The sequence below is a fragment of the Arthrobacter sp. 9MFCol3.1 genome, from assembly GCF_000620385.1.
In the GTDB taxonomy this organism is placed as follows: domain Bacteria; phylum Actinomycetota; class Actinomycetes; order Actinomycetales; family Micrococcaceae; genus Arthrobacter.
The window spans coordinates 1-57,671 of record NZ_JIBJ01000011.1; the positions used below are offsets into that span (position 1 = coordinate 1).

At 63.3% G+C, this 57,671-nt stretch carries 49 protein-coding genes and 1 rRNA gene (1 of these 50 running past the window's edge); 34 read left to right on the plus strand and 16 right to left on the minus strand.

Translation table 11 applies throughout. The annotated features are described in order from the left end of the window. Positions 1 to 141, minus strand: a 16S ribosomal RNA gene (locus C560_RS0112515); the annotation flags it as partial. A 594-nt stretch (positions 142 to 735) separates the two neighbouring features. Here C560_RS0112515 and C560_RS0112520 point away from each other — a divergent pair. Next, complete coding sequence (locus C560_RS0112520) at positions 736 to 1,041, plus strand: DUF1905 domain-containing protein (protein WP_026538470.1); 306 nt, start codon at positions 736 to 738, stop codon at positions 1,039 to 1,041. Positions 1,042 to 1,075: 34 nt separating this feature from the next. Here C560_RS0112520 and C560_RS0112525 read toward each other — a convergent pair whose 3' ends face one another. From C560_RS0112525 to C560_RS23600, 6 genes are all read right to left on the minus strand, one after another. Continuing rightward, a complete protein-coding gene (locus C560_RS0112525; RefSeq protein ID WP_155855777.1) occupies positions 1,076 to 1,648 on the minus strand; it encodes a hypothetical protein in 573 nt (190 codons plus the stop codon). Between the two features lie 153 nt (positions 1,649 to 1,801). Further along, positions 1,802 to 2,269: a hypothetical protein gene (locus C560_RS0112530; protein WP_026538472.1), complete on the minus strand. Its 468-nt coding sequence runs from the start codon at positions 2,267 to 2,269 to the stop codon at positions 1,802 to 1,804. 254 nt (positions 2,270 to 2,523) lie between these two features. After that, complete coding sequence (locus C560_RS0112535; RefSeq protein WP_026538473.1) at positions 2,524 to 3,144, minus strand: hypothetical protein; 621 nt, start codon at positions 3,142 to 3,144, stop codon at positions 2,524 to 2,526. 112 nt (positions 3,145 to 3,256) lie between these two features. After that, the gene (locus C560_RS0112540; RefSeq protein WP_026538474.1) at positions 3,257 to 3,598 is read right to left on the minus strand and encodes a YciI family protein; all 342 of its coding nucleotides are present in this window, start codon (positions 3,596 to 3,598) and stop codon (positions 3,257 to 3,259) included. A 91-nt stretch (positions 3,599 to 3,689) separates the two neighbouring features. After that, positions 3,690 to 4,076, minus strand: a complete 387-nt coding sequence (locus C560_RS0112545; RefSeq protein WP_026538475.1) for a VOC family protein — start codon at positions 4,074 to 4,076, stop codon at positions 3,690 to 3,692. A gap of 158 nt (positions 4,077 to 4,234) precedes the next feature. Continuing rightward, complete coding sequence (locus tag C560_RS23600) at positions 4,235 to 4,411, minus strand: hypothetical protein (RefSeq protein WP_197026153.1); 177 nt, start codon at positions 4,409 to 4,411, stop codon at positions 4,235 to 4,237. A 326-nt stretch (positions 4,412 to 4,737) separates the two neighbouring features. Between C560_RS23600 and C560_RS0112555 the strand changes: the two genes are divergently transcribed. Both C560_RS0112555 and C560_RS0112560 read left to right on the plus strand, forming a co-directional pair. Then, positions 4,738 to 6,573: a BTAD domain-containing putative transcriptional regulator gene (locus C560_RS0112555; protein WP_043423066.1), complete on the plus strand. Its 1,836-nt coding sequence runs from the start codon at positions 4,738 to 4,740 to the stop codon at positions 6,571 to 6,573. Between the two features lie 86 nt (positions 6,574 to 6,659). Continuing rightward, complete coding sequence (locus C560_RS0112560; protein WP_026538477.1) at positions 6,660 to 6,842, plus strand: PspC domain-containing protein; 183 nt, start codon at positions 6,660 to 6,662, stop codon at positions 6,840 to 6,842. Between the two features lie 192 nt (positions 6,843 to 7,034). On the opposite strand, the gene C560_RS0112565 is transcribed toward C560_RS0112560, so the two are convergent. Further along, the gene (locus C560_RS0112565; protein ID WP_011690916.1) at positions 7,035 to 7,238 is read right to left on the minus strand and encodes a cold-shock protein; all 204 of its coding nucleotides are present in this window, start codon (positions 7,236 to 7,238) and stop codon (positions 7,035 to 7,037) included. Between the two features lie 311 nt (positions 7,239 to 7,549). Here C560_RS0112565 and C560_RS0112570 point away from each other — a divergent pair, with 311 nt between their 5' ends. Beyond that, positions 7,550 to 7,933, plus strand: a complete 384-nt coding sequence (locus C560_RS0112570; RefSeq protein ID WP_026538478.1) for a TfoX/Sxy family protein — start codon at positions 7,550 to 7,552, stop codon at positions 7,931 to 7,933. A gap of 45 nt (positions 7,934 to 7,978) precedes the next feature. Here the strand turns inward: C560_RS0112570 and C560_RS0112575 are convergent, their stop codons facing one another. Both C560_RS0112575 and C560_RS0112580 read right to left on the minus strand, forming a co-directional pair. Continuing rightward, a complete protein-coding gene (locus C560_RS0112575; protein WP_026538479.1) occupies positions 7,979 to 8,716 on the minus strand; it encodes a hypothetical protein in 738 nt (245 codons plus the stop codon). Between the two features lie 177 nt (positions 8,717 to 8,893). Then, a complete protein-coding gene (locus C560_RS0112580; RefSeq protein WP_026538480.1) occupies positions 8,894 to 10,171 on the minus strand; it encodes a S8 family serine peptidase in 1,278 nt (425 codons plus the stop codon). A 227-nt stretch (positions 10,172 to 10,398) separates the two neighbouring features. Between C560_RS0112580 and C560_RS0112585 the strand changes: the two genes are divergently transcribed. Next, positions 10,399 to 10,878 (plus strand): hypothetical protein, encoded by a 480-nt coding sequence (locus tag C560_RS0112585; protein ID WP_026538481.1) that lies wholly within the window; start codon positions 10,399 to 10,401, stop codon positions 10,876 to 10,878. An 86-nt stretch (positions 10,879 to 10,964) separates the two neighbouring features. Further along, positions 10,965 to 11,378, plus strand: a complete 414-nt coding sequence (locus C560_RS0112590; RefSeq protein ID WP_026538482.1) for an alkaline phosphatase D family protein — start codon at positions 10,965 to 10,967, stop codon at positions 11,376 to 11,378. Between the two features lie 31 nt (positions 11,379 to 11,409). Here C560_RS0112590 and C560_RS0112595 read toward each other — a convergent pair whose 3' ends face one another. After that, positions 11,410 to 12,258: an esterase/lipase family protein gene (locus tag C560_RS0112595; RefSeq protein WP_026538483.1), complete on the minus strand. Its 849-nt coding sequence runs from the start codon at positions 12,256 to 12,258 to the stop codon at positions 11,410 to 11,412. Between the two features lie 487 nt (positions 12,259 to 12,745). Here C560_RS0112595 and C560_RS23015 point away from each other — a divergent pair, with 487 nt between their 5' ends. Then, positions 12,746 to 13,324, plus strand: a complete 579-nt coding sequence (locus C560_RS23015; protein WP_081801696.1) for an HNH endonuclease — start codon at positions 12,746 to 12,748, stop codon at positions 13,322 to 13,324. 241 nt (positions 13,325 to 13,565) lie between these two features. On the opposite strand, the gene C560_RS21715 is transcribed toward C560_RS23015, so the two are convergent. Continuing rightward, positions 13,566 to 13,940 (minus strand): hypothetical protein, encoded by a 375-nt coding sequence (locus tag C560_RS21715; RefSeq protein ID WP_231494333.1) that lies wholly within the window; start codon positions 13,938 to 13,940, stop codon positions 13,566 to 13,568. A 78-nt stretch (positions 13,941 to 14,018) separates the two neighbouring features. Between C560_RS21715 and C560_RS23340 the strand changes: the two genes are divergently transcribed. Both C560_RS23340 and C560_RS0112615 read left to right on the plus strand, forming a co-directional pair. Next, positions 14,019 to 14,168, plus strand: coding sequence for a hypothetical protein (locus C560_RS23340; protein ID WP_155855778.1), 150 nt, complete (start codon positions 14,019 to 14,021; stop codon positions 14,166 to 14,168). Between the two features lie 1,173 nt (positions 14,169 to 15,341). Beyond that, the gene (locus tag C560_RS0112615) at positions 15,342 to 16,640 is read left to right on the plus strand and encodes a flavin-containing monooxygenase (protein ID WP_026538484.1); all 1,299 of its coding nucleotides are present in this window, start codon (positions 15,342 to 15,344) and stop codon (positions 16,638 to 16,640) included. A 22-nt stretch (positions 16,641 to 16,662) separates the two neighbouring features. Here the strand turns inward: C560_RS0112615 and C560_RS21720 are convergent, their stop codons facing one another. Beyond that, entirely contained in the window at positions 16,663 to 17,430 is a 768-nt protein-coding gene (locus tag C560_RS21720) for a hypothetical protein (protein WP_051533141.1), read from the minus strand. Positions 17,431 to 17,912: 482 nt separating this feature from the next. Here C560_RS21720 and C560_RS21725 point away from each other — a divergent pair, with 482 nt between their 5' ends. The 6 genes from C560_RS21725 (at position 17,913) to C560_RS0112655 (ending at position 31,939) form a co-directional block, all read left to right on the plus strand. After that, on the plus strand, positions 17,913 to 19,109 hold the full coding sequence (locus tag C560_RS21725) for a DNA cytosine methyltransferase (RefSeq protein ID WP_155855779.1): 1,197 nt from the start codon (positions 17,913 to 17,915) through the stop codon (positions 19,107 to 19,109). A 349-nt stretch (positions 19,110 to 19,458) separates the two neighbouring features. After that, positions 19,459 to 24,174: a DEAD/DEAH box helicase gene (locus C560_RS0112635; RefSeq protein ID WP_026538486.1), complete on the plus strand. Its 4,716-nt coding sequence runs from the start codon at positions 19,459 to 19,461 to the stop codon at positions 24,172 to 24,174. Continuing rightward, positions 24,171 to 25,781 (plus strand): NERD domain-containing protein, encoded by a 1,611-nt coding sequence (locus C560_RS0112640; RefSeq protein WP_026538487.1) that lies wholly within the window; start codon positions 24,171 to 24,173, stop codon positions 25,779 to 25,781. Before C560_RS0112635 ends, C560_RS0112640 begins: the two co-directional genes overlap by 4 nt. Next, positions 25,774 to 28,911, plus strand: a complete 3,138-nt coding sequence (locus C560_RS0112645; RefSeq protein ID WP_026538488.1) for a helicase-related protein — start codon at positions 25,774 to 25,776, stop codon at positions 28,909 to 28,911. The genes C560_RS0112640 and C560_RS0112645 overlap by 8 nt, the downstream gene beginning before the upstream one ends. Beyond that, positions 28,908 to 30,740: a DUF1998 domain-containing protein gene (drmB, locus tag C560_RS21730; protein ID WP_081801699.1), complete on the plus strand. Its 1,833-nt coding sequence runs from the start codon at positions 28,908 to 28,910 to the stop codon at positions 30,738 to 30,740. Before C560_RS0112645 ends, drmB begins: the two co-directional genes overlap by 4 nt. A gap of 311 nt (positions 30,741 to 31,051) precedes the next feature. Continuing rightward, positions 31,052 to 31,939, plus strand: coding sequence for a NaeI family type II restriction endonuclease (locus tag C560_RS0112655; RefSeq protein ID WP_026538489.1), 888 nt, complete (start codon positions 31,052 to 31,054; stop codon positions 31,937 to 31,939). Between the two features lie 645 nt (positions 31,940 to 32,584). On the opposite strand, the gene C560_RS22645 is transcribed toward C560_RS0112655, so the two are convergent. Next, on the minus strand, positions 32,585 to 33,343 hold the full coding sequence (locus C560_RS22645) for an AlbA family DNA-binding domain-containing protein (protein ID WP_026538490.1): 759 nt from the start codon (positions 33,341 to 33,343) through the stop codon (positions 32,585 to 32,587). 7 nt (positions 33,344 to 33,350) lie between these two features. Then, entirely contained in the window at positions 33,351 to 35,270 is a 1,920-nt protein-coding gene (locus tag C560_RS0112665; RefSeq protein ID WP_197026156.1) for a DUF262 domain-containing protein, read from the minus strand. A 1,829-nt stretch (positions 35,271 to 37,099) separates the two neighbouring features. On the opposite strand from C560_RS0112665, the gene C560_RS21740 reads away from it, so the two are divergent. The 6 genes from C560_RS21740 (at position 37,100) to C560_RS23605 (ending at position 44,352) form a co-directional block, all read left to right on the plus strand. Further along, positions 37,100 to 38,134: a LacI family DNA-binding transcriptional regulator gene (locus tag C560_RS21740; RefSeq protein WP_051533142.1), complete on the plus strand. Its 1,035-nt coding sequence runs from the start codon at positions 37,100 to 37,102 to the stop codon at positions 38,132 to 38,134. A 120-nt stretch (positions 38,135 to 38,254) separates the two neighbouring features. Then, positions 38,255 to 39,574: an ABC transporter substrate-binding protein gene (locus tag C560_RS0112675; RefSeq protein WP_026538492.1), complete on the plus strand. Its 1,320-nt coding sequence runs from the start codon at positions 38,255 to 38,257 to the stop codon at positions 39,572 to 39,574. Positions 39,575 to 39,652: 78 nt separating this feature from the next. After that, positions 39,653 to 40,726, plus strand: coding sequence for a carbohydrate ABC transporter permease (locus tag C560_RS21745; RefSeq protein ID WP_231494334.1), 1,074 nt, complete (start codon positions 39,653 to 39,655; stop codon positions 40,724 to 40,726). Further along, complete coding sequence (locus tag C560_RS21750) at positions 40,723 to 41,661, plus strand: carbohydrate ABC transporter permease (RefSeq protein ID WP_081801703.1); 939 nt, start codon at positions 40,723 to 40,725, stop codon at positions 41,659 to 41,661. The genes C560_RS21745 and C560_RS21750 overlap by 4 nt, the downstream gene beginning before the upstream one ends. Continuing rightward, entirely contained in the window at positions 41,658 to 43,358 is a 1,701-nt protein-coding gene (locus tag C560_RS0112690; RefSeq protein ID WP_231494335.1) for an alpha-amylase family glycosyl hydrolase, read from the plus strand. Before C560_RS21750 ends, C560_RS0112690 begins: the two co-directional genes overlap by 4 nt. Positions 43,359 to 43,764: 406 nt before the next feature. Next, the gene (locus C560_RS23605; RefSeq protein ID WP_197026157.1) at positions 43,765 to 44,352 is read left to right on the plus strand and encodes a PASTA domain-containing protein; all 588 of its coding nucleotides are present in this window, start codon (positions 43,765 to 43,767) and stop codon (positions 44,350 to 44,352) included. A gap of 244 nt (positions 44,353 to 44,596) precedes the next feature. Here C560_RS23605 and C560_RS0112700 read toward each other — a convergent pair whose 3' ends face one another. Beyond that, positions 44,597 to 45,364, minus strand: a complete 768-nt coding sequence (locus tag C560_RS0112700; RefSeq protein ID WP_026538494.1) for a VWA domain-containing protein — start codon at positions 45,362 to 45,364, stop codon at positions 44,597 to 44,599. Between the two features lie 367 nt (positions 45,365 to 45,731). On the opposite strand from C560_RS0112700, the gene C560_RS22655 reads away from it, so the two are divergent. The 13 genes from C560_RS22655 to C560_RS0112760 all read left to right on the plus strand — a co-directional run. Beyond that, the gene (locus C560_RS22655; RefSeq protein WP_231494336.1) at positions 45,732 to 46,961 is read left to right on the plus strand and encodes an HNH endonuclease family protein; all 1,230 of its coding nucleotides are present in this window, start codon (positions 45,732 to 45,734) and stop codon (positions 46,959 to 46,961) included. 184 nt (positions 46,962 to 47,145) lie between these two features. Then, on the plus strand, positions 47,146 to 47,238 hold the full coding sequence (locus tag C560_RS23825; RefSeq protein ID WP_231494337.1) for an excalibur calcium-binding domain-containing protein: 93 nt from the start codon (positions 47,146 to 47,148) through the stop codon (positions 47,236 to 47,238). A 298-nt stretch (positions 47,239 to 47,536) separates the two neighbouring features. After that, positions 47,537 to 48,643 carry a DUF475 domain-containing protein gene (locus C560_RS0112710; protein ID WP_026538495.1) on the plus strand — a complete coding sequence of 369 codons (1,107 nt, stop codon included), beginning with the start codon at positions 47,537 to 47,539 and terminating at the stop codon, positions 48,641 to 48,643. A 58-nt stretch (positions 48,644 to 48,701) separates the two neighbouring features. Beyond that, the gene (locus C560_RS0112715; protein WP_026538496.1) at positions 48,702 to 49,292 is read left to right on the plus strand and encodes a TerD family protein; all 591 of its coding nucleotides are present in this window, start codon (positions 48,702 to 48,704) and stop codon (positions 49,290 to 49,292) included. Between the two features lie 62 nt (positions 49,293 to 49,354). Continuing rightward, entirely contained in the window at positions 49,355 to 49,936 is a 582-nt protein-coding gene (locus tag C560_RS0112720; protein ID WP_026538497.1) for a TerD family protein, read from the plus strand. A 68-nt stretch (positions 49,937 to 50,004) separates the two neighbouring features. Continuing rightward, positions 50,005 to 50,586 (plus strand): TerD family protein, encoded by a 582-nt coding sequence (locus tag C560_RS0112725; RefSeq protein WP_026538498.1) that lies wholly within the window; start codon positions 50,005 to 50,007, stop codon positions 50,584 to 50,586. A 32-nt stretch (positions 50,587 to 50,618) separates the two neighbouring features. After that, the gene (locus C560_RS0112730; protein WP_026538499.1) at positions 50,619 to 51,815 is read left to right on the plus strand and encodes a toxic anion resistance protein; all 1,197 of its coding nucleotides are present in this window, start codon (positions 50,619 to 50,621) and stop codon (positions 51,813 to 51,815) included. A gap of 34 nt (positions 51,816 to 51,849) precedes the next feature. Then, positions 51,850 to 52,371, plus strand: coding sequence for a hypothetical protein (locus tag C560_RS0112735; RefSeq protein WP_026538500.1), 522 nt, complete (start codon positions 51,850 to 51,852; stop codon positions 52,369 to 52,371). Between the two features lie 8 nt (positions 52,372 to 52,379). Continuing rightward, the gene (locus tag C560_RS0112740) at positions 52,380 to 52,922 is read left to right on the plus strand and encodes a TerD family protein (RefSeq protein WP_043423096.1); all 543 of its coding nucleotides are present in this window, start codon (positions 52,380 to 52,382) and stop codon (positions 52,920 to 52,922) included. A 236-nt stretch (positions 52,923 to 53,158) separates the two neighbouring features. Beyond that, a complete protein-coding gene (locus tag C560_RS0112745; protein ID WP_026538502.1) occupies positions 53,159 to 53,680 on the plus strand; it encodes a hypothetical protein in 522 nt (173 codons plus the stop codon). A 36-nt stretch (positions 53,681 to 53,716) separates the two neighbouring features. Continuing rightward, positions 53,717 to 54,898: an HpcH/HpaI aldolase/citrate lyase family protein gene (locus C560_RS0112750; protein WP_026538503.1), complete on the plus strand. Its 1,182-nt coding sequence runs from the start codon at positions 53,717 to 53,719 to the stop codon at positions 54,896 to 54,898. Beyond that, positions 54,895 to 57,507 (plus strand): phosphoribosyltransferase domain-containing protein, encoded by a 2,613-nt coding sequence (locus C560_RS0112755; RefSeq protein ID WP_026538504.1) that lies wholly within the window; start codon positions 54,895 to 54,897, stop codon positions 57,505 to 57,507. The genes C560_RS0112750 and C560_RS0112755 overlap by 4 nt, the downstream gene beginning before the upstream one ends. Continuing rightward, positions 57,504 to 57,671, plus strand: the 5' portion of a protein-coding gene (locus C560_RS0112760) for a hypothetical protein (RefSeq protein ID WP_026538505.1). 678 nt of this gene lie beyond the right edge of the window; the window shows 168 of its 846 coding nt (coding positions 1-168); its start codon is at positions 57,504 to 57,506; its stop codon lies off the right edge, out of view. The genes C560_RS0112755 and C560_RS0112760 overlap by 4 nt, the downstream gene beginning before the upstream one ends.

Consider the following 57,671-nt stretch of genomic DNA (forward strand, 5'->3'; position numbering starts at 1 on the left):
CAGAGTTAAGGGCAGGTTACTCACGTGTTACTCACCCGTTCGCCACTAATCCCCGGTGCAAGCACCGGATCATCGTTCGACTTGCATGTGTTAAGCACGCCGCCAGCGTTCATCCTGAGCCAGGATCAAACTCTCCGTTGAAGTAAAACAGACACAACATGCGCCCCCGGGAAAACGGGATGCACACGCTGCACAAAATTTGAAACCAGCCAAATAACACCAGACCACACCACGGGGTGGCGGGCCCGGCAAATTCAACCAATTCAATACAATAAATTGGTATCAACAAACTTGGCACACTATTGAGTTCTCAAACAACAGACACACCCGGCACCACCACAACCATTTCGGTCGAGGATCGCTCCGGAGCAACTTTTCAAACTTACCCGATCTTGGAAGTCTTTGCAAATTCGCATTTCTGCGATTTACATTCATCCAAGAAGGTCCCCGCCGTTATTTAGCGCGCAAATTTGCGAACCATTTTCAGGCTGTTTAGAAGGGGGTCGGTCGCTTTCTTTCCGCATCAGCGGCGGCGACTCGAATTACTTTACACGCCGGGAGGACCCTGCACAAATCGGCCCCGTGGCGGGGTCCCGCAGCGTCATATTCCCCGGAATCACGCCGATTCCGGCCGCCACAGCCGCTCCCAAAGGCCAGCCGGCCGGCGTCGGGCTTTTATGGAGTGGGTCACATGCGCACGTCGCAAGGCGCCGCTCCCGGTGCCATACTCAGAGCGTGACGACGTCATACGCGTTCCGTGCCGAGCTGTGGCACTACCCCGAGCAGGCCGGCTGGCACTTCATCACGTTGCCGCCGGAGCTGGCGGAGGAGCTCAAGGACCAGTCCGCTCCGTTCCGGAAGAGCTTCGGTTCGGTGAAAGTGGGCGCCTGCATCGCCGGGCAGCGGTGGCAGACGTCGCTCTTCCCGGACAGCAGGAGCAGCTCTTACCTCCTCCCCGTCAAGAAGGCCATCAGGACCGCGGCCAACCTCCGCGCCGGGGATGTCGTGGACGTGGAAGTCGACCTGGATTTCGGATGTTGAGGCCGGCTGCGGTCCTCGGACCACCCGGCCCCGACTAGCGAGGGCTGGGAACTCTGCCGCGGAGCTCCTGGAGCTGTTGCTCGAGTGATCCAATGCGCCGAATCCTCCGCCGTCCAACGACTCGGCCCACGACCGCCAGGACGGCGTACACAATCGCGCTGATCCAGTAGAACCAGAAACCGTCCGGGTCCACGGAGGAGTCGTAGACATTGAGGGCGATAAGACCGGCCATGAAGATCGGCCCCAGCCATTGACCAAACATCAGGTCCCGCCGCTTCTTTTCAAGCGCAGGACCCCAGTCAGCAAAGAGGGTGGCGAGAGGAAATGCGCCCGTGCGCAGTGCCCACTCCAATGAAGCGGCCTGCTCGTCACTGAGCCCGGCATCGTCCTTGAGGATGGCCCGCTCGAGCAGCGGCGAAAGGAGGGTGGATACCGTGATCCCAACGGCAAAGAACACCGCGGCCGGCCACAACTCATCCCGGAATGAAGTCCCGGGGTCAAAGGCGACGTGAAGAGAGACCCAAATCTGGGTGGATATGAAGAGCTGGCCCGCAGTGGCCGCCCAGAAGCCCGGCCGGGTCAGCGTCCGGCTCAAAGTCTTCTTCATCAGATCCAGTCCCCCATGGGTGATCGACCATGCCACCGTTCCTGGAGAGGACTCTACGCGGCCTCAACGCCCGGCAACAGGGACCGGAGTGGGGGAAACTGCGGGGCGACTCGACCCACATGCTCTATGTTGCGCCGCCGTTTGAAGAACCGCTCACTGCGCCGGCGATGCTTCCACGAAAGCCACTTGGGTGGCGTATTGCTGGTAGAGCTTGACGGCCTCATCGATCTCGATGTGGCCGAAGTTCAGCGCGACCTGCAGCCCCTCCAGCTGGGCGCTGGCGGTCTCGGCCGCACTCACACGGTCTGCCACTGAACGGGACGTGGCAAAATTCGTGGCCAGCGCCGCGGCGATGGAACAGATCACCGCCAGCAGGCACAGCCCGCGCCACACCACCGAGTCGTCGGCCAGGTTGAAGATGTTCGCCACCGCTTCAGTGAACCCCGTGCCACCGGCGGCGGGACCGGCCGTGAACGCGGCGGCCAGCGCACTGCCCACGATGCTGATGCTGGCCAGCCGGGAGCGGCGGGGCCGTTCCCGGCCGAGGTAGGACCGTAGGTCCCGTTGCTTCTGGTCGATGCGGTTGGACAGCCTTTGCCGCGTATCGGATGTTTCGTCCATGATCTGGTCCCCGTTTCCCTCACCGATCGTCTCCACATGCCTTGGAGGTCAGACCCGTCTGCCGGCGGTCCGCCGGCCGCCCCGGATTCCGCCTGCCAGAGCCGGATCTCCTCGCCCCGTCGCCGCTCTCCTGCCGAAGCGCGCACACGTTTAGGATGCTCCCGCGCCACTGCAGTGTCTAGACACTTGACCGACGACGTCGGTGTCCCCCGCCTGCCCGGGCCGCTCTAGTGCCCGGGGGTCCCGCGCCGCCGCTATTCGCTCGTCGGCGCCTCCACGTCGGTTTCCGCGTGCAGGGCGGTCTGGGCGGGAGGCTGCCAGGTTGGCGTGCCGTCGACAGAGATGTCGGCCGGTGGGGCAGTCACATGGGCCGTGATCTCCTGGGCCTGGAGTTCATCCACAAGGATGCGCAGCATCTCGTCCGCCATGCCTGCCGCGAGTTCGCCTTTGGTGTCGGTCCAGATCATCGGGCCCAGCTCGGTCAGATAGACGTCGGAGACGTAGTTTGGCGTGTACTGGGGGTATTCGCCGGTCATTTCCTCGGGGGTCAGTTCATTACCGAACTGATCCACCGCATAAAAGCGCTGTGCCGCGGCATACAGCGCCCTGGCCGCCTTGTCCTCGTCGTCGGACACGACAAGGAACGCGGGGGACGTTTCCCAGCCCTGGCCTAGTCCTTCCTCCCATTTCTCTCCCTGCTGGTCGAAGATGTCAGGTGCCACGGTTATACGCATCGCGCTGTTTCCCTTCAGGTTGCCGTCCTGGGCCGTCGGCTGGCTCGGCTGAGGGGCCGGGGTTGAGGGGGACGCCCGCGTGGTGGGCGAATTGAAGGCCGGAATCAGCGGCATGGATCCGGAGCATCCGGCCAGCGCCATGCCGCAAGCCACTACTACTGCCCCAAAAAGATGTCGTCTTGACATGTATTTCTCCCCCCGGCGTCTACCAGCCGAGGTCAGTGTAAGCCTCACCCACCGCCGCGCAGTAGACCTAGCTTGCGGGGTCGTACTGGAAAGCCCGCACCTCCTGCGCGCAACGGCAGGCGGCCGCGATCTTCGCGGCCCATTCCAAGGCCGCATCGTACGAGGGCAGCTCCAGCACCGAGTAGCCGCCCTCGAGCTGCGTCGTTTGCGGGTAGGTCCCCTCGCGTACGGTCCCATCGCCGTCGACCATGACGGGCGGGATGCCCTCATCGATGCCGCCGCCGAACACCCATACCCCGGCGTCCTTCGCCTCCTGGACCACCGCGTGCGAAGCGTCCGAAACAGCCTGCAGTTCCTCGTCCGGGAAGACCATGGCGGCACTCGGAAACGAGATCAGGTACTTGGTCATTCGCGTCGACTCCTTCTTCGCAGCAGGGTGGATCGCAATCATCCTCGCCGATGCCCTTGTGCCGCGCAACGATCCAGGCGGTCCTGGGACTTCATGCAGCACCCGATCCGTACGGGCGCGTGATCGCCTCAAGGAAATGCCCGTCAGGATCCGCGAAGTAGACGCCGCGTCCGCCGTCGTTGTGGTTGATCTGCTGTGGGCGGGACCGTGCCGGGTCCGCCCAGTAGGGGATGCCTTCGGCCTGGATCCTTGCGAAGATCCCGTCGAAGTCCTCCTCGCTGACCAGGAAGGCGTAGTGCTGCGGGGCGATGGGCCGGTCCGCGGTGGCGAAATCGAGGGCCACCCCGTGGTCAAGTGGCACTGTCATGAACGACCACATGGCTTGGGGTTCCGGCAGTCCTAGCACGTTGGCCAGAAACTTCGCCGACCGACGCTTATCCGTTGCGTAGACGATGGTGTGGTTGAAAGCGACCGTCATGGCGACCTCCTCCGGTGTGGTTGTCCGAGACCATCTGACATCCGGCACTCTTCAGATTTCAAGAGCGCCACGCACGACGTCGGGCCTGACCCCCGCCTCCCATGCTGGCGGTGGGGTCAGGCCCGTGCGGTTACTGGCGTGCGGCTGCCGGGATTCAGTCAGCCCTGGAGGGACCGCAGGGATGCGTACGGTTCGCTGGGCAGGTTTCCTGCCATCCAAGGGCGGGTGGACCGGATGGGAGGGGTGTGGCCCCGGCCGTCCCGGATGACCGCGACGATGGTGGCGACGGCTGCGAAGACCAGGAGTCCGGCGAGCAGGAGAGCGGCAAATTCCATGTGAGAAGCACCTCGGGCGAGTGATGGAGCTGGGTTGTTGGGATGATGGAGCAGGTTGTTGGGCCGGAATCCCGGGCGATCGGTGCGGGTTTGGGCTTGCGGCTGGGGTTCGGGTTTCCGGTCCTCTTGTGGGGACATGTCCAGTTTCCGCACCCACCGTGTGAGCCACCGTGTGAGCATTTTCCGCTTTGATATTCCGCCCGCTTCCGGCTCCCTTCGGCTCCGATCACGCGCCGATCATGCTCCGGTCAGGCGCCGCCTCTCCCCCGCCGCACGCTCGCCGTCGGCCCCTCCCGCGCGCCCGCCGGCGGCGTAGCATGACTCATATGGCCGAGACTTGGATTCGGCTCCTCGGTCCGCCCCGGATCGAGTCCGCTGGCACCGCACCCCGGCAGCCCCGGGGCCGCAAGGCCTGGGCTGTCCTGGCCTACCTCGCGCTGCAACCGGGCGGCACCGGCCGGGCCCGGACGGCGGCCCTCCTGTTTCCCGACGCCGAGAACCCCCTCGGTGCCCTGCGCTGGAACCTCTCCGAGCTGCGCCGGACCCTCGGCGCGGATTCGGTGGGCGGCGACCCGCTGCGGCTGGTGTTGCCGGCCGGCTGGCACTGCGATGTGCTGGCTGCCCTGCAGCCAGCCGGCGACGCCGATCCGCGCACCTTCGACGGCGAACTCCTGGAGGGCCTCACCTTCGAAGAATGCCCGGCATTCGAGTCGTGGCTGGAGGACCAGCGGCACCGGCTCGAGAACGCCGTCCTGACGCTGCTCTACGAGGCATCGCTCGCCGCGCTGGCGGCCGGAAAAGCGGACGACGCCGTCGACCTCGCCACCCGCGCGCTGCACCTGGACCCCTTCAACGCCGACTGCCACGCCGTGCTGATCAAAGCCCTGCTCGCCCTGGGCGACTACCGACGGGCGCGGAAGCAGGCCGACAAGTGCCGCGAGCTCTACCGGCGGGAGCTTGGGCTCGGCGTGCCCGCGGAGGTGCGCCGGGCGTTGTCCGACGCGCCGCCCGCCGCGGAGCCCGGGCTGCCGGCCAGTTCGGCCGCCGTGCGGTCCTACCTCGACGCCGCCGAGGCCTCGCTCTCGGCCGGCTCCGTGGACCGCGGGCTGGAGCAGTTACGCCTCGCGGCCGAGATCGCACAACGGACCGGCGACCAACATCTGCTCGCCGAATCCCTGGTCAGATTGTCCGGGGCGCTGATCCATCAGGCCGGCGGCCGCGGTGCCGAGGTGGCCGATCTCCTGCACCGGGCGCTGAAATCCGAGGGACTGGACCCTGAGTCGTTGGCTGCGGGGGGACGGAGCCCCGGGCGGCCGGCGTCGCGGGTGGCGGCGGCCGCGTACCGGGAGCTGGGGTACCTGTCCGTGCAGCGGGGCATCCCGGACCGCGCGGCCGGCTGGCTGGAGCAGGCGGCCCGGGCGGCGGACGGGTTCGACGACGAACGCTCCAGGATCCTGGCCATCCAGGGCATGGCGGCCTCGGACACCGCGCACTACGGCCAGGCGCTGGCGGCTTTGGCCGAATCGAGCCGGCTTGCCACCGCCGCGGGAGGCCGTCGTCTTCTGGCGTTCAGCCAGGCCCTGGCCGGCCGGGTGCATCTGCTGCGCGGGGATCTGGAGCCGGCGGCTGACTGCCTGGACCGGGCCCAGGAACTGATCGCGGCCGAACACTGGACGGCGTTCGAGCCCTTTGTCGCCGGACTCCGCGGCGAGACCTTCCTCGCCGCCGGCCGGCTGGAGGACGCCGCTCCCCTGATCGACCGGTCGTGGGTGATGGCCGACGTCGCCGGCGACCACTGCTACCTGACGCTGGCCGCGGGGGCCAAGGCCCGGCTCAGTATGGCGCTGGACGATCAGGCGTCGGCCGAATCCTGGCTGAAGCGTGGGCTCGACACCACGCCCTGGTATCTCTGGTACCGGGCGCGGCTGCTGGACACGGCCGCCGAGGTCGCGATCGACGCCGGCTCCCCCGCAGCCGGAGACTATGCCGACCGGCTGGGCACCATGGCCAGCCGCGGCGCACTGCGCGAACTGGTGGTCCGGGCGCACTCGCACCGCGCGGTCCTGGGCGATGCCGCCGCCGCGGAGACCATCCCGTGGCTGGCCAAGGACATCGACAACCCGGCGCTGAACACGTACCTGGCGCGCCGCGGGCAGCTCTGATCAGCAGCGGCACGTGCTGTGGCGCCGGGGCGGCAGGGGCGAAAGACACTGCTGACTCGTCGGGCGCCCGGTGCTACGGTAGCGAAATGGCAGCAACCTTGGTTCGCCCCAGACGCGGCAAAATCTTCGCAGGCGTGTGCGCTGCCCTGGCCGACCGTTTCGAGGTCCCCCGGGCTTTTGTCCGGCTCGGGTTTATGTTCTTCGGCCTGTTCGGCGTGGGCGAGTTCGTCTACATCGCGTTGTGGATCCTCATCCCCCGGGACGACTAGCGGCAGGCTAGTGGTGCGGGACCCGGCGCCGGGAGCCCTCGCCGGCATGAGAAGCGCGGCGGCGGACGACGGCGGTGGCGCGCCGCCGTCGTCGTACTGCTCTTGAAAGCACAGACGGGTTAAACAGAAGCAGGGCCCGTCCGAAGACGGGCCCTGCTCGAAACCTAACGGTCCCGGGTATCTAAAAGGAAATTAGATAGCCTGGATGTTGGTGGCCTGGGGACCCTTGGGGCCCTGCTCGGTTTCGAAGGAGACCTTCTGGTTCTCTTCGAGGGAGCGGAAGCCGGAGGAGTTGATCGCAGAGTAGTGTGCGAAAACGTCCTGTGAGGAGTCATCGGGGGAAATGAAGCCGAAGCCCTTTTCAGCGTTAAACCATTTGACGGTACCAGTAGCCATTATTTTTGTCCTTCGTGAAGGTGGAGGAACTGTCCCGACTTTCGGGTCCTCCTGTTTGGGGTGCTCAAAACCGCTGCTTCAGAAGAACAAGGTCTTGCAACCTTGCGTACTGCCTGAACTACGAACTGCATAAACACAACAACAGGATCAACTGTACAGGAGATTGCGGACGGCATTTACCACGGCCGCGTTGTGCCCGCGATCGGGCGGCAGTTCCGGGCCCGACACGGCACCGGACATGTACGCGTCAGCGCTGCGGGCATATCCTGCCAACAACTCCGGCCCTGCACCCTACTTACAGGAGAAGACCCATGGAAATGCCCAAAGCGTCAGACGCCGACAAGGAACACTTCCGCGCGGTGCTGCCCGACCGTCCCGAGGTGGTGGTCAAGCCCATGTTCGGAAACCTCGGGGCGTTCGTGCACGGGAACATGTTCGCCGGCCTGTTCGGCCCCACCATCGGCGTGAAGCTGGCCGAGTCGGACAAGGAGCTGTTGGAAGGCACCGAGCGGACCGTTCCGTTCGGGCCGCCGGAGCGGCCCATGGGCGGCTATACCGGATTGCCGGAAGTCTGGAATGCCGAGGGCGACGGCGATGAGGCGCGGGCGAAGGCTTGGGTGGAGAAGGCGTTTGAGCACGTGGCCGGACTGCCGCCCAAGGAGCCGAAGGTTTCCAAGCCCAGGCCCAAAAAGTAGCCGCCCGACGCCGGCGCTTGAGGACCCGCGCATGGCCTGAGAAGGCTAGGGCTGGGAAACATTCACGAGTTCTGACCGGCTCCCTGTTTCCAGATCCTCGGTCAGGACCAGCGCACCGACCTGGGGGCAGTGATATTTGTACTCCCGTGCATTCTTCTCAAGCGGCGTCCAGTCGTAGACCTTGACGCAGTCGGTGTAGGTGCCGGATTTGGTGGCGACGGTCTCGCCGGTGGCGGCGGTGTCCCGTATGTCTTCCGCATGACCAACGTAGAATTCCTGCCGGTAGGAATCGCCGACGCGCTGCTCGGCCTTCATCCAGATGCCGGCTTTTGCCCCGTCCCGTCCATGTAAAAAGCTGCCGGAGTGGTTCACCAACACTCCATTCAGGTAGTTGTCCACGTCCTCGCCGAAGTACCACACGTCGCCGTTGTTGTGTTGCGCCAGGTAATCGCGGGTTTCCTCGATGAGCTGACCGTTCTTGTATTCCTTGTCCAGATACACCACCGTCTCCACGCCCTCTATGGTCATGGTCTCCGGCAGGATTTCGATCTCAACCCTCTCGATGACTTTTCCCTGCTCGATGGTCTCGTACGTTAATTTCTTGCCGACAGGGAGGGCGAAGTACTTGTTGGTGATCTTGGTGGTGAAATCGGCGGGGCTGATCTGCGGGTTGTACTCCGCGGCCGTGCCCCTGTTCGTGTTGTTGACGGCAATTAATGTCGCCCCACCAACAACCAGCAACAGGACGATGACGCCAAAGAAGATTTTGGTTCGTCGATTCATGACCGTTCCCACTCCTCCTGAGTAGAAATTCCTGCAGGGAGTCAGAGCACCGTTGCTTGCCCGTGGCCACACCTCCGAGCAGGCTGCGCTCTAACGCCAACTGAAGCACAGCTCAAGTCCTTCCGGGATCTGGGAAGCGTGGAGATCCACCTGGCACCGGTTGTGGCGGGCTGTAACCTACCGGACGGCTTTGTCGGCGTTGACCCGCCCATGTGCCCAGTAGATGCCCGTGCCAGAGATCTTGTCGGCGGTTGACTCGACGTTTGCGCGGACTGACGTATTTGTGGCGCCAGCGTGGGAGCTCCAGGCGAGCGCGGCAGTGGCAGCGACGATGGGTGAGGACATCGAGGTCCCGTTGCCGACGTCGTACCCGAAGGAGCGATTGTTCTGCGTCCCGAGGACAAACGTGTGGTTCGGGAACGTTGAGTAGACATTCACTCCGGGTGCTGCGACGTCCACCCAGCTGGCTCCGAAAGTTGAGAACGATGCCTTGGTGTCGGTGTTGTCGGTAGCGGCGACGGCAATGACGTTGGGGTATGCGCCCGGGTAGATCTTGGTCTGGTTACTGCCGTTGCCTGCTGCGGCAACGAGCACCACACCCTTACTCCAGGCGTTGTTGACGGCAGTTTCGAGGGTGCGTGATGCCCGCACTCCGAGACTCATATTGATAACCTTCGCACCGTTATTCACAGCCCAATTGATACCGTTCGCAAGGCTCGAGCTCGAGCCGACCCCGCTGTCGTTGAGAACTTTGCCGTCCAAGATGGTGCATCCCGGACACACGCCGGCGACGCCAACCGTGTTGTTGGCGGTGGCGGCGACAATGCCGGCCACGTGCGTGCCGTGTCCGTAGTTGTCCTCACCGGCTTTCCCGTTGCTGAAGTTGGCGCGTGCAGCAACCTTCGGTGTGATGTCGGCGTTGTCGCTGGCGACCCCGGAGTCGAGAACGGCGACTTTGATGCCGCTCCCTGTTGTGATGCCCCAGGCTTCGACGGCGTCGACATCAGCGTCCGCTGTGCCCCCGGCTACAGAGAGCGTGTTGGCGGTGTTGGTAAATGCCTGACCGTTGTTTTGCAGAGCGTACTGGCGGGGGAAATATTCGTCAGCCGTAGCGGCGGTAACGGTTTCGTCCGGCTCGGCGTACTCGACTGCCGGGTTCCGGCTGAGCGCTTCGACGAGCTGGAGCTCCCGGCCGGCCGGTACCTTGACGAGTTGAGCGCCAGTGCTGCCGACCCCGGGGCCCTCCCCGAGGCCGTGCTGGCGCAGGACGCCGGCTGCCGAGCCATTGTCGCGGAATTTGACCATGATGTGCCCGGCACTGGGGGACGACTGGGCTGCCGCGCTGTTCGTGGTCGCTGCGTTGTTCGTGGACGCTGCGTTGCCTGGGGCTGCCAACGTGATGGTGCCGCAGCCTATGATTACCGCCGCGAAGCCAGCTATAACGGTTCGTTTCATGCGGAGTATCTTGCTTCAATCTGCGCCAGGTAGATAGGGGCTGTCGGCACATTACGTGCAGGCGTCCCGGGCGACGTGGTCATCGTCTCCGCCGTCGGCGGGAGGTTCCATGGCCCCCTCGATGTGGACCTCCTCGAGAAATAGTCCCGCATCACCGGGCTGGATGCTCCCCGCGGGTCTAGGGTGAGAAGGTCGGCACCCGCCGCGAAAACCCTCAAGGAGGGTGCATGACTTCCAGCCAGTCCAGCTCCGAACAATTCGGACAGCATCTGAAAAGCGTCGGCGGCTCAGAGGCCGATGCTGACAACTCCGCCTACGTCGTCGCGGAGGAAGACACCGTGGAAAGCGTCGTCTCGTGCCTGCGGATGAAACAGCAGGAGCAGGGCAATCTGGCCAGCGAGCCCTCCATCCTCCATGCCTCGGCCCAAGTCCTCATAAGCAGGCGCGATGAGAAGGATCCGGCCCATCACGCCGGGACCTCCCAACCGGGGACGTATCAGCTGGACATCCACCTTGGGGGCGGCCACAGCACCCGGGAATCCATCCCCGAAAAGGACCTGGAAGCCGCCCAGATCTGGGCACAGGGACGGATCGACGCCGAAGGTGCGGACTTCGGTGCCATCTACTTTCCCTCCGGCGGCGGCACTGCCCCCGGAACGGGTGCACTGGAGTGCAGCTACGACCGTGCGGTGGGCTGGTACCGGTAGGCTGCGTGCCCCCCGGCCTGACCAATAGGTGACGCCCCCGCGCCCGCTGTCGGCTGCACTAAAACACAGGCCGTTTCCGGAAACGTGTGGCCAGAGAAGCGCGGGACGGTTATGCCGCGTCGCGCCGCCGCATCATGCAGGGCTGGGTGGACGCGAACGTGCGCAACGCCGTCGTCCTCACCGGAGATGTGCACCGCAACTGGGCCAACGACGTCAAGGTGGACTACAAGGACCCGGCATCGCCCGTGGTGGGCTCGGAACTGGTGTGCACGTCCATCACGTCCACCGGCAACGGCTCAGGCTCCACCACTGACCCGGTAATGGCCTGGAACCCGCATCTGAAGTTCACCAACGACAACCGCGGCTACGTGAACACCCGCATCACGAAGGACGCCATGACCGCCGACTTCCGGACTCTGGACTACGTCACGACGCCGGGCGCTCCCGTCTCCACGAAGGCTTCCTTCGCGATCCGGGACGGGGTGCCGGGCTTGCAGTAGCGCCACTCCCCCGGCCCGCCGCCACTCACTGCTAGATGCAGCTGGGCTGGTAGGCCGGGTCGGCGGGCCCGGACACCATGCCCAGTGCGTGGGCCACAATCTGGTGCACCACGGGGTCGTTCGGCGTCTGGTCATGTTCGATCGGGTCGGCCGGGCACTTGTCCTGGATGGTGATGTTGGTGACCTGCCGCGCCGGCCCGCTGAGGAACTGGCTGTTGTAGGGAACGACCACTTCATCGTGCACCGTGGAGATGACGGTATAGGAGGGTCCCGCAACCGTATCGCCGATGGAGTTGAGCTTCTGCATGAAAGCCGACCCCGCCTGCTGATCTGCGCAGGCGGCACAACCCACGCCGGTGTAGTTGGGGTCCGGGACAGCGCCCGGCTGCGGGACGATCACACCTTCGGTGCCGTGGTTGGAGGGGGCGATCCCGATGAGCTGATGGACATTCTTGGCGCCGCCGAGAAAGCCCATGTAGTAGCGGGGCATCATGCCGCCCTGGCTGTGGCCCACCAGATCCACCTTCTTGGCGCCGGTGGCGGAACGCACTTTATCCACGAACGGGGCCAGTTGCTGTGCCGAGTCGGCGACCGGCGCGGTTGCATACACGCCGTTGGTCTCGCCGTAGTTGAGGGCGAAGACGCAGTACCCGGCGCTCTTGAGGTACGGCGAGAGGGTGGACCAGTTCTTGTCCATGCTCTCGAAGGTTCCCGGCACCAGGATGACAGGATACGGGTGCTCGGCGCTTGGCTTGCAGGACCAGTCATTGGCGCCCGGCGGGGACAGCTCAACAGTTCCCGCATGGGCGGGAGCCGCGGCCAGGGAGCCGACCAGAACGGCAGCGGCAGCGGTGGACAGGACTTTGGTGAGCAGTGACATGGAAACCTCTTTGTTCGTGTGTCAGCGGGCTGCGGGCCAGCAGCAATCGCTGTGCTGCGAGTCAGCCCAGGGCTTGCCCGGATACTCAACGGTAGGCAGCCCGGAGCCCGGTGCGGCCATGGATTTGCACGGATGTGCACGAAATCCGGTTCCGCGGGCGTACCCCAGTCGGCCCTGAATTGTTGCTCCTCGCGACCCAAAGCTACTGGTCAGTATGTTCATTTGGCCGGAGAGCGGCCGGGAAAACCGCCACCCCTCGCTTGCACAAACGTGCATGCCAGCGGACGCCGGCGTTACCGGCAGTGGCATTCGCCTGCTGGGCGCAGTACGAGCACGGCTACTGCAGTGGTTCCATGGATCGGGGCATCAGCCGTAGCTCACGAGGAAATAGCGTGAGCACCGCAGAATTGTGAGCCCGACTGTACGATCTCTCTAGCTGCAGCGCTGCCCGGATTCGACCGGCTGAAGATCGATGGGGGACGACTGAATGGTGGAACTGAAACGCATTTACTGGAGCCGCCAGGCTCTGCGCGTGGCCTATTCGGCCGTGGTTGTGTGGTTGGGCGCCTCCGTTGTCCTGGCGCTCATGCCGAAGGCGATCCCGGCCGCTGGCAGCCGCAGCGCGGCCACCGTCGCTGAAATTCTTCGCGGCATGGTCGACGGCGTTCTGGCTGCGGTCACCGTCCCCGGGCTTCTCCTGGTAGTTCTGACGGTTGTTGCGGCCGTTATTCGCGCGAGAGACCTAAAACGCAGGGACCCGGTCCGGCGTTTCAGCCGCCAGCAGCGCCGGGAAGGCCTGGCACGTGCCGGCGGCCAGTGCGAGATGGAGTCCGGACTCCGGCGGCGGTGCCCACGGCCTGCTGAGCACGGCGACCATTTCTACCCGTGGTCCAAGGGCGGATCCACCAACCTGCAAAACTTCGTCGCGGCCTGCGCCAATTGCAACCGGACCAAAGGCGCAAGGGTTCCCTCGCCAAGTCAGCAGGCAAGGATGGAACGTCGACGGCGGGAGTACGTTGCGCCGGCAGGTTCCGTCAGCGTCGGTGCTCGGCGGCCGCTATCCTGAACGGCCGGAGTCGAAGCCGCGCCGGCCTGCTCGGGCCCACCCTCGGTGGAGAAGGCCTTCGAGCACGTGGCCGGACTGCCGCCAAAGGAGCCGAAGGTGTCTAAGCCCCGGCCCAAAAAGGTCGAAGACTAGGGCAGGACAACACTCACGAGTTTCGGACCGGCTGCCGGTTTCCAGGTCCTCGGTCAGGGCCAGCGCACCGAACTGGGGGCAGTGATACTTAAACTCCCGGGAGTTCTTTTCAAGCGGCGTCCAGTCGTAGACCTTGACGCAGTCGGCGTACGTACGTGCCTGACTTGGTGGAGACGTTCTCGCCAGTAGCCTCGGCGTGCCGCATGTCTTCCGCGTGACCAACGTAGAATTCCTGCCGGCAGGAATCACCGACGCGCTGCTCGGCCTTCATCCAGATGCCGGCTTTTGCCCCGTCCCGTCCATGGAGAAAGCTGCCGGAGTGGTTCACCAACACTCCATTCAGGTAGTTGTCCACGTCCTCGCCGAAGTACCACACGTCGCCGTTGTTGTGTTGCGCCAGGTAGTCCCGGGTTTCCTCGACGAGTTGACCGTTCTTGTATTCCTTATCCAGATACACCACCGTCTCGACGCCCTCTATGGTCATGGTCTCCTGCAGGATTTCGATCTCGATCCTCTCGGTGACTCTTCCTTGGTCGGTGGTCTCGTAAGTCAGGAAGAAGCTATGTCGCCGCTCGAACTGAACCGAAGTCAGGCCCGGCAGCGGGTCAACACCCTGGCGATCCTGCCCGGGCCGGCCGGGCTGGCCACCAGCTACGGCGAACGTGGGGTGAAACGCCGAGCTATTGCAGTTGACAGAAAATTAATGACATAGATGACAGATTTTGTTGAGTAGAGAAGTCTATATCGAACGCGAATTCCAGTGCTAAGGTCGGCGAGAACTTTCATGTGAATCTATCTTGTGGGGGCACAAATGAATACACGCTTTGGGCGCAACGATATTCGATTTCCGGACGGAATGTCTTGCCAGTCGGCCGACGGCAAACGCCTCTCGCCAGTTTCTGGTCGGCTAGCGAAAACCGCAGTCATGGCCAGCGCCACTCTCCTGGCGCTTACAGCTTGTGGAGGCCAAGCTGTGGCCTCATTCCCCACTGCGTCAGCTTTTAGATCAGCTTCCGAGACTCCAACGGCGTCGCCCACAGCTACTGCGCCCGCAACAATCTCCTGCACTACGGAAGATTCAAGTGAAACCCACCAGCAAACTGTCTTTATCTGCACGAAGACGGACGATGGAAAGTTGCTGTGGATGGAGCAATCAGCATCAACGCGGGTAAAAGATGCTCGGGCAGCGGCCGCCTCGCTCGCCCTTAAAGCCGCTGCCGCCAAGGCAGCTTCTGACGCAGCCGCCAAGGAAGCGGAAGCCAAGGCTGCGCAGGAACAAGTCGCGGCGGAATCCGCACGCCAGCAGGCTGCAGCCGCGGAAGCCGCACGTAAGCAGGCTGCAGCCGCGGAAGCCGCACGTAAGCAGGCTGCAGCGGCGGCTGCCGCAGCGAAGGTTCAAACCCCCGTTCGGCCGGTTGTCCCAGCAGCTCCCTCTGGATGCGATCGCAACTATTCAGGTGCATGCGTACCGATCGCTTCTGATGTGGACTGCGCCGGCGGGAGCGGCAACGGTCCAGCGTACGTACGAGGACCAGTGACGGTCGTCGGAAGTGACATCTACGGCTTGGACCGCAACGGTGACGGTGTTGGCTGCGAATAGCGCGGTCTTCTCCATTCAACACGTGACCCGTCCTGGATCCTGCACCGGTATGGGGATAGGTTCACCATAAACCGGGCAGCATGTCGGCCTCCCCCGCGGGTGTCGTAGTTGCCGCATATCCGCCGAGCTCGCCACTGCCTTCGCTGGGCCCCAAGAGGGCAAGCAGGTTGCGGGGGACGGCGGCAGCGCCGCTTCACGCCGTCGTCGGGCACCTGTACGTAGCTACGCTGCGGGCATATTCTGCCAACAAAGCCAGCCCTGCACCTTGGCTACGGGAGAAGAACCATGGAGACCCCGGCTGCCGCCCGACCTGCGGCTCCGCACAGCGTCAACACCCTTATCGTCGGGGCCGGGCAGGCTGGTCTGGCCACGAGCTACTGGCTCAGCCGGGCCGGCGTCGAACATCAGCTGCTGGAACGGCGCGAAACGCTCGGCGGGGCATGGCAGGACCGGTGGGACGCGTTTTTCCTGAACACCCCGAACTTCTCGCTCGCGCTGCCCGGCATGCCGTATGACGGCCCCGCCCCGGAAGCCTTCATGCTCCGAGATGACCTCATCCGCCATTTCCGGCACTATGCGGAGAGCATCGGTGCTCCTGTCCGAACCGGTGCGGATGTCACGCGTATCGCGCCCGCGGAGGGCGACGGCTTCAACGTGGCCACCACCCGGGGCAGCTGGCGCGCCCGGAACGTGGTGCTCGCTACCTGCGGTTACCAGACTCCGAAAATCCCGGCACTGTCCGTGCAACTGCCCAGCCACCTCCTGCAACTTCACACCGACGGCTACCGCAACCCGGGCCAACTGCCGGACGGTGCCGTGCTCATCGTTGGCACCGGCCAATCCGGCGGACAGATCGCCGAGGAATTGCTCGCCGTCGGTCGCGAAATCCACCTGGCGGTGTCCACGTGCCCGGAAGCGCCGCGCCGGTACCGGGGCCAGGACCTCCTCTATTGGATGATGCAGCTTGCACAATTCGGCCCCGATTACGGACTGAACGGCCTCACCTTGGGGCAGTTACCCTCCCCAGCGGCGAGGTTCGCCTGCAACCCGCTGGTGTCCGGCGCCGACGGCGGCCACGACATCCACCTGCGGGACCTCGGCCGGCGCGGGGTCCGGCTGCACGGCCATTTGGAAGCAGCCGACGACGGCGACCTCGTCTTCAGTGATGACCTTCCGGAACGCCTGGCCCTGGTGGAGGCGGCGTTCTACCAGCGGATGAAGCCGATGTTCGACAGCTATATTGCCGCCACCGGCATGTCGGCACCGGAGCCGGAGCCGCCGCGCAAGGACGGTTGGCTTCCTTCGGAGCCGGCCCGGCTGAACCTCGAAGCCGCCAACGTCACGTCGGTCCTCTGGGCCACGGGCTACCGGCTGGACTTCAGCATCTTGGACATCCCGGTGCTGGACGAATGGAACTACCCCCGGCACCACCGCGGCGTCGCCGAACACCCGGGCTTGTACGCCGTCGGGTTGCCGTGGCTGACCGGGCACGGCTCGTCCATCGTGGCGGGCGTGGGCCGCGATGCCGAGTACATTGCGCAGCACATCGCGGAGAACATTGCGCAGGACATCGCAGCCCGGTGAAGGCGACGATCCAGAGGGGTGGCTACCCCGCGCGAGGACCGTCGAAGTCCACGGGCGCTGCGAGGCCGGCCGAGCTGAACCATTCCCTGGCCCATTCCTGGACCGAGGGCATCGCGAGCTGCTCGGCAACAAGCTCCGGCGGCCCGCCGAACACGGACTTCCCCTCCTCCAGGAGGTCCCGGGTGCCGCTGCTGGCGAGGAGCCCGAAGAGGGCAGGCTGGTCGAGGAAGGGAAGCTTCCCGCCGTCGCCGTCGGTCAGCACGCCCCAGCGCGAGGTGAACAGCGAAAACTCCTCCGGACTTTCCCCGTGGTCCGCCACGAGCGGGCAAGCTTCGCCGTCGAGCTGGATCCGCCGGTAGTTGGGCTCCGTTTCGTCGAGGGCCATCAGTTGGACATCGTCCAGCCACGACAGCCAGACCGCTGTGCACTCTCCCATCTGCGGATACGGGGCGGCTGCGATGTAGCCGGCCCTGCTCACGTGGGCGGAGTGGCCAACCGCGATGTTGTGGAGCTGGCCCCGGACCAGCGGCAGGACCGCGCTGACGGGCTGGTGGTAGCTGGCGAATTTCCGCCGCATCACGTCGGCGCTGGAATTCGAGCCGATGGAGACCACCAGGGAACGGGCTTCCAGCCGTGCCGCGCCGGCTTGCGCGAGGGCTTCATCCAGTCCGGCTGAAAGCTCAAGGGGCCGGAATCCATCGCCGTCCATGACACCCGAGGCCCCGGGCGGGTCCCACGGATACAGCAGCGGATCAAGATGGCCGGCGCCGTCCGCCCTGCTCAGTCCCATGGAGTCGGCCGGGTAAGGTCCTCGGCATTCTGCTGGAGACTAATCAAGGTGGCACGCTTTCGTGGTTCGGGACTTCCAGTGTCCCGCACTTTCGGGGGAAGGGGACGCTCGGCGCTTAGGGAGCTGGCCTCGATCGTCGGGTCCAGGCACTGATCGTGCAGGTCCTCCGGCACGATCACCGGTGTCCCAACGTGAATGGGCCCCAGCGCTTCATGCGCGGCCCGGGTGAGGACCATTGCGGTCACCTGCCACTTATGCTCCGCGTCGTTATCCTTCGTCGGGTCGGGCCAGAACTCATTGAGCCACACCGAATAAGCGATGCCTACCACTATTACGGTGGGTGGGAGCCCCATCGGACGGGCGAGAACTGCTGCTGATCGGTTGGAAACCGGCGATGCTGGTCCGTCGGTAACCTGCCGCGACCGATAAGATCGTGTCCCATGACCTTCGTGCAATCGGCCCCGCCCCCTTCTGACGCTCAAATGGTGGATCTCTTCGCCGGGCCTGGCGGATTGGACGTCGCGGCACGCTGGCTAGGATTGTCCGTGGCTGGTGTCGAGTGGGACGAGAACGCCTGTGCAACTAGGCGGACCGCTGGGCTCGAAACCGTACAAGGTGACGTACGAGAGCACAGGCCGGAAGAATTCCCCCTTGCGACGATTCTCACCGGGGGGCCCCCGTGTCAGACGTACACCGTGGCGGGGGCTGGTGCCGGCCGCAAGGCCCTTAGCCAGGTTCTATCCTTTATTGCGCGCATGGTCGATGGGGACGACATCACAGATGAGCTTGCCTCTCTGGAAGATGAACGAACAGGGCTGGTGCTTCAGCCGCTGCGATGGGCGCTAGATGCCCATCGAGCTGGAAAGGCCTACGAGGTGATCGTATTGGAGCAGGTGCCAGCGGTCCTGCCCGTATGGGAGGCCATGGCGACGGTCCTGGAGACACTCGGCTATAAGACAGCTACCGGCGTTCTCCACGCGGAGGAGTACGGAGTCCCGCAGACCCGCCGGCGAGCGATCCTGATCGCGAACCGAAAGCTCACCCCCGCCCTTCCCGCTCCAACGCACCAGCGGTTCAGGAGAGGACAAGCCATAGCTTCCGCTGGTCAGCCCGCTTTGCTGCCATGCCAGAGCATCGGCGAGACCCTGGACCGGCCGGAGCCTTTCGAGCTTGTCTCCAACTATGGAACCGGCGGCGATCCGAAGGCCCGTGGTCGGCGCACTTCTAGGGAGCCGGCTTTCACGGTTACAGGAAAAGTCTCGCGGAATCGCTTGTTCTCAAACAAGGGTGAACTCGATCGCCTCGAGGTTTCAGAAGCAGGCCGTCTCCAGACGTTCCCGGCTGACTACCCATGGTCGGGCAAGGATATCTCCCAGCAGATCGGTAACGCCATTCCACCGCGTCTCGCCGCACACGTCCTGGCAGCGGCCCTCGGCCGCGAAATCTCCCCGGGTTTCCTCGACACGATGGTAAGAACCCGGTGGACTGACATCGATGAGGAGACCATAATCGCATCCCGCTATATCGAACATGCCCCCGACTGTGTCAGGCCGAAGGCGGAAACGGACTTGAGTCGGTCCCCGGTCCTAGAAGTTGATGCGAGGATGCAGGTTGGACTTGAGAAGAGTCACCACGAGCATCTCCCTCAGCCCGCCCTCACTACTTCGAGCATCCTCTGAGTATGAGCGTCCCCGCCGGAGTTTAGTCAGACCTCGCGCATGTTGGACCTACGAGACTGAAGACAATTACTGCCAGCGTCCCTGTAGCTCAAAGCCCAACGGTCTGGGTCCCGGCTTCTCAGGCGGTTCCTGTCCTGGGCTGCGTGGCCGCTGCTCGCTTGTCGTCCACCGGCCGTCTGTCGTCCAGAGCTTCCGAGAGCGTGCGACATGCACCCGCAGCCGCAGCCATTGTGCCGGTCCACCACTGGGATCTTCACTGTTTCCTCGGCGCGCCTCAAGGCGACTTTGGGCCTGAAAGCTGTTTGACCTCGTTAGGATCGAAAAGTCGACTCGGGGGAAGGTAAAAGCAATGACGCACGGTTTTTGGAGCGAGCCAGATCAAGCGCTCCTGGAATTTCTCGAGAGCTGGCGGGCGAAGGTGCCACGGATCTATCGCGAGGATCCGAAGATGCTTGAAGAACATGTGGGGCAGGAGAATTCCTTCCGCACGAGTGGCTACTCAAAGCGTCAGATCACGGAGCTGGTCCAGAACGCGGCCGACGCGATCCTCAAGTCGGGAGCCACCGGCCGAATTAAGATTATCCTTACCGATCACCACCTCTACTGTGCGAATGACGGTAAGGAGTTCGATCAAGCGGGAATCGATGCCATCACGCATGCCTACCTCAGCGAAAAAAGGGGCGAAGAGATCGGGCGTTATGGCTTAGGTTTCAAGTCCGTTCTGGCCGTGACGGACAACCCGCAGATCTTCAGTCGTTCGGCCAGTTTTCATTTCGGGTCACCCGAGGCTCGTTCCATTCTGGCTGAGTTCGACACACAGGAAAACGGTCTGCCGGTATTGCGCCTGCCCACGGTCATCGACGCGGTGAACGCGATCGACGACGACGACATATTGCAAGAGTTGGCTGAGTGGGCGAGCACAGTCGTGAGGCTTCCGCTTCAACAGCATGTGGAGCTGGAAGAGCAACTGCTGGGATTCCAGACCCAGTTCCTGATATTCACCCCCCACGTCGAGAAACTGTCAATCAGCATCCGGCGCGGTGGCGCCCAACAAGAGGTTGAGCACTCCTGCCAATCTATAGGCCCTTCGTCCTTTGAACTGCAGGGGCCCCGGCTCGGTGCCCAGAGGTGGGCGATCTTCAAACGGACACACCAACCGTCGCTAGCAGCAAGACAAGAAGTGGATGACGCTATCGCCCGAAAGTCGATCCTGGTCACCTGCGCCATGCCACTGGACCCGCAAGGGAAAGAAGGCGAGTTCTGGGCCAATTTCCCTCTGTCCGACCGGACCTCCGCCGTCGGTATCTTCAACGCCCCCTGGGCGCTGAGTGAAGATCGAAGTCACATCCTGGCCGAGAAGAAGTACAACGCCGAAATTTTCGAGACCCTGGCCCAGCTGTTCGTCGATTCCTTGCCGCACCTTCGAACAAAGGAACACCCCGCGCGGCACCTGCGGTATCTACCCAGCCGTCCCCAGGAGTACCACTCCCCTGCGGACAAGGCACTGATCTCACACATCCACCGCAAAGCCTCGGAAGCGGCTCTCATCCCTGATGTCGCCGGGCAACTGCGCCACGGATCCGAAATCGTTGCTCTCAACTACGGGGTCGTCCTACCCGCGAGCGCTATGGCCGCGTGGAGTGCTGCTCCGCATACACCTAATAATGTGCCTCACGTTTCGTGTTACCACGACGATAAGACCGGGAACTTGAGGGTCCGTCTACGCGAGATGCATCGGAGGGCATTCGCCGACGCAGGAGCGCTCCTGCAACGAGATCTACCCCCCGCGCGTAACGAGCTCGACCCCTCGGCGTGGTTGGCCATGCTGGGCGATATAGATGATGTCCGATATTCCCGGGAAGCGTTGGCGATGATTCCCAGCATCGAACCGGAAAGGGCCCGCTTATCCTTAGCTTCGGCCCGGATCGTCCCCACCGACATGGCCCGGCGAGCCGCCCTCAACGAGTACACGAATGTTCATCTTCCCCCCGAGGTTGGGGTCGAGCTGCAGGGCTATGAGCTCGTAGTAGACGAAATCGCCAACAACGTGGCCTGTCGTAAGGTTCTGGAGAAATTCGGGTTCAGGGCTCTTGACGCCGAGATCGTCTTCACCTCCATGCTCTCGATGATGGGGCCAACATCCACGGACAGCCAGTGGGACGATCTTTGGGACCAAGCACTCAACCTCGAACCCCGTCGGTTGGCGCTGATACTCACTGATTGGAGACGTAAGGGGAATATCGTCAAGGTCATCACGGGGGCCTCGACGTGGCGCCATTCAGAAGAGGTGCTCGCTCTTCAACACCCTGCGGTGGAGACGCCATGGCCGGATCGCACGCTTATGCCCAATTTCCTCACCAAGGAACTTATTGAGGTCCTCGGCGTTGTGACCGGATTCTCACCCCGTTATCCCGTCATTGAGGAAACCGAGTTCTCGCAGTATCTGGACTGGGCTGTAGAACGGGCTCGGGAAGCAGGCGCCCAGGACAGGGATTCGGCGCCGGAAGACTGGTACTTCGCGGAAGAACGAGGGGCCGGCCCCCTCGGGCTTCTCCATGATCTGTCCCAGGTAAGCCCCCAACCCACCCGTGACTTGTTGGAGTTGACTGCGGCCCTGCTAAGGACCGGCACAGCCCGGGAATGGAATCTTCACAGCCCTGACGGGTCGGAGAGCTTCCCTGTACCGGCCCCGCACCTGTGGGCCGTCATGACGTGGGGGTTGGCAGAAACTTCCTTCAGCGTCGTTCCGGCGTGGCGCGTGGTGTCTCCCGTCCTCCAGAAATACTTTCCCTGGGTACCCGTGCCCAAGGATTCTCATTTCGGTATCTTGCCGTTGGCTGAGTCGATAGAGAACATCGATACGGATGTGCTCATGGAAGGCATGAGAGCGGGCCAGGGAATGCAAGCTACGGCGCCCGTGACCAGTTCCCTGTTGAATTTCCTGTCCGAAGCTCTACCGAGAATTCGCGAGGAGCAGGGCTGGAAGGGTGAGGTCCCAGCCGTAGTCGGTCCGGACATAAATTTGTACCCAGCGGGGCAGATCTTCATCGCATCGAATGCGGCGCAGGTTGAAGTCCTAAAGCGATCCAAAAATCCCTATCTGTTCGTCGAAGACGAGATGCTCCGGCGCTTCTTCTTTGAACAAGCGGACTTCCAAGACGCCGACAGCGCCATCCGATTCGAGTTGATTCCGGAGCAGCCGACTGAACCGGTGCTGCTCACAGACTGCATTCCGACCGTGTACGGTCTGCTTGACCGAAAGGATCGGCGGCTCTCCATCACGGAGTGCGCCAGCATCGTGGCCCGCCAGCTAACACCGACCGGCACGCAGGAGCAAGCCTTGAAGCGGGCATTCCACGGCGGCACGGTTTATGTGACCAGCGATCCTTCCGTAAGAAGCGACGCCCACGACCTTCTCGCCTGGATCAATCAGGAAGTCGGTCTGAGGTTGAGTGCCGCGGACGTTCAGAATGCTGTACAGGCGCTCTTCGACGCTGATTTAGATGAGTTGAGACAGCGGTCTCGTGCCGCCTCCTCGAACGAGGACCGATTGAAAGTACTGGTTTCGCCGGATCAGCTGAATGCGAAGCTGCCTCCCGGTCTTATAGATACTCTTCGGGCGATGGGAACGCCTGTGCATGATGGAGACCTGGCAGGGCTGTTCCTCGATTCCTTCGGGACTGACTCCCTAAGTCTTCTTACAGATGAGTTGAGGGCTCTCGGATTGACGCCGCCTGACAAGTGGGGAGGTCTCGGCCCTGCTCGCAGGTTCGTAACCGATTTGGGGTTTACGCCGGACTTCGCGGGGACGTCTAAGCCTTCGCGGCCAGCGGGGGAGATCGTGATGGGCAAACCTGGACTGGGAGCGTTGCACGACTATCAGCAGGAAGCTCTACGGGAACTACGGTTTTGTCTTCGTTCCAACCCCGGTAATGCCGACAAGGCCCTCTTGGAATTGCCGACCGGTGCGGGAAAGACCCGTGTCGCTGTGGAGTCGCTGGTCAGGGCATTCTTGAACAACGATTTCGCCACCAACGGCCCGGTCTTGTGGGTCGCGCAGTCCGACGAACTGTGCGAGCAGGCCATCACCACATGGAGCGAGGTATGGCGGGAGTTCTCCGACGAGAGATCGCTAAGTATCAACCGATTTTTCGGTACGCATCGACCGCAGGCACCCGAATTGGAGTTGAGCGTGGTCGTGGCGACCGATGCGATGCTCTACGAGCACATCAACGACGATTCGTACGACTGGATCTATGCTCCTGTCGCTGTCATTGTTGACGAGGCCCATCGGGCAGCGGACAACAAAATGTACAGGAAAATATTTCAGAGGCTCGGTGTTGACCTCGGAAATCGCGAGCGTCCACTGATCGGTCTTTCGGCCACCCCTTACCGAGGACGGAACCCTGAGGTGACCAGTCTGTTGGCGAAGCGGTTCGGGAACAATCTTGTCCAGACGTTGGGCCCTGATCCTATAAAAGAGCTCCAGGATCGTGAAGTGCTGGCACGTATCGATCATCAAGTCCTGCCCGGTACCCGCTTGGACGTCGGCCTGTCGGAGATAGAACGCAAGAACTTGTCGCAGGACACCTTGAACCTGGTGGGTGAAGACCAAACGAGGACCACGGGCATCGTCAATCACATCATGGCCTTGCCGGAGGAGTGGAAAGTCTTAGTCTTCATGCCTTCGGTGCTCTCGGCTCAGGTCCTGGCGACGATCCTGAAGAGTAAGGGCGTGCGGGCGCGCTCGGTAAGTGGCCGGAGTTCGCGCGGCGAGCGGGCGAAGGCGATCTCTGATTTCAAGCACGGCTCGCTTCAGGTCTTGGTCAATTGCGAGCTGTTGACCCAGGGTTTCGATGCACCTCAGATCCGCGCCCTTTACGTTGCCCGGCCGACCTTGAGCGAAAGCCAGTACGTGCAGATGGTCGGTCGTGGACTACGAGGACCCAAGAACCGTGGATCCGAGCGGTGCCTGGTGGTGAACCTCGAGGACACGATCGAGAACGTCGACGTCGACCTGGCATACCGGGGGTTCACCCAGTACTGGGGGGTCGAGGGGTCATGAGGTTAATCCCACCGACGGAGTACATCGACGCCCAGAGTCATGCCGAGCGCAAGGTCGCGGAACTCCTCACGGCGATGCGGTCCGACGAAGGTGTCGCATACCATTCGGTCCATCTTCCTCGGCACCGCAAACAGGTAATGGGTGAGGCAGACTTCGTGGTGCTGTGGAGGGGGGCGATCCTCGTACTGGAGGTCAAGGGAGGGCGGATCGGGCGGACCGAGGAAGGCCTCTGGTACTCCGTGGACCGGCAGGGCACCCAGCACCCTCTTCGGCGCAGCCCATGGGTGCAGGCCAAGGACGCTTCATTCGCGTTACTCGATATCCTCACCAGGCAGTCGGGCGAGGGCGGGTGGCCGTTCGCCTATGCCGTGGTGACGCCTGACCAGAATCTGACCCCGGACGCGGAATGGGTTCCGCAGCAACACATCGGGTTGGATCGGATGAGTCCCGCCGGGTTGGAACGGAGCCTGGACGCGCTGGCTCGTCTGGCCCGTACACCACCGGGTGACTCCGACTACCCCGGGCGCCAGGGTCTACGTCCGATGGCGAACCTCTCGACCGTCTTCACCCTCCTGCGTCGCGAGGTGGACGCCATGCGAACCGTGCCGGACACCGAGATGCTCATCGACCGGAACATCGTAACCATGACCGATGAACAGGTCGACGCGATGCGGGCCTTCGAACGCAATCCACGGGTTCTGGTCCTGGGCGGAGCCGGTACGGGTAAAACCGTAGTGGCGATCGAAGCGGCACGTCGAGCGGTGGCCGACGGCAGTTCGGTGGCTTTCGTCTGCGGTTCCCCCGGCGTGTTGAGGTTTGCGTCGGAATTGTTGAGCGACAGCCCGGTGCAGTTGGTGCCCTTCGATTCGATTCCCGGCGAAGCCGTCTTCGATGTGGTTGTAGTCGACGAGGCACAGGACCTGCTGAACCTCGAGGACATGAGCAGACTCTCTGATTCTGTCCGTGGCGGGTTGCAGGACGGTCGGTGGTGGATCTTCCTGGACCCCAACAATCAAACTCATCTGAGCGGGGTGTTCGACGAGATGGTGTACCAGGAGATCCAGGCCGGTGCCATCATCGTCGATCTGACGAAGAACGTCAGGAACGCCCGCACCGTCGTGACTGCGGTGCAGTCCCATCTCGGGGCGGACCTGGGAAGCCCACGCATCGGCGAAGGACCGGAGGCATCGATCGTTCAGGCCCGAACCCCGGAAGAAGCCCGCCGTCTTCTGGACGGTCGCCTCAGTGCCCTCCGAGACCAGGGCGTCAGTCGCAAGAAGATCACCATCATCAGTGCCGCCACCGACCCCTCGGCGTCAATCCTGGCCGTCGAAGGCCGACCACCGTCGAACTACCCCATGGAGAACCAGTCCTACGAGGTCGTCACAGCAGCGAACATCAAAGGTCTGGAGCGGGAGCACGTGATCGTCGTGGACGTCGGCGACCTAGACACCGCCTGGGGGCGGGCCGCATCCTATGTCGCGATGACCCGGCCTCGTTATTCGCTCTACGTCGTCAGTTCTCCCGGCGCCTACCAGATCATGGGACGAAACGCGCTGCAGTACATACAGCAACAGGTAGGAAAGGCCGGTGCCCGCAATGAATGAAGCCGTCGAACGCCAGAAGCGCGTGATCAAGCACCTTGAACAGCAATACCTGGGCCCGATTGAGGGGCCGGAGGAACTGCTCAGGAACCGGCCGAACGCCACCTACCTCGTCGGAGTCCTCTACCCCGTGGGTATCGGCGTAGAGATCGAGGAACTGCAACCCTTCACCGAGGATAACCCTGGTGAGGAAGGGATCGACGGTACCGAGGAACTCGCCATCGACATGGCGAACGCGTACCAGCCCTCTTCCAGCGCCCTGTCTTTCATCCATGACGGCGAGGCAGTGGACATCGACCTCGGATACGCCACCTACAGCGAGGAGAAGACCGAAACCCACATCGCGTGGCGGCGTCAGGGCCACCAGTTCTCCGGCATCCGCTGCGAGCAGCTAGCCGTTGCGGGGGCCCCTGGGGACGGGCGTGTAGCACTGGACGTACGATGGCGGCCTTTCGGCCAGAACAGTTCACTGGTCACCGTTGCCATCAGCAACACCCGCGTAGCCCCGAAGAACGACGAAGAAGAAGGGCAACTACGCACCGAGGACTGCCTGTACCAAGTCGGCATGACCGTACGCTCGATCGGGGGCCGGATACTTCCCTACAGGTCGGTCGAGGACCTCCGACTGGATCCGGAACAGGAAGAACTCGCGGTGCGCTACCGAGACCGTCAGGTCTTCGCCGTGGGCCACGGGACATCGGTGCGCTGGGCCCATGACGGGTCCGGCGGGTGCGCCTCAGTGTCTCTGGACCCACTACCCCGCTATACCGTCCCAACCGTCGAGGCCAAGACAAGTGACGCAGGTATCCTGCGGCTGGACCGACTCACCCAAATCCAGGACGACACCGCAGAAGTCCTCGCGGAACTCAGGACCTTCGTCGACGAATACCGGCTTTGGACCGAGGAACAGCAGGACCAGGTACGAGGACTCGACGAACACCATCGACCGGCAGCCGGGAGGATCACCGACCGACAGAGCGACGCCGTCGACCGCATGCACGAAGGAATCATCCTGCTCGAGGGCTCCTCGAGCGCCAGGGACGCCTTCCGCCTGGCCATGTCCGCCATGAACGAGCAGATGCTCCAATCAGATCGCGCGAAAGCCGCCGGCTCCGAAGGAAATAAGCTCAGACGCGAACCGACGTGGCGGCCGTTCCAGTTGGGATTTATCCTCCTCGCCCTCACCAGCACCGCGGACGTCAATCACCCGGACCGGGACCTCGTTGACCTGATCTGGTTCCCCACCGGTGGAGGCAAGACAGAGGCCTACCTTGGGTTGGCGGCCTTCGAGATCTTCCGGCGCCGGCTCGAGCACGGGATCAGAGGAGGCGGTACAGCCGTCATCACCCGCTACACCCTGCGCCTGCTGACGACACAACAGTTCCAACGGGCCGCGACTCTGGTGTGCGCCATGGAACGCCTCCGGGCGAGTGATCCACTCGCGCAGGGCATGGCACCCTTCACCATCGGACTCTGGGTCGGTAACGCCACCACTCCCGGGACGCAGAAGGAGGCGATCAAACGCCTGGAGCTCACCAGGAGACGGGAGATCCCCGACAACCCCTTCCAACTCACCGAATGCCCTTGGTGCGGGCACCGCATGATGCCAGAAACCAGGTCCGAACGTGCCGGGGACTACGGGGCCGTCCACTCGGCCGGAGACATCTGGCTCCGCTGCCCGGACCGGAACTGCCTCTTCCACGACCGGCTTCCCGTCGAGGTTGTCGACGAGAGGATCTACGCGTACCCACCCACCATCTTGCTGGCGACCGTCGACAAGTTCGCGCGACTGCCCTTCAAGCAGGAGGCAGGGGTCCTGCTGGGCGCCGGCTCCACGGCGAACGATCCACCGTCGCTGATACTCCAGGATGAGATGCATCTACTCTCCGGTCCTCTGGGCACCACGGTCGCGATCTACGACGCCGCCGTCCTGGGCATCATCGGGGAGGTCGGCGGACACCCGAAGATCGTTGCCTCCACCGCAACGATCCGCTCCGCCGAGGACCAGGTTAAAGGCCTCATGGCCCGGAACGTCCAACTGTTCCCACCATCGGGGCTCAATGAGGAGGACAGTTACTTCGCCCGCCCTGCGCAGGACCCCGACGCCCCTGGCAGGACCTACATCGGTCTCATGCCTCAGGCCTTCACCCAATCCACCTCGGTAGTGCGTGCGATGGGCGCCATGCTCGAAGCACCCGGGCAGGCCGCGCACGGACCACAGGACCTCAAGGGAACCGATGCCTACTGGACGGCCGTGGCCTACCACAACAGCCTGCGCGAACTGGGGCGCACCGTGACCCTCGTCCGCGACGACGTCAACAGTCTGCTGGCCACCCGACGTGGACCCGAAGGCAGGACACGTCAGATCCGCGGTGACGGAATGGTGGAGCTGACCAGCCGCGTGGATGCCGAGGACCTTCCCAAGGCTCTGCAACGACTAGGACGCGGCCTCGACAAAGGCGATGCCGTGGACGTGGTCGCCTGCACGAACATGCTGTCGGTGGGTATCGACGTCCCACGGCTGGCCCTGATGCTGATGAACGGTCAACCCAAGACCACCTCGGAGTACATCCAGGCCACCAGTCGCGTCGGACGCGGTGACGTCCCGGGCGTCATCGTCACGTTGTACCGAGCCTCACGTCCTCGCGATCGTTCCCACTACGAGTCGTTCCTCGGCTACCACCAGTCGCTTTACCGCAGTGTGGAACCGACCAGTGTCACCCCCTGGTCCGCCGCGTCCAGACACCGATCCTTGGCAGCAGTCCTGGTGACTATGGTCCGGCACTTGAGCCCATGGCGCGAGGACTCCCAGGCAGTACTCTTCCGGGCCGATTCCAACGTGGTGCGTAACGTCCGGGAGACGATCCTGGACGTCGTGGAACGTTCGGACCCGGACGAGTACCAGGCCACGCAGGAGCATCTTGACCGGTTGATTGACCAGTGGCGTATCCGCACCTCACCGGACCCCGACACCGGGGAATCGACGCTGCGGTACCAGCCCCTACGAGCGAAATACGGAGAGCCTGCCCTGATGCGCGCCTTCGACGAGGATCGAGATGGGTGGGCCGTGATGAATTCGATGCGCAGCGTCGATTCGAACATCAACATGAGGATAATCGGGGAGAAGGCATGAGTCCCAAAGCCAAAGCAGGGCAGGACAAGGCACCTGAGATGCGTCAGCTCAGACTGCAGGAGACCATCTACCCGTTTGGGGTCGGCGCCATCGTCGACATCAAAAGCGAATCGTTCATCGGCATGGACACAGGGACGTGGAACGAGAAGACCTGCGAGCCCCTGTCCTGCCCACCCTTGGAACGGGCGTTAGGGGTCCTGCAGCTGCGCCGACCCCCGACCGCAGGGGAATACAGTCACAACCCCAACTTCGCCCTGCCCTACCGGCGGTTCCCGAAATGGCGTTTCTGCCAGGACTGCACCTTGATGTCCAACCGGATCCATCACAAGAACGGCGCCAGTACCAATAGCTGCTCCAGATGTGCAGGACCGATGGTCCCCATGCGTTTTGTCGCCGTCTGCGACGCCGGAGGCCATATCCAGGACCTCGACTGGCGGCGGTGGTCCCACTTCGAGTCCTCGAATGACGAGCAACGCCAGTGCAAGGATTTTGAGCATCTGGAACTGCGGACGACCCCGGGGTCAGGCGAAGGCCTGCGCTCGTTGCGGGTCCTGTGTCGCTCCTGTGACGCCTCAAGGCACCTGGGGTCGCTGGGACGCAACACATCCTTGTCCGAGGAAGGGTACAAGTGCTGGGGCCTGCAGCCGTGGGAACCGCAGGACACCACCAAGGAATGCACGAAGGAACTGCGGGTTGTCCAACGGGGTTCCACCAGCGTCTACCAGGCGGAGACGGCTTCGGCGATCGACATCCCGGAAGTGGAATCCGCCACAGTAGCGCTGCGGGACAAAGTACTCCAGAACGACATGTTCAAGGCAGTATTCGGACAACAAGCGGGACCATTGCTGGACCATGCCGTCCCCGTCGTCTCCGCCCAGACCGGGGCCCCGGAGCACATGGTTCGTCACTTGCTGACGACCGACCCCGCGGCCGACACCTCACAGTTGCAGAGCAACCTGCACTCAGGAGAATGGGCGGCGTTCGACAGGGTGCTGGCCGGGGACACGGAAGTGACGAACCCTGATTTCGACGTGCATCCTTCCGACTACCCCCAGGAACCGGGCGTGCTGCCAGCCCTGGCCGGATTGGTAGCGGACGTCGGTCTGGTCCGCCGGCTACGTGAGGTACGAGCCCTGCGGGGTTTCCGCCGCTACGAGCAAGAAGACTTCACCCGGGTGGACCTCGGAAGCATCGACGGCCTCAAGTGGTACCCGGCCATCGAGCAGTTCGGGGAAGGTATCTTCCTCCGTTTCAATGAGCAGGCCCTCCGTACATGGGAGGAGGACCCCGCCGTCCAGCGACGGACCCAGCACTGGATCGATCGAGGGGCGAAGCTTGCGAACCGTAGAGGTGTCATCGCCGATCTCCACCCCCGCTACGTGCTCCTGCACACCCTGGCACACCTGTTGATGCGCCGATTGGAGTTCCAGAGCGGGTACTCCGCGTCGTCCCTGTCCGAACGTATCTACGCCTCAAACGACGGTCCGGACCCCCAAGGCGGTCTGTTGATCTACACCAGCAGCGGGGACGCCCAGGGCACCCTCGGCGGCCTGGTCCGCCTGGGAGAGGCCCGGTACTTCTCCAGACTGCTCCTCGGCGCGGTCGAGGACGCCGACCGCTGCTCCAACAACCCCGTATGCGCCGAGAGCCGGGGGCAGGGCATGAACAGCCTCAACCTGGCTGCTTGCCATGCGTGCAGCCTCATTTCCGAGACCTCCTGCGAGCGCACCAACATCTATCTGGATCGTAAGCTCCTCGTCGGCGATGAGTCCGTACCCGGTTTCTTCCGCACGGTCCTGACGGATGCGCGGGCGAGCATCCAGGGGTGAACGCCGGAGAGAGTAGGAATGGGCCGGGTAGCGCACCGCTTCGACGATGATGAGCATTTCCGGTGCACGTAAGGTGATAAACGATGATTGCTAACGTCTCTGATGACCCGTTCACCCTTTTCGACGCCGACCCGCATTGGGTCGCTGAAGAACAGGGGAGCGCGAAAGGAACTGCTGGATCCTCGAGGACACGACGGGCCCGGCCCCCTTCTCCGGACCCGGACAAACGACCCGAACCGGCTTTGAAGTCGCGTCCCCGCAGGACCACAGCTGTTCCACCTACTCCCGCCCAGGACCCGGCCATCCACCATATGAAGGGCTCGATTCAGGCAGCCGACCCCGAGGGAATTCGGTGCGGGCGTGCCATCCGAAACGCTCTCGACCAGGCCTACGACGGTCGGTGGACGGGGCGATGGGACTTGACCCAGCTGACGAAAGCAGAATCAGCTCACATAGGACCACTCATCGAGGTGTGGCTCCAACGGGTACTCGATCTCGACGACGGTATCACTACCTCGCTCCAGATCGCCGGGTACGACGTCGCCTGTACATGGAGTGAGAGGATCGACGTCTGGACACTCGACCGCCCCGTTCCCGAACAACGTGAATTGCCCTACTTGGTGATATGGGCAAACGAGGAGACCTCTCGATTCAGCCTCGGGATCCTTCGCCCCGGCCCTGACTCGCGAGGAGTGGCATCGATGGACCGGGGGCGCCCCCGCTTGTCCCAGGTCGGGATCGACCAGATCCTATGGGTCTTCGACGGTTGTGCCCTACCGGCCAACGTACTCATGAAACATCCCGAAACGGCGATGGCGGCAGTAAGTCAATCCTCGGGCCAGGCAGCCGTCAACATGTTGTTCCGTCACTTACAAGGTGAGCTGGTGCAACATTCCGCTGTGGAGACGGTCGCCCAGCAGATCGACTCCTCGAAGCGGATCCGCGATGCTCGAGGACACCTCAGGCATGAGGGAATCGTCATTCTGGGGCACTATCATCCTCAACCCGAGATCGCGGCCGCACTCGGGCTGCCGTCCCCGCGAGCGGGAACCTTCGTGAGTCACCGTTTAGCCCCCATGGAAGCCGGGGAACTCGGTACCGGCGCGGAGATCGACGGCGGTCGGTGGCGTCTTGCCGTCCCAGGTGATCCGATCACTATGGCACCGTCGCTCCCCGTCCAAGGCAAAGAGCGAACATGACCATGACAGGCCTGGACCGTTCACATGTTCGGTCACCGGAAGCTATTTGGCTGTAGCGGGGTGAGAGGGGCTCGATGTGCCCTCAACGCACGTACGGGAGCCACCATTAGGAGTTTACTAAGCCCCCAACACCCAGTAGGGGCGATACTACTGGTCCGTTCGTCAGCCGCACCAAGCTGATACGGCCTGACAGAGGAGCTCATGCTGATCCCCGAAGTGGACTTCAGCGGCGTCGCCCGCACGCTCCATGCCGAGTCGCAATCATCCGCTCACTGGTGAGCCTTGCCGAGCATACGAACTGGATCGACGCCGGAGCCAGGGGAACCTTCGTGGCCAACCGCCGGCTCACATCGATCGTCCGGGACCCCTGGTTGAGCGAATGAATGAAGGACAAGCAGGAGGCGACGGCTGCGGTGAGAGGGTAGCTGTGCCGCGCCGTCAGGTTGGTGACACGGGGACTGGCAGAAAATTCGCCGCTGCACCAATCGCTACGTAGCCCGCCGCATCTACGGGACCCTTGATGCCTCGTCCGGACCAATGCATGGGCATTCACAGGCCCAGAAGAGCCCAGAGGCCGCCCCGCACTGCGCATTCAAAGGCGCCTCACCCGCCAGCCGTGCGTCACCAACCAACCCGTGAGTGCAGCTAGATGTCGCTGCGCGACTGTAGGTGAGCATAGAACGACGGGAGGTCAAGGGAATCGGATCGCGAACCATTTCGGACAAAGAATTCATAGGGCCGTGATTTTTCCCGCCGAACGAACGATCGTGCAGTCCGTCGCATTACAGTCACATGTGCTATTGCCGCGTTGTCGAGCTGGTGGAGTTGAATCCGTGTGTAGGGCATCACCATTGCACCGTTGAGGAAGCGTCCCTCGATGAGAGAGACCAGATGCAGCTGCCACTTGTCGAAGTCCCAGCCTTTGAGCTCCAGGTCGCGCTCGATACCCTGACACGGCTCTCCGTCATCGTCGATTCCGATAAGAAGCTCCCCGCCGTCGCTATTTAAGAAAGCGCATACAGTTTTGAGGACTTCTCCAGGTAAAGCAGGGTGTTCGTTCAGGGTGCCATCCTGGCGCCAATCACGGATGGAACATAGGAGCGAACTCTTAAACTCAACGCCCGACCCCTCACCGATTGCTAGCAGCTTGGCAATCGCCGCCTTTGAAGTGCTGACCTCTGGGATGCGGAGAACCCGTGCCGATTCAAGACTGCCCCGAGCCTGGTTCGGATTAAGCTCCAATCCCCAAGCTTCGATCGTGCGCACAACCGCCTCTACGGCCCAGAGGGGATCCCCCTCGGGGAGCCCAAGTAATTCCGCCAGCTGAGCAATGCTGGTTTCAACGCCTGTGGTGAACGCTTTCGCCATGAGGGGCGCCATGGCGGCCGGGATGTTGTTGTTCATGAGCCACTCAAAGTTCGACGATGCACCTGGAGCGCAAGTCCGTCGCAATCTCTGCCGCCCTTGATTCCCAGAAGCATAGTGGATCAGGCCCATCGGCCGTTAATGCAGCGAATGCTGGGGCTGATATGAAGTGACTTTCAAATCGTGCCTTTGCCGACTCAAAAGTTACCCCGTTCTCCGTGAGCGCAAGCCCGGGCGTCTTGGCTCGCCAAGCGTTGTTACTTTCACGAGTTAGAGGCGTGAGATTGGCGACGGATCTGGCGTAATCGAACTCAGCCGTATTAGGGTCCAGGACCTCGCCGAGCTTTCCGTGCTTATTGTTAGCACACCAGTTCAAAGGATAGAGATGGTGCAGTTCCACGGGCTTAGAGCTTGGGTATGCGATCGATACGCTGGGGTCAACGAGATCTTGGGTTGGTTGCGTCCGGACAACGAGAGTGAGCGCGCGTCCAAGAGCACCGGCAGGCTTGGCCTGTAGGAGCTGTTGTTGAAGAGACACCGCGTCTGGAACCGGCAAGTCGAGCGCCGATTGCAGTTCGGCGTTGGCTTCAACCGCCCAGGCGTTGGCGTTTGCTGCCTTCGCTCGCCGGAACAAAATCTCCTTCAGGACCCGCATATCCGTACTGCTCTGGCTGAGGAACCCTTGGTCGTACCGTGTGGCGAGGGCGTTTCGCCAGAAGAACGCTCTGAAGAGACCGTTCAGTTCTTCCAGATTCCATTGGTTCGCATATCGACTGTCGTGTGTCATGTACCAACGGAGCGCGGAGTACATTGCCATCGTAACCGGGTAGGGGGAATCGGACAGCGGGAAGTTTCCGCCTGCCACGCATGTCTGGAAGTCGCCGATGTAGTTAGCGAGATCCCGCTCGTCCTCGATGGCTTGCCTCCAGAACGCTGCAGGAGTTGCGAGAAGGTCACCTGCCTTGATAGACGTCACCGCGGTGGGCTTTGACTTCCCTCCAACTGCGCGGGGTGAGGGCTTTTCGGAGTCTAATGCGACATAGCAAGCCGTCACAGTTTGGGCAATTATTTCGGGTCGGTTCGACCTTGAGGCCCAGCCGACAGCGCCCTCCAGTTCTCCTAGGTTGTCAATCCAGTCGCGGAGAAGGATCGGCTCGGGTTCAGTACTCGTATCGTTGAATAGCCAGCTGTGTAACAAGTCCACGGTGGATACCTTCGTCCCGGTGGTGTTGAGGGTTTCGAAGATTTCACAGATCTCGCCGAGCGTGTACTCAGCTGGAACGATATAAACGGCTAGCACCGTCTCCGTTATTCCTTTGAAGGCTTGCTTCAAAATTTCGTTTCGCCGCGCAAGCTCTTCCGCCTCAGGTAGCACTTGGTCCGGATAGTTGGACGCATCGTTGATCGATTGAATATACGTGTACCACTGACCCATCAAGTCCTTGTCAGCTTCGGGTGACAGTGGAAACAGGCCAGCCCCAATGCAGACGCCTAGTTGGTCATACTTGCTGGTTTTCACTTGCGTCTCACGGATGTAACGAACGCGGCCACTCGGGTCATCGTGGGAAACGTCGAGGAAGTACCGTCCCGAAAACCGCCGCCTCGCATCTGTTGCTCGCAGACCTCCGAAAACCATGGCAAGTGCGGTTGCGCGTTGACGTCCATCCAGAACCGCGTAGAAGTTCTTCGGTCGATCCTCAGGTGCTGACAATGCGGCGTCAACTGATTCGCCGTTCTGCGTATCCGGAATCGAGGCTGGCACAAGGATGAGGTCGCTATCGTCCGGCTGCTCCCATAGTGTCGCCATTCCGATTGGTCGCGCCTCTATGACCGAGAGGGCGAGGCTGGTGACGTCAGCTTCTGACCAGACGAAATCACGCTGGAAAGCCGGGACAAGCCAGGCATTAGACCGAAGTCGGTCCAGTAATTCCGAAATGCCGATCGATTCTACGGTGAGTTTTCCCACAATTGCTCCTATCTAGCTTTGACGAACCCTATCCGGTGCTGTTGCGCTACGGAGGCTGTGTATGTCCGTGTCCTCACAACGTTTTGCAAGCAGTCCCTTTCTGGCACACCAACCGTGAAGATCGCACCCACGCTACTACGAGTCAATCTCTACAATTCCATGAATGGTCAACTCTTGTTGGCGTGCAAGGACGTGAGGAGACCTCCCAATTCAAATTTGTTCAGCATCGAAACCGGTTACGCCGTGGAGTTTCCGGCCAAAGAACTCACCATGAAAATAACCTGTTTGATCCAGCGCCGTCGAAACGACGTCGAAGATCAGAGCCAGCCTCCCGAGTGAGGACCCTCCGGCGTCGGGCCGAATACGGCACAGACGAGGTGCAGTTCCTGCTGCCCCTGTTTGCGTGGCCAGCCTGGCGGTGGTGGTTGTGTTCCCGTTGCTGATGACCAGAAGCTCTCCGGGCAAAGGGTTGCAGTTGCTGCTCCACCCGCTCCGAGGTGTCCTCCAGTTCAGAACCCTGCGGTCCAGGTTGGCCTGCACCTTGACGCCCGTTGCAGCAGGCGGGCCAGTCGGAGGCATCGCGCCGATGGTGAGCGGCGGTCGCGCGGCAAGACCGGGTCCGTGGGGGAACCCTCGAGCAAACGCGCCACTTCATGCACGCTTTCCTCGAAGGACGAAGGCGCCAGCGTCCCGGGCGGCGCGGATTCAGGCGGACGATGACATTCCCTGTCGAATTAGTCAGCAGCGACAACGCTGCAGCACTTGCATCGTCGGGCGCCTCCAAAAACGCCAAGGCCGTCGTAGTAGCCAAGAGCGAAGTAGAAGCTGTCCGGCGATCCTCCTACGGAGCCAAAAGCCGCAGCCGAGCCTCACGCCGCCTTTCTGCACGAGCCCCTGCATCCTGACGCCCACGTACGTCGCTTCAAAGAGATAGTTCGGCATGGTGGTCGCTCGCACTTTACATTCTGTCCGGGGCGCGAAACGTGCGTGAAAACGAAGTCGTTGCCGCCGTACGAGGACATCTTTCGGATGCGGGATGGGGACATCAAGAGCTGGGCGTCCGCCACTGAACGCGGAGTCGATATCGGTGCCGAGCAAGGCGGCCAAGATCTGCTCGTGGAGGCAACGGGAGGGGGAAGCTCCAAGACGGGTGGCCCGAGGTTCGGCAACCTGTTCATACGTAATACGGTCACTAATCATGTTCCCCGGGCGATCTACATGGCCCTACATGCCCTGGCCGGAAACGCAGAAGCGGCAATCGTTTTCCCAGACAGCCCACGGCACCGGGCCACGGTCAGCAGCGCGCAACCGGTACTGTCAAACTTGGGAAGTTTAGTCTTTTGGGCGGATTGAACAGCATCCGTCGCAACTGAGTAAGACCCATCGGCAGCGAGGCCAGCGGGTGCGCTGCACAGGGCACCTCTGTGGAGTCCCGATGTTCGGCCGCCATGCCGCCGTCTTCGATCCGGACGACGTCCTGCAGTGGAACTCGACGCTCGCGCTCGTTGTCGGGATCCCGGACATCCAGCCAAGGTGCTTGCGGTCAGGGTCACGTGGTCCGAGCGCTCGGAGAGTCGGGCAACCAGTGCACACCCCTCGACGCCGCCAGGCGACCACAACCCGCTCCTCCTGTACGACTTGCATCAGGCGGGAGACAAGCGGCTTCGCTGTTCCTGGCGCGTCCCCGTTTACGAAACGCAACGCGATCCGCAACCAACCCCTTACTGTTGATCCTGCACCCAACGAAACCGTTTACGTAAACCGTTTTCCGAAACCGATTACGTAACGCGCTCACCAGACAACAAGGACACCCTCAGAGAGGAGGAACAGTGGTCACCATCCGCGATGTCGCCAAGCACGCCGGCGTCTCTCCGGCCACCGTTTCCCGGGTTGTCAACGGTCTCGTGGGCTACTCCGACGAGACCCGGGAACGCGTCGAAACCGCGGTCAAGAGCCTCAGCTACGAGACGGACTACCTCGCCCGGGGCCTGAAGACCCGGCAGACGTCGGTGATCGGGCTGCTCGCCCCGATGGTCTCGGACGCCCTGGCCTCCCAGGTCATGCAGGGTGTGGAGGAGGAAGCCCAGGAGCGCGGCTACGCCGTGATGCTCGGCCGCACCGGCGCCAAATCGGCCTACATCGCCGGCTACCTGCGGACCCTGCGGACCTACCGGGCCGCCGGCGTCATCCTCATCTCCGCGGTGATCACGCCGGAGACCAGGCAGCTGCTGGGGCCCAACGTCCCGATCATCTCCGTCGCCATCAGCGACAAGTCGGGCTCGCCCAGCGTGGCGATCGACGACGAGCAGGCAGCCTACGACGCGACCCGTCATCTGCTGCGGCTCGGCCATCGCCGCATCGGCCTGCTGACCGGCGACCCGGCGTCGGTCTACGTCGCCCAGCCCCGGAAGCGCGGCTACCTCCGCGCCATGACCGAAGCCAACTGCACCCCCGTCACAGCCACCGGCAGCTTCTTCTACGAAAGCGGGGCCGCCGGCGCTGACGAACTGCTGCGGCAGGATCCCGGCCTGACAGCGATCTTCGCGATGAGCGATGAGATGGGCGCCGCCGTCGTCAATGAACTGCAGCGGCGCGGGCTCCGGGTGCCGGAGGACGTCTCGGTCCTGGGCTTCGACAACACCTCCACCGCCCTGCACGTGAACCCGCCGCTGAGCACCATGGCCCAGCCGCTCGAGGAGATGGGTCGGATGGCCGTGAAGAAGCTGCTCCGCTCCCGCGACCTGGGGCCGAAGATCATGCCGCACCGGCTGATCGAGCGCGGTTCCACCGCGCCACCGAATCCAACACAGGCGCACCCGGCACCGCCCGGCGAACAAGTCAGCGAACAGGTCCTAGCCAGCTAGCCCAGACCCCAAACACCACCACCACGGCGACAGCCGGCACTCCCCCGTGCCACCAGGCAACCCGCCGCGATTCCGCATGCACCAAACCACCCGCACCAACCCCACAACAAGGAGCAACACATGAGGCAGCGCCGCCGCACCTGGCAGACTCTTCTGGCCACCACCGCATCCCTGACCGTCGCCGCCGTCGCCCTCACCGGCTGCGGCGGGACCGGCACGGAAGCGAAAAGCGCCCCGAAGGCCGCCGCGTCCTTCGAGGGCAAGGGCCCCATCAACTACGTCTCCAACCGCGATGCCTCCGGCGCCGCGAACAAGAGCATCGAGGAATGGAACGCCGCCCACCCGGAGGAGAAGGTCACGTTCATCGAACTGCCGGATTCCGCGGATCAGCAGCGCCAGCAGCTCATCCAGAACGCGCAGATCAAGTCGGACACCTTCAGCGTGCTGAACCTGGACGTCGTCTGGACCTCCGAGTTCGCCGCCAACAAGTGGATCCTGCCGCTGCCTGCGGACGCCGTCCCCACGGACAAGATGATCCCCGCCACGGTTAACGCCGCAACGTACCGGGACACCCTGGTGGGTGCCCCGTATTACACCGACGGTGCGCTGTTCTACTTCCGCTCGGACCTGCTGAAGGCCGCCGGCATCGCCGCCCCGCCCAAGACCTGGGACGAGATGAAGACCGCCTGCAAGGCCATCCTGGCGCTCCCCGAAGCCGCGGGCATGTCCTGCTACGCCGGCCAGTTCGACAAGAACGAGGCCCTCACGGTCAACTTCTCCGAGGCTGTGGCCTCCGCCGGCGGCACCGTGGTGGACGCCGAGGGCAAGCCCACCGTCAACACCCCCGAGGCCAAGAAGGGCCTGAACCTGCTGGTGGACGGCTTCAAGGACGGGCTCTTCCCCTCCGACGCCATCACCTACCTCGAAGAGCAGGGCCGCCGCGCGTTCCAGGACGGCAAGCTCGTGTTCCTGCGCAACTGGCCCTTCCTGCACGCCTCCCTGAGCGCCACGGACGGCTCCAGCAAGGTGGCCGGCAAGTTCGGCATCACCTCCATCCCGGGCACCGACGGCCCCGGCGTCTCCACCCTCGGCGGCCGCAACCTTGGCATCTCGCCCTTTACCGCGAACAAGGCCACCGCCCTGGAGTTCGTCAAGTTCTTCACCAGCGAGGAGCAGGCCCGGAAGCGCCTGGCCCTCTCCTCCCGTGCGCCGGTGTACGCTTCCCTCTTCGCGGATCCCGCCGTCGTCGCCAAGCGCCCGTTCTTCCCCACGCTGCTGACCTCGCTGAACAACGCCCAGCCCCGCCCCAAGGTGGTCCAGTACGGCGCCACCACCAAGGCCATCCAGGAAGAGGCGTACGCGGCCATCACCGGCAAGAAGGACACGGAGACGGCCCTGAACGACATGCAGGCCAAGCTCACCGAGCTCTCCGCCAAGTAATTCCGCCCCATAGCTGCAGCTTGGCCGGCCGGTTCACCCCGGCCGGCCCGGCAGCTGCAACCCAGTGAGGTTCCCAGAATGACGACGACGACCGCCCCGCCCGCCGGCGCGCAAACCGGCACGCCCCATCCAGCCAGCCCGCGCAAACGCGGCCACCGCGGCACCCGCACCCCCGGCGAAGGCCGCATGGCCGCGCTGCTGCTCTCCCCCACCATCCTGGTCCTGGCCCTGGTGATCGTGTACCCGCTCCTTGCCGCGGTGCACCAGTCCCTCTACCGCGCCGAATCCGGACTGGACGCGGACGGCTTCGTCGCCGACGTCGAATCCTTCGTGGGCCTGGCCAACTACGCCGACCTGTTCGCGGGCGAAACCGGGCGGCGCTTCCTCAACGCGCTCGGCAACACCACCTTCTTCACCATCACGACGGTGTTCCTCGAGACCGTCCTGGGCCTCTGCCTGGCCCTGGCCATGAACCGCGCCTTCCGCGGCCGGTCCTTCCTCCGCGCCAGCATCCTGGTCCCCTGGGCCGTCCCCACCGCTGTGTCCGGCCTGCTGTGGCGCTGGATCTTCCAGTCCGACGGCATCGCCAACACCCTGCTGGGCAGCGAAATCCTCTGGACCGCCGAGGGCAACGCCTCCCGCGCGGCCATCATCATCGCCGAAGTCTGGAAGACCGCCCCGTTCATCGGCCTGCTGGTCCTGGCCGGCATGCAGGTCATCCCCGGCGAAGTGTACGAGGCGGCCAAAATCGACGGCGCCGGATGGTGGCGCCAGCTCGGCTCCATCACCCTCCCGCTGGTCAAGCCCACCCTCCTGGTCGCCGTGCTGTTCCGGATGCTCGACGCCCTGCGCATGTTCGACCTGCCCTTCGTGTTGATCGGGCCGGGCAAAGAATCCGTGGAGACCCTGTCCATGCTGGCCTGGGACGAGTCCAACCAACTCCGCTACGGCTCCGCCTCCGCGTTCGCGGTCATGCTCTTCCTCTACGTCGCCCTCGTCGCAATCGTGTTCGTGAAGGTGCTCGGCGCCGACGTCACCGGCGCCAAGGAACTGAAGCTGATCTCGAAGAAGTCCCGCACCAAGGCAACCCGCACGCGGGCAATCACTGACCAGGCAATCTCTGAACAGAAGAAGGCCGAGGCCACCCGATGACCATCTCCGACCTCCGCAACGCCGCCACCAACTCCGGCGCCCCGGGCGCACCCGGCGCCGTCGCACCCGACGCGACTGCCGCCGTCGGCCGCTCCGGTAAGCCGAAAGCGCCGCGCACGTGGCGTTCCTATTCGGTGTACCTGGGCCTGGCGCTGATCTTCGCCTACTGCCTGGCGCCGTTCTACTGGATGCTGGTCTCCAGCCTCCGCCGCACCGCCGACATCTTCGACAACACCCTGCTGCCGGCCCCGTTCTCGCTGGAGAACTACGCCAAGGTGTTCGACGGCTCCACCATGTTCGGCCAGGCCCTGCTGAACTCGCTGATCGTGGCCGGCACCACCACGGTGTTCGCCCTGGTCCTGGGCGTGTTCGCCGCCTACGCCATCTCGCGGCTGAACTTCCGCTTCAAGTCGCTGATCCTGGGCGTGATCATCGCGACGTCGATGTTCCCCGGCATCTCCGTGGTGGTGCCGCTGCTGCGCCTCTTCACGGACCTCGGCTGGATCAACACCTACCAGGCGATGATCGTCCCCAGCCTGTCCTTCGCGATCCCGCTGGCGGTCTGGAACCTCACCACGTTCATGAAGGCCCTGCCGTTCGACCTCGAGGAAGCCGCCATGATCGACGGCTGCACTAAGTGGCAGGCGTTCCGCCGGGTCCTGCTGCCGCTGGCCGCGCCGGGCGTGTTCACCACCGCGATCCTGACCTTCATCCACAGCTGGAACGAGTTCATCATCGCGCTGTCCATGATCAACGACCCCAAGATCCAGACCGCCACGGTGGCGATCTCCAAGTTCACCGGCGCCACCGAATTCCAGGCGCCGTTCGGCGAGCAGATGGCCGCCGGCGTGATCGTCACCGTACCGTTGGTGATCATGGTGCTGATCTTCCAGCGGCGGATCGTCGAAGGCCTGACCGCGGGCGCGAGCAAATGAGTCCCGTCCCGCCGGTGGGCCCGGTCGAGGAAACCATGATCACGCGCGCCCCCGAGTGGTGGCAGTCCGCCGTCATCTATGAGGTCTACCCGCGCTCCTTCGCCGACGGCGACGGCGACGGCGTGGGCGACCTCGCCGGGCTCATCGCCCGGCTGCCGTACATCGCCGCCCTCGGCGTCGACGGCATCTGGATGACCCCGTTCCAGCCCTCCCCGCAGGTGGACCAGGGATACGACGTGACCGACTACTGCGGCGTGGACCCGCTGTTCGGCACCATGGAACAGTTCGATTCGCTATTGGAGCAGGCCCACGCGCTCGGGCTGCGGGTCCTGCTCGACGTCGTTCCCAACCACTGCTCGTCGGAGCACCCTTTGTTCCAGGCGGCCCTCGCGGCCGGCCCGGGCTCGCCGGAACGGGACATGTTCCACTTTGTGCCGGGTCCGGTGGACATGTCCGACGACGGCGGCGCCGGCTCTGCGTCGAACGTCGCCGACGCCTCAGCCAACGACGCTTCAATCGACGACGTGCCGCCGAACAACTGGCAGAGCGTGTTCGGTGGCCGCGCTTGGAGCCGCGCCAATCCGGAGTCGGCGACGGATAAGGACTGGTACCTGCATCTGTTCTCGGCCGGGCAGCCGGACTGGAACTGGCGCAATCCCGCCGTCGGCGATTACTTCGACGGCGTGCTGCGCTTCTGGTTCGACAAGGGCGTGGACGGGCTGCGCATCGACGTCGCGCATGCGCTGTTCAAGGCCGAGGGCCTGCCGGATTCGCCCTCCACGGGCGGGGTGGTGGACGGGCTGCGGTCCAACCCGCAGGTCTCGGACCAGGAGGACGTCCACGAGGTCTACCGCCGCTGGCGCACCCTCGCGGAGAAGTACGAGCCGCACCGGCTCTTGGTGGGTGAGGTCAACCTGGAACCGGCCCGCGCCGCCCGCTACACGCGCGCCGACGAGATGCAGCAGGCCTTCGCCTTTGCGTTCGTGAAACTCGGCTGGGACCCGGAGGGGTGGGCCGCCGTGGGCAACGAGCTCGAGGCCGCCCGGCAGCTCCACGGCGCCGCCCCCACCTGGGCGCTGGAAAACCACGACATCGTCCGCTCCGTCACCCGCTTCGGCGGCGGCGAGCTGGGCAGCGTCCGGGCCCGGGCCGCACTCGTGGCGCTGCTCGGACTGCCCGGCGCTGCGTACATCTACCAGGGCCAGGAGCTAGGCCTGCCCGAGGTCGACGTGCCCGTGGAGGCCCGGGTGGATCCGATGTGGGCCCGCGGCGGCGTCTGCCGCGACGGCGCCCGCGTCCCGCTGCCCTGGACCGATGACGCGGAGCTGAACCAAGGCTTCTCGCTGACTGAAGCCGCCGCGGAGCCGTGGCTCCCGCTGCCGGCAGACTGGGGAATCCACGCCGTCGAGCGTCAGGAGCAGGACGCCGCATCCGCCCTGAACCTGACCAAGGCTGCCCTGGAGCTGCGCCGTCAGTTGTGGAAGAACGAGGTCTTCATTGCGGACGACGGCGGCAGGTGGCGGGTCGAGGCCGGAAACCTCCTCATCTGCGAACGCAACGAGCACTTCTTGGTCGCCGTCGCGATGGGAACCCAACCGGTCAAACTTCCGGACGGCGCAGTGTTACTCAGCGCCGCACCGCTGGACGAGGACGGCTGGCTGCAGCCGAACAACGCCGCTTGGGTCCTGAAGGGCTGAAGGTGCTGCGCCCCTAGGTGGCATCGAGCCGCAGGTGGTCCCATTACGGGAGCTTGACAGTCTGGGCCAAGGCGGCGGTTTATAGAGCTCTGAAGTTTCTGCCATCACCTCGTGCATCCGGGCGGACGCCGCTGCCTCCGTCAACGCTGCCGCTGAACCCGGGCCTACTTGCCCAGGCCCGGGACTTCGCCGAGCTGACCGAAAAGCGTCTCGCCTGGCTGCACGGGGGTTTCGGAAGGCCATCGAGATGGCCGATGAAATGGTCTCCGGTAGAGGCTTACACACACCTTCAAATTGTGATCGTCTTCCCAGAGAACTGGTAGCTTATTCCCAGCGAGCCCATCGGAAGCATCTGGCAATCACGCCCTTCCTGACAGTTCCGGCCTCGCTGCAAGCAGGGGGAATCTTGAAGAAAACACTCGCTCTAGTAATGCTCGCCGGTCTCATGCTGACAGGCTGCGGCAGCAAACAGGCATCAGGCCAAACGGAAACCGCCAAGGCAACGGCTGTAGCCGAGAACACCATCGAGGTCCCCGACGTCGTCGGCCTCACCCTCGACAAGGCCATTGACCAGCTCAAAGACCTCGGGCTGAAAGCCCACGCCACGGATGTGGCCGAGGGCAAGGCGATCATCATCAAGAAAAACTGGCAGGTGGCCAGCGAGGATCCCCTCGCCCACGTCAGGGTGGCCGAGGGCTCCACCGTTGAGCTGGGGGTCAAGCACCTCACGGATGAAACGCCGACGCCGACCCCCACTCCCCCACCCACCCAGGTCGCCGCAAAGGTTGTAGCTCCCGTGGTCCCGCCGGTCGTGAAGGCACAGCCCGTTGCACCACCGGTAGTAAAAGCACCGCCGGTGGCTCCGCCCGTTGTAAAGGCTCCGCCTGCATTGGCACCGCCCGTTTACAGTGGGATCATTTGCAACGACGGCTACGCCTGGCCAAACCCGACCCGCCGCGGCGCCTGCCACGGCCACGGCGGCATCCGAAACTAGGGCTCCCGGACAGGATGCCGCTGGCCTTTGAGTCAGCGGCATCCGGCCGCCCGGCCGAGCGATCTGCCATACGGAAGGGCCGTCCACGTTATCTCTGGATACATGGACGGCCCTTTTCGCGTCACAGCTGGAAGCTTTGGTAGTTGATCCAATGTGCAAAGCACGACGCATGGCTCATTCTTCGTTGGACTAGCCGCGATTTGTAATCTCGGTGCTTGAAACTATCGTCACTCCAATGGAGGTACTACTGGATGAGGTTCTTCGTCCGGACTTCCTTCAGCCAGTCCGGAAACTCCGTCAGCATCTTCTTGAACAGAACGGCGTCGCTGATCGCGTCCACATCGCCGACCGGCTCGTAGTTGGCGTTGTCCACGAACCGCTCCGTGAGCGTGTCCAGCTTCTCAAGGAATACCATCGATTGGCTGCCGATCGAGAGGAATTTCCAGAAGATCGGCGCCGTCGACACCTCAGTCAGAGCGCGGACGGCCTTGGACTGGTTGTCCGGGGCTCCGTCAGTCAAAAACAGTACATACACAGGAATATCTGCGGGCGTGGACTGCGCGAGTGTGGTCACAGGCTGGGCCTTGCGGAGTCCGAAGAATCCAGTCTTGGGCGGGGCGGCCGGGGCGAACCCGAAGTGGTCCCGGATGGTCAGGAAGGCGTCGGCGTAGTTTGTGCTACCCATATTCCGTCCCTTCGTCAGTCGGTCCACGGAGCCGGCAAAGTCATCGATGCTGATCTCTCCCAAGTACGCCGCTTTGGAGTCGAAGATAAAGAAGTCGATGGCTCCGTCGTCGTCGAACTGGGTTGCCAGGGCCAACGCCTTTTCAACCAGGCGCTGCATAGCCCCTGAGCCGTAGACCTTGCTCATGGAACCTGAGAAGTCCAGGGCGACGGCGACCTTTGCCTTCTGGCCGTTCAGTCCGGAGAGATCAACTGCCTGCGATGCGGTTTTGGCCAATGAGAGAAGGCCCGGGGCCTTTTCGCTAATTTTATCGAGGGAAAGTGCCATGTTTGAGTCCTTTTCGATGAGTGTTGTTTACGTATGGGCGGAATTTCGCGCTTTTCCACGAATCGCACCGGCCGCCTCTTGAACTGGCCTACCGAATTACGGCATTCACTCCCTCCACTAATTTGCGATCCCTTGAGTTCTCCCTTCGCCAAGATAGCGCAAGAATATACACCTAGTGCCACGTTCGGCATTAAGACCATGCTTTTATGCATCATGTCAGCATCGTGGGTTGCTGGGCACGAGCCAACCCCTGGTAAGACGCGCAGGCCGCTGGGCGCGAAGCTCATCGCTTCATCGAGGCACACTTCCATCGACGAAACAGTTTGACGGAAATCAATCGATGTGGCGGCAAGGCCATATACTCCCCATGGCGCACAACAGCGTCAAAGGTCGGGCACCAACAGCGAAGCTTTGGGGCCGAAAACATGGGGATGACAAATTGAATAGGTTCCAATCACTCCTGGGTAAGCAAAATTCGTACGTTGAGCCGCCCAAGCCTCCACGGAAGCCGAAAGTTTCAACGTTCGTGGTCGGAGCGCTTGCGCTGGGGGCTATGGCGATTGGGGCTGCCACCAGCGGACTCGGCGGGGCACTGATATTCCTTGCCATATTTGCCGCGCTGACCGGCCTCTACGTAGTGATCACGGGCCGCCGCTCGTGGGCCCGACTGCCAGGCAGCCGAAAAGTTGGCGGCGTCGTCATTGCGGCCTCTCTGGTGCTCTTCGTCGTCGGCGGCTTAACCGTCCCGCCCCGGTCGGCAGAAAGCATTGCTGCCGAGGCAGCTTCGGCGAATGAAAAGCGAGCAGCAGAAGAAGCAGCCCGCGCTTCTTCTGCCTCGTCGCAGACTTCCTCGCCCACCCCTTCCCCAACGCCATCGCCGACGGATACTGGGGAGCCGCTGGACCCCGACACGGTTGCAGAACTCGCCAAAGGCGTCAGCTACACAGCCCCGAAGAAACAACCAGCCTACGCAACGAAGGCAGTCGACCTTCTCGCCTCTCTGCCAATCAAGGATTCCGCGCCGACGCCGGATTACGATGACCGCGTCAAGTTCGGCCAGGCGTGGGCAGATGTCGACAGGAACGGGTGCGACACTCGGAACGACATACTCAAGCGAGACCTGACCGACGTAGTTTTCAGGGACGACTCGACGTGCAAGGTGGAGAGCGGGACCTTGGCTGACCCCTACACAGCTACGACCATTCACTTCCAGCGGGGCCCCGAAACCAGTAGCGCCGTACAGATAGACCATGTTGTCGCCCTGGGCGACGCGTGGCTTAAGGGCGCCCAGCAGTTGACGGAAGCTCAGCGCATGTCGTTTGCCAACGATCCCCTGAACCTTCAGGCCACAGATGGACCCACCGACTTCCAGAAGGGGGATAGCGACGCTGCCACGTGGCTGCCGCCGAACAATAGTTTCCACTGCAATTACGTTGCACGACAGATCTCTGTTAAGGCGACTTACGGGCTCTGGGTGACGCAGGCTGAGCACGACGCGATGGCCGGCGTACTAGCGGACTGCGCCGGCCAGTTGGTGCCGACCAGTGAGAAGGAAGTGACCGTGGCAAAAGGCCGCCGAGACCGCAAAGGCGTCTGAACCAGCGGCAAAGGCGGCTGTGGTTGCTCCGGCACCGAAGGCACCCGCACCGGCTCCGCACACTCCCGCGCCGGTTCACGCAGCGCCCGCTCCGGCGCCCTATGTTCCGCCGGCACCCGCGCCGGCACCCTATGTACCGCCGGCACCGGCACCCGCCGCAGCGTATTACGCCAACTGCACCGCGGTGCGACAAGCAGGCGCCGCCCCGATCTATGCAGGCCAGCCCGGCTACAGCCGCAAGCTCGACCGTGATGGCGACGGCGTCGCCTGCGAGTAGCAATCATCGCCCGCTCCCGGCCCGGCTTGTGCGCGAGAAAGCCGCTCTCGCGCAGGCCTCCGGGCGGCGGCAACCGGCCGTCGTCCACGAGGTCTATTCGCATTCCTTCGTCGAAGGCGTCGGCTACCTCAGGACCGGTGCGATCACAATCAAAAAACATAGGGGCGTCGAAGGACAAAGCGGCGCTACCTGCGGCTAGGATGTTGCCACGAAGTCTTGGGGGATAACTTCCGGGATGTTTCTCGCCGTCCTGCCGTCGTTGACGAGTCAGGCCTTTCGTTCCAGGAGTTGTTCCAGCTTGTTTCTCAAGACTTTCGGTTGGTCGTTCGCGGTCACCCTCATCGCATTAGTGGTCGCTTTTCTTTATGGCGGACCTCAGGCACTGATCCTGTGCCTGATTCTGGGCATTCTTGAAGTTAGCCTGAGTTTCGACAATGCCGTGGTCAACGCACGAATCCTCGAGCGGATGAACCCTTTCTGGCAGAAAATGTTCCTCAGCGTGGGCATTATTATCGCCGTGTTCGGTATGCGTATCCTCTTCCCGCTGCTGATCGTGGGAGTCACCGCCGGCCTGAACCCGGTAGAAGCCGTCGGACTGGCAATGGAGAAGGGTGACCCACACACGCCGGGCAGCTACGGATTCCTGCTGCACGAAGCCCACCCGCAGATCGCGGCTTTCGGTGGAATGTTCCTTCTGATGCTGTTCTTGGACTTCATCCTGGCCCACCGTGACATCAAATGGATCAAGTTCCTCGAGATCCCGCTCGCCCGGCTGGGCAAACTCGAAGGAGCGTCCTTGATCATCGGAATGGCAGCGCTGGCTATAGCCGGTGCTGTATCCGGTGAGAAACAGGGCATCGTCCTGCTCGCCGGTCTGTTGGGCATGATCACCTACTTCCTCGTGAACGGTCTTGGAAACCTGTTCGACGTCGATGAGGACGGCGACGTTGACGCCGCGGATGCGGACCTCGTGGTTCACTCGGGTCCTTCCGGTACGGCTCAACTGGCCGGCAAGGCCGCCCTCATGCTCTTCCTCTACTTGGAAGTCATTGATGCATCCTTCTCCTTCGACGGCGTTATCGGAGCCTTCGCCATCACGTCCGATCCCATCATCATTGCCCTGGGACTAGGCTTCATCGGCGCTATGTTCGTCCGCTCTCTGACCGTATTCCTTGTCCGGCAGGGGACGCTGGACGAATTCGAATACCTGGACCACGGCGCACACTGGGCCATCGGCGCCCTGGCAGTCATCCTGCTGGTCACCATCGTGGTTCCCGTCAACGAGATCGTTACTGGCCTCATCGGAGTCGTGTTTATCGGCGCGGCATTCTTGGGCTCGGTTCGACGCAATAAGCAGGCACGTGCCGCCGAGCAGTCTCAATCACTTGAGCCTGCTAATAGCTAGACCCCACCGGTAATGACAAAAAACACCAACAGCCACCACAAGGAAAGCGAGTAGTTCAATGGGTTTGAGTTTGCAAAAGGGCCAGTCGCTGTCACTGACGAAGCAAAACGGCGATTCGCTGACGAACGTCCGTCTCGGTCTCGGCTGGGACTCCGCGGTTCCCGCTAAGAAGGGCTTCTTTGGCGGAAGCAAGACGGTCGAGATCGACCTGGACGCATCGGCCCTCCTGTTTGATGCTCAAGGCCAGCACCTCGATACGGTCTTCTTCAACCAGCTCTCGAGCAAGGACGGTTCCATCCGACACACGGGTGACAACCTGACAGGCGAAGGCGACGGCGACGACGAGACGCTCACGGTGAACTTGCCGAATGTCTCTGCGGCCGTCGCGCACATCGTTTTTGTCATCACGAGCTACAGCCAGCAGACCTTCGACATGGTCCAGAACGCTTTCTGCCGCGTCATCGACGACTCGGCGGCGGGGAGTCCCGAAGTTGCTCGCTACGACCTCACCGAATCCGGACGGTACACCGCGATGGTCATGTCGAAGCTTTCGCGAAATGGGAACGTTTGGAACTTCCAGGCCATCGGCACGCCGGCCAATGGACGGACGCCCGGCGAAGTGCGCGGCGCCGCGGCAGCTGCCCTATAACCCGATCGGATCCACGTTCTCTAGCCCTATTGAACGTACACAGCAAACTAAAGGAGTTCCTCTTGTCTAGCCTGACTCTCAGCAAGGGCAGCAACCTGTCACTGACCAAAGCCGACCCGGGGCTCCGCAAGGCCATGATCGGCCTCGGGTGGGATCCGCGCACCACCGCCGGCGAACAGTTCGACCTCGACGCCTCGGCTCTCCTGGTCCGCGCTGATGGCAAGGTCCGTTCCAACGACGATTTCATCTTCTACAACCAGTTGTCCTCGCCAGACGGGTCGATCGTGCACCAGGGCGACAACCGCACCGGTGAGGGTGAAGGCGATGACGAGCAAATCCTCATTGACCTCGATACCGTCGCCGCAGACATCGCGAAGATCGTCATCGTCGTCTCCATTGACCAGGCAGAAGCGCGCCACCAGAATTTCGGTCAAGTACGCGATGCCTTCTGCCGGGTGGTGAACCAGGAAACGGACAACGAGGTTGTCCGCTTCGACCTCACTGAAGATGCTGCAGCGGAAACGTGCATGATTTTTGCCGAGATCTATCGAAACGGCGGCGAGTGGAAGTTCCGTGCCGTGGGGCAGGGATACGCCTCAGGCCTCCGCGGCGTGGCCACAGACTTCGGCATCGCGCTGGACTAGAAGCCGGTGACCCGGCAACGCCGGGCCACCGCACCGCACTTTCACCAGATTGAACAAGGAGAACAACCATGGCAGGCCTGACTCTTACCAAAGGCAGTAACCTCTCGCTCACCAAGACCGATCCGGGGCTGAACAAGGTTCTGGTCGGGCTGGGCTGGGATCCCCGCACCACCACCGGTGACGCCTTCGACCTGGATGCCTCGGCCCTCCTCCTAGGCGCCGACGGCAAAGTCCGCAGCTCCGCGGACTTCATCTTCTACAATCAGCCGGCGGCAGCCGACGGCTCGGTAGTCCACAAGGGCGACAACCGATCCGGTGAGGGCGACGGCGACGACGAGGTGGTCGCCGTCGAGCTCTCGGCTGTGGCCGCCGACGTTGAGCGAATTGTCTTCGTGGTCTCCATTGACCAGGCTGACACTCGCCGCCAGAACTTCGGCCAGGTGCGGTCGGCCTACTGCCGCGTGGTCAACCAGGAAAGTGACGCGGAAGTGGTCCGCTACGACCTGAGCGAAGATGCGGCGCCGGAGACCTGCATGATCTTCTCAGAGCTCTACCGCCACAACGGCGAGTGGAAGTTCAAAGCCGTAGGCCAGGGATACGCCACAGGCCTTGCCGGCATCGCAGCGGACTTCGGCGTCCAGCTCGGCTAAGAGCCCGAGACCACAGAAAGAGAGAAGCGAAAATGAGCATGCAACTCACCCCTCCTGAAACGTCGGCCTCGAACCCCCTTGTGCTGAACGCTCCGGAGGCTCCGGGCATTGTCAAAGAAGACGATGCCCCCGGAATGGTCCCGGTTCCGGCCGAACGCCAGCAGGAAATAAACGCACAGGCTCGTGCCTTCATCACCGAAGTGTCGGCAATGAGCCCGTTCAGCCCCGAATACTCCAGCAAGATCGATGGCATCAACCGGCTTGGCGGCCAGCAGCTTGTGGCATCCGCCAACACTTCAAGCCGGCTGCTGGAGCGGTCGTCCACCTCGCTGGCCGGCGCGAAGAAGTCAGGCAGCAGCGCCCAGGTGCAGGTTGCCTCGACTCTTGGTGAGCTTCGTTCCACTGTGGAAGACCTGACGCCGAACAACGCTGACTTGGGCGTCGGCCGGAAGATCCTCGGAATTATTCCCGGCGGCAACAAGCTGGCCAAGTACTTCCAGAGATATGAGAGCGCGCAGACCCAGCTGGACAAGATCATCAAGTCCCTGATGGCGGGCCAGGACGCCCTGCTCAAGGACAACGCCTCGTTGGCACAGGAAAAGACCCAGCTGTGGGAGACCATGCAGGGACTGAGCGAATACGCAGTCTTTGCCAAGGCCCTTGATACTGCAACAGCCAACAGGATCGACGAGATGAAGATGCAGGGACAGATCGAAGAGGCGGGCAAACTCGACTCTGATGTGCTGTATCCGATCCGCCAGCGCCACCAGGACATCCTGACCCAGCTGGCCGTCTCGGTCCAGGGCTACCTCGCCATCGACATGATTCGCAAGAACAACACGGAGCTAATCAAGGGCGTGGAACGGGCCCGCACGACGACGATCTCCGCGCTGCGGACCGCCGTCATTGTGGCCCAGGCCCTGGCGAACCAGAAGATGGTGCTGGACCAGATCGACGCGATCAATACGACGACGAACAATATGATCCTTAAGACAAGCGAAATGCTCAAGGATCAGACCGCGCGGATCCACCAGCAGGCGGCGAGCTCCGGTGTCAGCGTGGAAACGTTGCAAAAAGCGTTCGACAACGTCTTCCAGACGATGGACGCCATCGACACCTTCCGTTCCCAGGCCAACAAGAGCATGGAAGGCACCGTGCATGCCCTCGAAACCGGGCTGGAGCGGGCCCGCCCCTACCTGGACCGGGTGCGGCAGCAGGAGGGGAATTAGTGGCCGTCAGCCCTGAGCAATAGGCTTACGGGCTATGGTCGCAAATTTCTTAGGCTCGTTGTTCGGCGGCGGAGCGGCACCCCGCTCCGCCGCGATTGCGGGGGCCGAATCTACACCTGTCGCGGATCCGGCTGCGGACGAACTGGCAGTCACCGCCGGCGCGCTCGAAGAGCTGCGGCGGACGATACTGGGCAATGGCGCGCAACTGCCCACCGTCGTGGTGTCAAGCCTGCTGCAGTTGGCCGACATCCTGCGTGCCCTCGTTGGCTACATCGGACGGTCGGGTGCATCAACGGAGCAGCGCGTGCTGCTGAACGCCGTCATCACCGACTATCTTCCGTCCCCGCTGCGGGCATATCTAATGCTGGCCGCTGGGTCGCGGCGAGACGAATCCACCGACACGGCCGTGTTGCTGGAACAGCTCGACACGCTCTACTCCACCGTCCAGAACCTGGACAATCAGGTCCGCACAGGCGCCATAACGGAACTGGCTGTCCACGGCCAGTTCCTCAAGGACAAGTTTGATATTGATGGTCTTCATCTGGAAGGACGCTAGTGGCTTCAATGGTCGCGGGCAGCAACGCCGCCCTCACTGCTGAGAACCCCGGGCTGGACAAAGTGCTGCTGGGAATCGGCTGGGACATAGTCCCTAGCCGCGGCCCGCAGACCGAGCTAGTTCCGATGGTGATCATGTGCGGAACAGACGGCCGCGCCATCTCGGATGACCATCTGGTCTTCTTTAACCAGATCGCCAGCCCCGAGGGCAGCATTTCCTTCGCGGGAGCAGAAGACCAGGAACAGATCGACGTCGACCTCAACCGGGTGCCCGACACGGTCCACAAGATCGCCGTGCTCCTCTACGTGGATCCGGAATTACGCGGGCCAGGTACGTTCGGGGCCGTCAAGAACGCCTACCTGCGGGTCGCCACCGACCAAAACCGGGAGCTACTTCGTTTCACGGTGCCCCGGGGGAACCTCGACAAGATCAATGCAATGATTCTCGGGGAGCTCTACAGGCACGCCGGGGGCTGGAAATTCCGTGCCCTCGGTCAGGGGTATGAAGCCGGGCTCGCAGCAGTTGCCGCCGACTTCAAATTGAGGCTCTGAACATGGCGCTAGACCGAACTTCACTTCGGACCGACATCGGATACATCAGCCGGCGCCGGAAGGCCGCGGCGCAGCCGGAGCCCCTTCGAACCACTGCGCAAAGTACAGCGCCGTCCTTACATCTTGGCGCAAGCCGGGCGGGTTCCGACGGACTCACGCTCGGTGCCAGCCCGGCTCCCGCACCGTCCACGAGGACCGCAGTGGCTTCAAAGTCGGGGCCGCGGCCCGCTCCGGCCATGTCAGAGCGGCTGTTCCCGGCCCCGGATTTTGGCAGCGTCCGCGAGCTGGGGGAAGCCAACCCCGTGGTGCGCCTGAACGCGAGGCAATCCGCGATTGGCTCGCTCTTGGTGACCGGGGTTCGCTCTGTGGCGTGGGAAGACCAGCAGCTCACCACGGGTGCCCTCCACGTGGACGGGCACAAGGCCGGCACCGCCGTCCTCACCCCAGGCAACCGGCCCCTGGCCGGCGTGCAGGACGGGGCCGGCATCGTGTCCCTGCGCCATGTCCGGCTCCTGCGCCGCGTCCTGTTCGTCGCGGGAGAAACCCCGCTGACGGTCGGAGTCTTCGACGGCGCCGCCGCCGCGCTGGCTGCCCGGAACCATGCAGGGTTGCGGAGCGTTCTGTATCTCGGGCGGGTCGGCGCGGTCCTTGAGCTTCGCGCCGAGTTCGTTCCGGCAGACGCCTCCGACGCGGCCATCTGGGCCATTTTCGGTTTCACAATGACCACTCCACTGGACCAACGGGTCCTCCTGCGCTGATCCGGCAGCGCGCTACTGCAATAAAACTAGGGGACGATGCAGCATTTCAAAGCCTTGGCCGAATCCGTCATGGATCGGCTCTTCCACCTGCGCCCCGAACTGCTTCATCGCACCTCGGACCCCGGCCTGCTCGCCGTCGCGCTGGGGGCCACCCTGTACTCGCCGGCCACGCGAAGCTCACTGGCACACGGAATCCGGAAACAATCCGGGGCGGGTTGCCTCAGCATCGTGGTCTGCCTCGAGGACGCCGTGCCCGACGAGGAAGTGCCCGCCGCGGAGGAGAACCTGCTCGCTGCACTGGCCGAACTGTCCCTGGACAATCCGGACGAGCTCCCGCTGATCTTCATCCGGTGCCGTACGCCCGAACAGCTGCTCGACGTCGGACGCAGGGCAGGCGAGGCTCTCGGGGTCGTCTACGGTTTCGTCCTGCCCAAATTCGAGAACGAGACAGGGCGGGGGCGTGCCTTCCTAGCGGCGCTGGAGCTGTTGAACGAAGAAGCCGGACGTAACGGGGGCTCCACGGGACAGGCCCTGAGGGCGATGCCGATCATCGAGGACCTTTCGACAACTCATCTGGAGTCACGCGTTCGGGTGCTTACGGACAACCTGGCCCTGGTCGAAGAATTCCGTGAACTGGTGTTGTGCGTCCGGATCGGTGCCACGGACATGTCCAGCGCCTTTGGCCTGCGGCGTTCTCGCGACCTGACTATCTACAATGTCAAAGTCGTCGCGAACATCATTGGCGACGTCGTGAACATCTTCGGCCGCCCGCATGACGGCTGGGTCATCTCCGGCCCCGTCTGGGAACACTTCGTCAACACGGAACGGGTCCTGCGACCCCAACTGCGGTCCACGCCCTTTGAGGCCGTCAACGAGGGCGAACTCCGGAAGCGCATTCTGATGGACAATCTGGACGGCCTGATTCGCGAGATCGAACTGGATCTCGCGAACGGCCTGCTGGGCAAGACCGTCATCCATCCAAGCCACGTGCCAGTAGTGCACGCCATGTGCGTCGTGAGCCACGAGGAATACCTCGATGCCCTGGACATAGCCGGAAGCGCAGGCGGAGGCGTGAAGGCGTCGTCCTATGGAAACAAGATGAATGAGTTAAAACCGCATCGTGCATGGGCCGAGCGCACCCTGCTGCGTGCCAGGGCCTTCGGGGTCGCGAGGCCCGGCGTCAGTTTTGTCGAACTACTGGAAGCGAGCATGCGGTGAAGCAACTCTCGACGGATGCTCCCTGGAGCGGCGGCTACGTGCGCGACGCCCTCGGCGTCGACCTGGCCTCGGACCACAGTCGCAGCGTGCTGCCCCTAACGGCACTAGTCGGGCTGGCGCTGCGCCGCAATCCCAAAAGGGCCCACCTGCTCGTCTCCCGGGTGCTCGCCAAGCACGTCCCCACCGAACCCGGAATCGCGACGTCGGCCGGGCAGCTTTTGGGGCTCTTGATCCGCAGGGAACTCGAACTCCCCGCGGCTGCCGGTCCGGACGCCGGGGCCGGATCACTGACCGCCGCCATTGACGAGGCCGCGGGCAGGCTGGCGCGCCTGCTGGACGGCGGCACCGCCCCGGACGAGGACGGCCGACGCCGCAGGTTTGCGGACTTGGCCGGCCTAGGCGAATTGCTCGCCCGATGGCAAACAGAACTTCCCGGCGTTGTGACCATCGGTTACGCCGAAACGGCCACCGGCCTGGGCCAGCTCGTGGCAGGGCAACTGGGGACCTATTACATCCACTCCACCCGGCAGAGCAGCGGCGGTGTGGAACCCTACGGCGCGTTCGAGGAAATGCATTCCCACGCAACTTCTCACCAGTTGCTTCCGACCAGTCGTGCTGCCTTGGACCTCGCCGATACCGTAGTCCTGGTGGATGACGAGCTGAGCACCGGTGCCACGATTATCAACACAATCCGCGAACTGCACGGCACCGCACCGCACCGCCATTACGTCGTCGCCTCCTTGGTGGACCTGCGCTCCACTGCAGACCGGGACCGCTTCGAGGAACTGGCACGCGAAATCGGCGCCAGGATCACCGCCGTGGCACTGGCGCAGGGAAGCATCCAGCTGCCGGAAACGCTCGCTTTGGACGCGGCGGAACTGATCAGCAGCATCCCGCTCCCGCGAGCAGCCGTCCCCGGGCCGGGCCGGATCCGGCTGCTGGACCTGCACGGAATCGTGCCACCAATCCGCAGCGCCCGCTTTGGCGTTGCCGGGCGCCCCGATCCGGATCAGGCGGCGCGCATCGCCGGAGCCCTGGCGGCGGCACTTGGCAGCCGCGCCGGAACGGGGGCCCGGGTGCTGGTCCTCGCCACGGAGGAATTCATGGCGCTGCCTTTGGCGGTTGCCGCCCGGCTGCAGGCCCTGCGCCCTGACGCTGACATCCGGTATTCCACCAGTACACGCTCACCGATTGCCGCGCTGGACGAACCGGACTACGCGATCCGTTCGGCGATTGCCTTTGCCAGCGACGCGGACGCTCCGGACGGGCCCGGACCCCGGTTTGCCTACAATTTCATGCACCCCGAAGGACGATTCGATACGGTACTGATCATGGCGGAACCTGGCACCGCGGAGTCGGGGCTTTTGGGTCCCGGCAAGATCGCCGACGCCGTTGCTGGCAGCGCCGACGATGTCCGGTTGGTCATGTTGCCGGGCCAACCACCGTTCCCGACACCGTTGATCGGCCCCGACTTCGGCTCCTATCTGCCGGAGGACGTCGAATGGCTACTGAAGGACCTGAGTTCCGCGCAGCTGGAAGCGCCGAGGGAAGTGCGTGAAGCCGCCATCCAGTCTGGCAAGGCCAGTTATGCCGAATCGCTGCCGCAGGAGTTCGAACCTTCGCCCGAGTACGGCGCCTTGTTCCAGACCGCATTGGAGAGCTCGGCCGTCCGGATCGCGCACGCCGTCGGAACGCTCACCGAGCAGGTCCTGAAGCTGCGCGGCAACGCACCCGTACTGGTTTCCCTCGCCCGCGCCGGAACTCCCGTCGGCATCCTGATGAAGCGTTGGGCCTGGGAAGTCCACGGACTGAAGCTGCCGCATTACGCCATCAGCATCGTCCGCGGGCTCGGCATCGACCAGACCGCCCTTGGCTATCTGGCTTCCAGGCACAACCCGGACGACATCATGTTCGTCGATGGCTGGACCGGCAAGGGAGCCATCGCCCGCGAACTCGCCGCCGCCGTCGAACTCTTCCGGCAGACCGATGGGCCGGCGTTCCGGCCCGACCTTGCAGTCCTAGCGGACCCGGGGCACTGCGTCCGGATCTTCGGCACGCGGGATGACTATTTGGTCCCCTCGGCCTGTCTGAACTCGACCGTCTCCGGTCTCGTCTCTCGCACCGTATTCAACAAGGCGCTAATCCGCCCCGGCGACTTCCACGGGGCCAAGTTCTACTCGGAGCTCTCCGGAAGCGACGTCTCCGGCGACTTCTTGGCGGCCGTGACGGCACAATTCGCTGGCGTCCGGGAGGACGTCTTGCGGGGAGCAGCGCACGCCCCCTTAGACGTCTCAGGGCTCCCGGAAGCAGACTGGTCCGGATGGTCCGCCGTCGAGCAGATCAGCCGCAGCTTCGGCATCAACAACGTGAACCTGGTCAAACCGGGTGTCGGCGAAACCACCAGGGTCCTCCTGCGGCGCGTGCCTTGGAAGGTGCTGGTGCGCCCCGAGGCTGTGCCGGAGCTCGCCCACGTGCTGCACCTGGCCGAACAGCGCGGCGTCGAGGTGCTGGAGGTCACCGACCTGGCCTACAGCTGTGTCGGACTGATCCATCCGCTGCACACACCGGGAGCAACCGGCGCCGATGGCAAGGCCGTGGTGGACGTATGAGCGTTCACCCAAGCGGCGCGCCGGTCATGGTCGCCAGCGACCTGGACCGCACGTTGATCTATTCGGCGAACTCCATGGCGCTCGTGGGAAGCGATCACCTGGCGCCCCGGATGGTGGTCGCCGAGGTCTATGACGCGGCACCGCTGTCCTTTATGACTCGGGCA

Excerpts from the sequence above, each read along its gene's own strand:
- C560_RS0112560 (WP_026538477.1), top strand. The coding sequence starts at position 6,660 with ATGGCAGCAACCTTGGTTCGCCCCAGACGCGGCAAAATCTTCGCAGGC.
- C560_RS0112750 (WP_026538503.1), top strand. The coding sequence starts at position 53,717 with ATGCAGCATTTCAAAGCCTTGGCCGAATCCGTCATGGATCGGCTCTTC.
- C560_RS0112655 (WP_026538489.1), top strand. The coding sequence starts at position 31,052 with ATGAAGGGCTCGATTCAGGCAGCCGACCCCGAGGGAATTCGGTGCGGG.
- C560_RS0112715 (WP_026538496.1), top strand. The coding sequence starts at position 48,702 with ATGGGTTTGAGTTTGCAAAAGGGCCAGTCGCTGTCACTGACGAAGCAA.
- C560_RS0112585 (WP_026538481.1), top strand. The coding sequence starts at position 10,399 with ATGACTTCCAGCCAGTCCAGCTCCGAACAATTCGGACAGCATCTGAAA.
- C560_RS23015 (WP_081801696.1), top strand. The coding sequence starts at position 12,746 with ATGGTGGAACTGAAACGCATTTACTGGAGCCGCCAGGCTCTGCGCGTG.
- C560_RS23340 (WP_155855778.1), top strand. The coding sequence starts at position 14,019 with ATGTCGCCGCTCGAACTGAACCGAAGTCAGGCCCGGCAGCGGGTCAAC.
- C560_RS0112725 (WP_026538498.1), top strand. The coding sequence starts at position 50,005 with ATGGCAGGCCTGACTCTTACCAAAGGCAGTAACCTCTCGCTCACCAAG.
- C560_RS0112735 (WP_026538500.1), top strand. The coding sequence starts at position 51,850 with ATGGTCGCAAATTTCTTAGGCTCGTTGTTCGGCGGCGGAGCGGCACCC.
- C560_RS0112575 (WP_026538479.1), bottom strand. The coding sequence starts at position 8,716 with ATGAATCGACGAACCAAAATCTTCTTTGGCGTCATCGTCCTGTTGCTG.
- C560_RS0112555 (WP_043423066.1), top strand. The coding sequence starts at position 4,738 with ATGGCCGAGACTTGGATTCGGCTCCTCGGTCCGCCCCGGATCGAGTCC.
- drmB (WP_081801699.1), top strand. The coding sequence starts at position 28,908 with ATGAGTCCCAAAGCCAAAGCAGGGCAGGACAAGGCACCTGAGATGCGT.
- C560_RS0112530 (WP_026538472.1), bottom strand. The coding sequence starts at position 2,269 with ATGGACGAAACATCCGATACGCGGCAAAGGCTGTCCAACCGCATCGAC.
- C560_RS22655 (WP_231494336.1), top strand. The coding sequence starts at position 45,732 with ATGGCGCACAACAGCGTCAAAGGTCGGGCACCAACAGCGAAGCTTTGG.
- C560_RS0112740 (WP_043423096.1), top strand. The coding sequence starts at position 52,380 with ATGGTCGCGGGCAGCAACGCCGCCCTCACTGCTGAGAACCCCGGGCTG.
- C560_RS21745 (WP_231494334.1), top strand. The coding sequence starts at position 39,653 with ATGACGACGACGACCGCCCCGCCCGCCGGCGCGCAAACCGGCACGCCC.
- C560_RS0112745 (WP_026538502.1), top strand. The coding sequence starts at position 53,159 with ATGTCAGAGCGGCTGTTCCCGGCCCCGGATTTTGGCAGCGTCCGCGAG.
- C560_RS21725 (WP_155855779.1), top strand. The coding sequence starts at position 17,913 with ATGGTGGATCTCTTCGCCGGGCCTGGCGGATTGGACGTCGCGGCACGC.
- C560_RS0112690 (WP_231494335.1), top strand. The coding sequence starts at position 41,658 with ATGAGTCCCGTCCCGCCGGTGGGCCCGGTCGAGGAAACCATGATCACG.
- C560_RS0112535 (WP_026538473.1), bottom strand. The coding sequence starts at position 3,144 with ATGGCGCTGGCCGGATGCTCCGGATCCATGCCGCTGATTCCGGCCTTC.
- C560_RS0112525 (WP_155855777.1), bottom strand. The coding sequence starts at position 1,648 with ATGAAGAAGACTTTGAGCCGGACGCTGACCCGGCCGGGCTTCTGGGCG.
- C560_RS0112635 (WP_026538486.1), top strand. The coding sequence starts at position 19,459 with ATGACGCACGGTTTTTGGAGCGAGCCAGATCAAGCGCTCCTGGAATTT.
- C560_RS22645 (WP_026538490.1), bottom strand. The coding sequence starts at position 33,343 with ATGAACAACAACATCCCGGCCGCCATGGCGCCCCTCATGGCGAAAGCG.
- C560_RS21715 (WP_231494333.1), bottom strand. The coding sequence starts at position 13,940 with ATGACCATAGAGGGCGTCGAGACGGTGGTGTATCTGGATAAGGAATAC.
- C560_RS21750 (WP_081801703.1), top strand. The coding sequence starts at position 40,723 with ATGACCATCTCCGACCTCCGCAACGCCGCCACCAACTCCGGCGCCCCG.
- C560_RS0112540 (WP_026538474.1), bottom strand. The coding sequence starts at position 3,598 with ATGACCAAGTACCTGATCTCGTTTCCGAGTGCCGCCATGGTCTTCCCG.
- C560_RS0112645 (WP_026538488.1), top strand. The coding sequence starts at position 25,774 with ATGAATGAAGCCGTCGAACGCCAGAAGCGCGTGATCAAGCACCTTGAA.
- C560_RS0112570 (WP_026538478.1), top strand. The coding sequence starts at position 7,550 with ATGGAAATGCCCAAAGCGTCAGACGCCGACAAGGAACACTTCCGCGCG.
- C560_RS0112565 (WP_011690916.1), bottom strand. The coding sequence starts at position 7,238 with ATGGCTACTGGTACCGTCAAATGGTTTAACGCTGAAAAGGGCTTCGGC.
- C560_RS0112615 (WP_026538484.1), top strand. The coding sequence starts at position 15,342 with ATGGAGACCCCGGCTGCCGCCCGACCTGCGGCTCCGCACAGCGTCAAC.
- C560_RS0112580 (WP_026538480.1), bottom strand. The coding sequence starts at position 10,171 with ATGAAACGAACCGTTATAGCTGGCTTCGCGGCGGTAATCATAGGCTGC.
- C560_RS0112640 (WP_026538487.1), top strand. The coding sequence starts at position 24,171 with ATGAGGTTAATCCCACCGACGGAGTACATCGACGCCCAGAGTCATGCC.
- C560_RS0112595 (WP_026538483.1), bottom strand. The coding sequence starts at position 12,258 with ATGTCACTGCTCACCAAAGTCCTGTCCACCGCTGCCGCTGCCGTTCTG.
- C560_RS21720 (WP_051533141.1), bottom strand. The coding sequence starts at position 17,430 with ATGGGACTGAGCAGGGCGGACGGCGCCGGCCATCTTGATCCGCTGCTG.
- C560_RS0112730 (WP_026538499.1), top strand. The coding sequence starts at position 50,619 with ATGAGCATGCAACTCACCCCTCCTGAAACGTCGGCCTCGAACCCCCTT.
- C560_RS0112675 (WP_026538492.1), top strand. The coding sequence starts at position 38,255 with ATGAGGCAGCGCCGCCGCACCTGGCAGACTCTTCTGGCCACCACCGCA.
- C560_RS0112700 (WP_026538494.1), bottom strand. The coding sequence starts at position 45,364 with ATGGCACTTTCCCTCGATAAAATTAGCGAAAAGGCCCCGGGCCTTCTC.
- C560_RS23600 (WP_197026153.1), bottom strand. The coding sequence starts at position 4,411 with ATGGAATTTGCCGCTCTCCTGCTCGCCGGACTCCTGGTCTTCGCAGCC.
- C560_RS0112545 (WP_026538475.1), bottom strand. The coding sequence starts at position 4,076 with ATGACGGTCGCTTTCAACCACACCATCGTCTACGCAACGGATAAGCGT.